Below are 57,671 nucleotides of genomic sequence, written 5' to 3'. Positions count from 1 at the left end.
CGGCACAAAAAACATGGCGGGACCTTATCGGAAGATTTCAGGTGACCGGAGGAACGGATAATCAACGAAAAATCTTTTATACAGGAGTCTACCACACTTTTATTGCTCCGAATCTTTATATGGATGTGAACGGAGATTATGTGGCTGCCCAGGAAAATATGAATACGAAATGGTTCACTAACTATAGCACCTATTCCTATTGGGATGGCTTCAGAGCTACCCATCCTTTGCTGACTATTATGGATCAGAAACATACAAAAGAATTCGCCAATTCACTTATCAGCAGATATACCGATCGCAAGGATCACATGCCAATCTGGGAACTTTGCGGCTATGACAATTTCTGTATGTTGGGCTATCACAGTACATCAGTAATTTGGGATGCCATTTCAAAGGGAGTTCCCGGAATTGATGCTGAAAAAGCATTCGCTGCTATGAAAGATGCGTCTCTGACAGACAAAATGAGCAGCAGTGATGGAGGAGGAGGTCTTAATGACTATATTAAATTAGGGTATTCTCCTTCAGAAAACGGAGCTTCTGTTTCCGCAACATTAGAATATTCCTATGATGACTGGTGTATCCAGCAGCTGGCAGAAAAGCTAGGGAAGAAAGATGAGGCAGAAGTATACAGAAAACGTTCCATGAACTTTCTGAACACATTTAATAAAGAAAATAACCATTTCTGGCCCAAACAGAAAGACGGTAAATTCTTAGCCGATTTTGCTCTTAATGACTGGAAAAAACTTCAGCCACACTGGGTTTCCGGAAATATCTGGGCTTACGATTTCTTTGTTCCGCATCAGATAGATGAAATGATGAATCTGTATGGTGGAAAAAAAGGATTTGAAGAAAAGCTTGATAAAACATTTACTGAAGCTCTTCATATGGAAGGGGAACAGCACGTGGATATCTCTGGATTCATCGGATCTTTAGGGTTTGGAGATGAGCCGGGACATCATGTTCCATACCTGTACAACTATGCAGGAAGTCCATACAAGACACAGAAAATGGTAAAATACATCCGAGATAATATGTATGCTGCCAAACCGGACGGAATTGTGAATAACGAAGATTGCGGACAAATGTCAGCATGGTATATTTTCTCATCATTAGGGTTCTATCCTGTTACGCCTGGAAAACCGGTTTATGCAATTGGAGCGCCTCAGTTTCCAAAAGCATCTTTGCAGCTGGAAAACGGAAAAACCTTTACAGTGATTGCCGATAAGATCTCAGATAAAAACATCTACGTACAGAAAATGTTTTTGAATGGGAAAGAATACAAAAGCTGGGAACTGAACCACAGTGATATTATGAATGGCGGAGAACTGAGATTTGTAATGGGAAGTAAGCCAGTAAAATAAAGACTAATAAAAATAAACGAAATAAAAAGTATCAATGGAAAGGAGAGATTTTATTAAAACAAGTGCACTGGCAGGAGCCGGATTGCTGTTTACTCAGAATGTTTTTGCAAAGACCCTGACTAAGGAAGGTTTTCCTGTTGTTCGTGTTCCTAAAGATAAAAGACATTTTACCAGTGAATCCGTAGAAAATGCTATTGCAGCTTTTAAAAAGAAAGTAAACAATAAAGAGCTAAGTTGGCTTTTTGAAAACTGCTTTCCAAATACATTAGATACTACTGTTTTCTACAGTGAAACCAATGGTACACCTGATACTTATGTGATTACAGGAGATATTGATGCCATGTGGCTTCGTGATAGTTCTGCACAGGTTTTCCCTTATCTGCAGTTCTCAAAGAAAGATGAGAAGCTTCATAAGCTGATTTCCGGAGTCATTCACAAGCAGACAACATTCATCCTGAAAGATCCTTATGCCAACGCATTCTACAATGATGATAAGAAAATAAGCAAGTGGAAAGAATATGACCATACCGATATGAAACCGGGAACCCATGAAAGAAAATGGGAGATTGATTCATTATGTTATCCGATCCGTTTGGCATATCATTTCTGGAAAACAACAGGAGATACAAAGCCTTTCGATGCCAATTGGTTACAAGGGATAAAACTTACATTGCAGACCTTTACTGAGCAACAAAGAAAGAATGATCTTGGACCGTACAAATTTGAACGCACAACAGCTTGGGCTACCGATGGAGTTCCGATGGGTGGATATGGTTATCCGACAAAGCCGGTAGGTCTTATCAGTTCTATGTTCCGTCCAAGTGATGATGCTACAATCTATGGATTTTTAATCCCGTCCAATTTGTTTGCGGTTGTAAGTCTACGCCAGGCAGCGGAAATGGTGTCTCAGATAAAAAATGAAAAAACGTTGGCTCAGCAACTGAACAGCCTTGCTGATGAGGTAGAGGCAGCCATCAAAAAATACGGAATTTACAATCATCCTGAATTTGGAAGAATATATGCCTTTGAAGTCAATGGCTTCGGAAGTTATAATCTGATGGATGATGCGAACTGTCCAAGCCTGTTAGGATTGCCTTATCTGGATGCGGTGAAAGCTGATGACCCTGTTTATCAGAATACAAGGAAATTTGTATGGTCGGAAAATAACCCATTCTTTTTCAAAGGAAAGCTGGCAGAAGGGATAGGAGGTCCACATATTGGACTTGATATGATCTGGCCAATGAGTATCATTATGAAAGCACTCACTACAAAAGAGAAAAGTGAGATCAGATGGTGCATCAATACCTTACAGAAAACGCACGGAGGAACAGGCTTTATGCATGAATCCTTCCATAAAGACAATGACAAAAAGTTCACCAGAGAATGGTTTGCATGGGCAAATACTTTATTTGGCGAATTGCTATGGAAAACCTTTAACGAAAACCCTGAGCTACTGACATAGCCCACAATTTTATATGGCTTATTTATTAAGATGTTTTCCTTAAAAAAGAAAGTATCAGGGGATTGCTATATAAAATTCAGAAACCAAAAACACCTTAAAAAAATTATACAATGAAAAAAAAATCAATCCTTACTGCACTGATGGCCATGGCGCTTCAGTCCGGTTCTCTCCTTAATGCACAGCAGCTTAACCCTAAAGGGATATGCTATGTGGAAGTGAATAATAACAACATCCTGAATGCAGGAGCGTATAAACTGCAGACATCGAATAGCTATCTGTTTAATGTCGTCAATATTTTTGCAGCCAATATTAATTATGATACCAGCCGTGGAAGAGCTTATCTGTATTCTAATAATAATGTGACCAAGGTTCTTACCAATGCAGATACCTACATAAAACCGCTGCAACAGAAAGGAATGAAAGTAGTCCTCACCATCCTTGGAAACCATCAGGGTGCAGGAATATGTAATTTCCCATCCCGTGAGGCCGCAAAAGATTTTGCATTACAATTAGCCAATACAGTAAATACCTATGGTCTGGATGGGATTGATTTTGATGATGAATATTCAGGATATGGAAATAATGGAACGGGGCAGCCTAATGACAGTTCTTTTGTAATGCTTGTTCAGGAGCTAAGGGCATTATTGCCGGATAAAATCATTTCATTCTATTATTATGGAGATGCCGCTTCAAGGCTTTCTTGGAACGGATTCAGAGTAGGAGATAATATTAATTACAGCTGGAACGCCATGTACGGGACCTTCTCTGCTCCTAATGTACCTCCTCTTACCAAAGCTCAGATTTCTCCGGCGGCAGTATGGCTGGGAAATACTTCCAATTCTACAACAACCAACCTGGCTACCCAAACGAAAAATGGGGGGTACGGATTATATCTTTGGTATGATCTTAAAGGAACCAATCAAACTTCACAGCTTTCAGCAGGCACTCAGACATTATATGGTGAACCAACGGTTTTAAGCGGAACCTTACAGTCATGGACACAGGGAGCCAATTGTGATGCACCAATCGGGTTATACACCAACAATCTTACAGGAACCAGTGTAAAACTAAACTGGTCCGCAGTAGGAACCAATACGTACGATATAGATTATAAACCTGCAGCTTCCACAACATGGACGAGTGCAGCCACAGCAATTAATTCTACTTCAGTGACTGTTTCAGGGTTAACAGCCAATACGGAATACGACTGGAGAATCAGAACAAATTGCAGTGTGAAAAGTGCTTATATGTTCGCTCCTAGATTCAATAGTGGGTCAGGAACAATAACACCTACAGGCTCTTATGCTCTGTCTTTGGATGGAAGTACTGAATCAGGAACGGCTGGAAATATTAACTTAAATGGCTCTGCACTGTCTTTCGAGGGCTGGATCAAACCTTCATCCTTCAAATCCGCGTCTCCCTATATCTCATCCATTATGGGAACAGAAGCTGGGGATACTAATTCAGCATTATTAAGACTTGGAGATGCCAGTGTTGCCAATAATAAACTTCAGTTTGTGTTAAGTATCAATAATGTACAGCAAAAACTTGCTTCCAATACAGCTTTAAATGCCAATACATGGTACCATGTGGCTGCAACTTATGATGGAACTTCGATGAAGATTTATATCAATGGAACCTTGGATGCAAGTAAGGCACAGACAGGGAATGTAAGTTCAAATGGAGCATTCAATGTGGGATATTCATATAATACCTCCAGAAACTTCAATGGTAAAATAGATGAGGTTAGAGTTTGGAAAAAAGCATTAAGCCCAACAGAGATTAGTCAGAATATATGTAATATATCTGTTCCGGCTTCTTCCCTTGCAGCCTACTGGAAATTCAATGAAGGAAGCGGCTCTACTGTTCAGGATAGCTCAGGAAATGGTGCTGCTTTAAGCCTGACAGGTGTGGATGCATCTAATTGGGGAACAGATCTGCCATGTACAGCAGGAACTTCAAAAACAACATCCACTCAAAGAACTATAAGTACAGGAGAAATCAATACTAAGGACCTAATCAAAATATTCCCGAATCCAATCAGTAAATCTTCATCATTTACAGTTTCTGTTCCCGATGAATATAATAAGGGAAAGCTGACCATCTTTGATTTTTATGGAAGAATTATGGGTACAAAATCACTGAGCACAGGAAATAATCAGTTTGAATCCTCCGGACTGCAATCAGGAAATTACATCCTTCAGTTTGAATCCCAGAATGGAAGTAAAAAGCAGACAGAGAAATTAATGATAAAATAAAATATCAGTCATTGGGCTTAGGCTCAATGGCTTTTCCTATTCTAATAAAATTAATATACAATGAAAAAAAAATCCTTTCTTATTCCCTTGATGGCTTTGATGCTTCAAGCAGGATCGTACCTCAAAGCGCAGCAGCTAAACCCTTTGGGGGTCTGTTATGTGGAAGTCAACAACAACAACATCCTGAATGCAGGGTCTTATACTTTACAGACCACCAACAGACCGCTTTTTGATGTTGCTATTATCTTCGCTGCCAATATCAATTATGATGTTTCCAAAAGCAGAGCGTATATCTCAAGCAACAATAACGTTACCAAGGTACTGAACGATGTAAATACTTATGTGAAACCTTTGCAACAGAAGGGAATCAAAGTATTATTGGATCTTTTAGGAAACCATCAGGGTGCCGGGATTTCTAATTTCCCCAACCGTGAAGCAGCAAAAGATTTTGCACTACAGGTTGCCCATACAGTTTATACCTATGGACTTGATGGGGTAGATTTGGATGATGAATATGCAGGATACGGAAACAACGGAACAGGACAGCCCAATAACAGTTCTTTTGTAATGCTTTTACAAGAGCTTAAAGCAGCAATGCCTGATAAACTGATCACATTCTATTATTATGGTGATGCAATTTCAAGACAAAGCTATAACGGAGATCAGGCAGGAAATTACATCAATTACAGCTGGAATCCTTATTACGGAACATACAGTGCACCTAATGTACCACCACTTGATAAAACAAAACTTTCTCCTGCCGCAATCTGGATACAAAATTCAAATCCACAGTCTACGCCTGTATCTGTAGTTGCTTCATCAGCAACCAGCACAAAAAATGACGGTTACGGGGTGTTTATGTGGTACGATTTAGGGGGAACTAACGTAGCCAGCTATCTGAGTACAGGATCTAATATTCTTTATAACGAAAATACACAATTAAGTGGGCAATTGTATTCATGGAGCCAGGGGCAATCCTGCGATCCGCCATTAGGACTAGATGTTTCCAATGTTACAGGAACTTCTGCTAAATTAAACTGGACCTCCAATGGATCCCAAACCTATAATATCGATTATAAACCTGCCAATTCAACAACCTGGACTAATGTAGGAACCAACTATTCTGGAAATAATATTACCATCAGTAATTTAACCTTGAATACAGATTATGACTGGAGAATACAGTCTAATTGTTCATCAACATTAACCAGCACCTACCTTTTTGCTCCAAGATTCAATTCAGGAAACGGATGTGTCACTCCTTCAGGATTGGTATCAGGAAGTTACCTTGGAAATTCGGCTCAATTATCATGGGATGCCGGAACAGCATCATCTTATACATTGCAGTACAAAACAACAACAGCTCCTGCATGGACTGAAGTTCAGAATATTAACACTAATAGTTATTCATTACAAAACCTTTCCCCCAATACAAACTATGTATGGAAAGTACAGGCAGCATGTAATGGAGGGACAGTAAGTACTTATTCAGGAGAAGGAACATTCAATAGTGGTTTTGCTCAGGTAACGAGTCCGGGACCAAGGTCACTTTCCTTTAACGGAAGTACAAATTATCTGAATGCAGGACAGTTTAATCTGAGCGGAAATGCTGTGACTATTGAAGGTTGGGTAAAAGTAAATGCATTTAAAACAATTTTCCCAAATATTTCATCTGTTCTTGGTATTGAAGTAGGAGATAGTAACTCTGCCATGCTTAGATTCGGGGATGGTAACTTGGCAAATAATAAGCTGCAGTTTATATTGAGTTTTGGATCATCTCAGATGAAGATGAATACGAATACAGCATTTAATACAAATACATGGTATCATGTAGCTGCAACATATGATGGAGCAGCGATGAAATTATATATCAATGGTAATCTTGATGCCAGTGCACCGGTTACAGGTAATTTTACTGCAAACGGTATCCTTTATTTAGCAAGAAACTATGATAATAACCGTGCCCTTAATGGTTCTTTGGATGAATTCAGAGTGTGGAAAAGAGCATTAACAGCCCAGGAAATTATGGATAACAGCTGTAATGTGGCACCCAACTCACAAGGTCTGGAAGCGAACTGGAAAATGGATGAAGGAAGTGGGATAGGCGCTTTGGATGCTACTGCAAACACTCATTTCGCAACACTGGTAAATATGGCTGATACCAATTGGAAAACAGAGGTTCCTTGCAACGGCTCTCTGTCTGTAACAGATACCGAACCTGTAAAAGAAATCAATACTGTTTATCCGAACCCTGTTAAAAGAGGAAATGACATTCACTTTATGGTTACCGGAAATTCCAGCGAAGTTTCATTCTATGATATTTCAGGAAAATTATTGAAAAAACAGGGTATTAATCAAAATAATAACACAGTGAATACACAGGATTTAACCAGTGGTACTTATATTTACAAGATTACATCCTCAAAAAATAAAGTAGTATCATCAGGTAAAATCATTGTAAAATAAAAATCAGTAAATAAGGAATTTATCTGAAAAATAGAAAATAAAAACTGTAAAGCAGGCAGATAATACTTTCTTGTTTGTCTGCTTTTCTCAATCAGTAGAACAGCTTGAATTTAAAATAAAAATGATGCAGAATATATTAGGAATCGATATTGGCGGGTCGCATATTACACTGGCGCAGGTAGATCCTGAAAAAAAAGAGATTATGACTTCAACGTATGTAAGAGAACATGTCAATTCATTTGATCACAAAGAAGCTATTTTCTCAGCCTGGACTTCGGCCATTGAAAAAGGAGCTCATAATCTGGTGAAAAGTGATCTTTTAATAGGAATTGCAATGCCCGGACCTTTCGATTATGAAAACGGAATATCCCTTATGCAGCAAGGAAAATTTATTGATATCTACCACATCAATATTAAAGAAGAATTGGGTAATAGATTATCCATTTCTCCAAAGCAGATTCATTTTGTAAATGATGCCGCTGCCTTTATGGAAGGGGAAGTTTTTGGAGGCTGTGCTCAGGGTTTTAAAAGAATTTTTGGAGTAACGCTGGGAACAGGGTTGGGAACTACTTTTTATAACGGAGAATTTGCGACAGATGAAGACTTGTGGGATTCACCATTTAAAGATTCTATCTGTGAAGATTATCTGGCAACACGTTGGTTTGTGAAACGGTTTGAGGAGTTAACCGGAGAGCAGATTTCGGGGACTAAAGATCTTTTGGATAAACCTTCAGCAATACAGAAGCAGATATTTGATGAATATGCAGATTCCTTCTCTGATTTTATTGTGAAATATGCAGAGCCTTATAAACCGGAAGTTTTAGTTATAGGCGGAAATATAGCGAAGGCTTATCCTCATTTTGAACAAAGGTTTATTCGAAATATAACACAGAATAATATTAACTTGCAGGTCAAAATTTCGGACATCTTTGAAGATGCTGCCATTCTGGGAGCCGCTAGCTATGCATTAAAAAAGCTTATATAAATTAACAAACGAAACGATACAATGAAGTCTATTTTTTCTACTTGCTTTCTTTTATTACAGGCCTTGGTTTTTGGCCAGAATGCATCTCCTGTAGACTATGTGAACCCATTGATGGGAACCCAGTCTAAACCTTCATTATCCAACGGTAATACTTATCCCGCAGTAGGGCTTCCATGGGGAATGAACCTCTGGACAGCACAAACCGGGAAAATGGGTGATGGCTGGGCATATACTTATGATGCCGATAAAATAAAAGGATTCAAACAAACCCATCAGCCTTCTCCCTGGATGAATGATTATGGTGCATTCTCCATTATGCCGGGAGTAGGAAAATTAAAATTCAAAGAAGAAGACAGAGCAAGTTGGTTCAGCCATAAAGCTGAGGTGACCACTCCTTATTTCTATAGCGTTTATTTGGCGGATATCAATGTAACCACTGAGTTTACTCCCACAGAAAGAGCTTCTTTTTTCAAATTCGATTTTCCAAAAACAGATAGTGCTTATGTTGTTGTTGATGCATTAGACAAAGGTTCTTACATCAGGGTTTTGCCTAAAGAAAGAAAAATACTGGGATACACTACAAGATATGCATCAGGGAAATATGAAAATTTTAAAAACTATTTTGTCATCCAGTTTGATAAAGAGTTTGAACTGTCAAGAACCTGGAAAGATGATAAGCTGATCAGTGATCAGTTGGAAATTACCAGTAATCATGCCGGAGCTGTAGTTGGTTTTAAACTGAAAAATAAAGAAACAGTTTATGCAAAAGTTGCTTCTTCATTCATAAGCTTTGAACAGGCTGAACTCAATCTTAAAAGAGAAATCGGAAACAGAAACTTTGAACAGGTAAAGACCGATGCCAAAAATATCTGGAATAAAACCTTAGGGAAAATTGAAGTAAAAGGAGGTACAGACCAGCAGATGAGAACCTTTTATTCCTCACTGTACAGAACCTTATTTTTCCCGCAAAAATTATATGAAATTGATGCCCAGAATAAAATAAAACACTGGAGCCCATACAATGGAAAAATTACAGACGGAAGAATGTTCGCAGGAACCGGTTTCTGGGATACTTTCCGTGCTTTATATCCCTTCCTGAACCTGGTATACCCAAGTATCAATGTAGAAATGCAGGAGGGATTGGCAAACACTTACAAAGAAGGAGGGTTCTTACCAGAGTGGAGCAGCCCGGGATATTCTGATGTTATGATTGGAAACAATTCAGCTTCCGTTGTGGCAGATGCCTATATTAAGGGGCTTCGCGGTTATGATGTGGAAACTCTTTGGCAGGCAGTAAAACATGGTGCCAATAATGAAGGCCCTATTGAAGCCGTTGGCCGTGCAGGAGTAAAATATTATAATGACTTAGGGTATGTTCCTTACGATGTGAAGATTGATGAAAATGCAGCCAGAACACTAGAGTATGCGTATGATGATTTTGCTATTTATGAACTAGGAAAAGCATTAGGAAAACCTGCTTCAGAAATTGATATTTACAAAAAAAGAGCGTATAATTACAAAAATCTGTTCGATAAAGAAACAGGATTGATGCGTGGCAAAAATAAAGACGGTAACTTTCAGAAGCCATTCAATCCTTTCAAATGGGGAGATGCCTTTACAGAAGGGAACAGTTGGCATTATACCTGGTCCGTTTTTCAGGATATCAACGGACTGTCTGAGCTGATGGGAGGGAAAAAGAAATTTGAAGCCAAACTGGATGAGGTTTTTTCATTGCCACCGGTTTTTGATGATAGCTATTATGGCGGAGTAATCCATGAGATCAGGGAAATGCAGATCATGAATATGGGACAGTATGCCCATGGGAATCAACCGATCCAGCATATGATCTATCTGTACAATTATGCCGGAGCACCTTATAAAACCCAATATTGGGCAAGACAGGTTATGGATAAACTCTACCAGGCTACTCCGGATGGTTATTGTGGAGATGAAGATAACGGACAGACTTCAGCATGGTATATTTTCTCAGCACTGGGCTTCTATCCGGTAACGCCGGCAACGGACCAGTATGTATTGGGAGCACCACTGTTTAAAGAAGCAACGATCCATTTGGAAAACGGAAAGAAAATTGAAATAAAAGCCCCGGAAAACAGTGCTGAAAATTTATATGTCAAATCATTGAACGTAAATCAGCAGCCTTATTCCAAAAATTGGCTGAGCCATAAAGAATTAATCAAAGGAACGGTTTTAAACTTTAAAATGGATAGTAAGCCGAATGCAGACAGAGGATCACAGGAAAAAGATTTCCCGTATTCAATGTCAAAAGAAGAATCAGGTAAATAATTTTTAATTAAGAAAAAACAAACTGTATGAGTACAGAAAAAAAAGAAATATTCGATAGAGTGGAAAAAATGCTGCAGACACAAGGGTTTACCATTGCAGCAAAAGATGAGACCAGACCATGGGGAGGCTTTTTTGTCATTGATGAAACCCAGGCGCAGGATTTTGCCAATCAGTACTTTGATGGGATTGATGTCGAAAACCTGAGAATAGGCGGGAAGCTAAGCCCAAAAATTCTTATTGTAGCTCCGGAAGCAAGATTAAGTTGGCAGTACCATCACAGAAGAGCAGAGATCTGGCAGGTAGTAGAAGGAACAGTAGGAATCAAAAGAAGCAATACCGATGATGAAGGAGAACTTGGAGAATACCATCCAAAAGATCAGGTAAAACTTCAGCAGGGAGAAAGACACAGACTAATCGGTTTGTCAGGCTGGGGAATCGTAGCAGAAATATGGCAGCATACTGATGCCTCCAATCCTTCAGACGAAGATGATATCGTAAGAGTACAGGATGATTTTGGAAGATAAATACCAATAAGCATATTCATTTCTTCCCTTCAAAGCATGGTAAGCTAAAGGGAAGAAATGCTATGCAAATACCGATCATAAAATACTCCTTTTTCAGATTCTGTATTTCCTGAATTTCCTTTTCTATAAGGCCTTATTTCTGAAAATATTTTTCCCGCTTCATCTGTTCATGATGAACTGAAATTATTTAAACCATTAAAATCGCTAAGATTATGATAAAAAATATTCTGTGCCTCAGTTTATTTGTGGTATTCGGATTCATTGTTCACGGGCAATTGCTTGAATCCCCCAATGGTAAATTAAAGCTAAACTTTAAAATTGAAGAAGAAAACCCTTACTATGCACTTCAGTATAAAGGAAAAACGATACTGAAGGATAGCAAACTTGGCTTTGTTTTAAAGCCCGCCACTTCTTATTTTTCCGGATTTAAAATAGAAAATATTCAATACACATCCGCAAATAATACCTGGACAACGGTTTGGGGGCCTAATAAACAAGTGGCAGATCATTATAATGAGATGTTGGTACATTTGATACAAAACAAAACGGGTTGGAAACTGGATGTCCGGTTCAGACTTTTTGATGATGGTTTAGGATTCCGGTATGAATTCCCTATTCAGCCTGAGTTAAGACATTTTACAATCAATAATGAAATGACCTCTTTTAATCTGGGAAAAGATTATAAAGCATTCTGGATTCCTGCAGATTATGACACCAATGAATTTCCGGTAACAACTTCAAGATTAACTGAAATCTCAAAACAGATTGATGAAGTAAGAAAAGAACCTTTGGCTGCCAAGGCTCCAAGTGCAACCCTTGCAGTACAGACCCCTTTGATGCTGAAATCCCAGGACGGGATTTATATTAACATCCACGAAGCTGCTTTGGTTAATTTTCCGGCAATGACGCTCAATCTTGATGAGAAAAATCTGATTCTTTCTTCCAATCTTACTCCTGATAAAAACGGAGACAGGGGATTTATCCAAACCGGATCCGTAAGCCCTTGGCGTACAGTGATTATTAGTGATGATGCAAGAGATATACTGGCATCCAATCTGATTGTTAACCTTAACGAACCCAGCAAAATAAAAGATCCATCCTGGATAAAACCGGTCAAATATATTGGAGTGTGGTGGGAATATTTTACAGGAGGCGGTTCTACATGGGCTTATTCAGATCAGCAGGATATCCGGATCGGAGAAACGGATTATAAAACATTACAGCCGAATGGAAGGCATGGGGCTAATACAAAACATGTAAAGGAATATATTGATTTTGCTGCAGCGAACGGATTTGATGCCGTTTTGGTAGAAGGATGGAATGAAGGATGGGAAGATAATCAGGCATACAGGAAAGAACATATTTACAGTTTTACTAAAGCATATCCCGATTTTGATGTAAAAGAGCTGCAAGCCTATGCAAAGAGCAAAAATGTAAAAATCATTATGCATCATGAGACTACTTCTTCAGCTGTAGAGTATGAACGACAATTGAAAGATGCATTCAAGTTTATGAAAGATAATGGCTATGATGCTGTTAAAACAGGATATGTAGGACCTATTATTCCGAGAAGTGAATACCATGACGGGCAATGGATGGTTAATCATTACAGATATGTTACTGAAACAGCAGCCCAATATCAGGTTATGGTTAATTCCCATGAAGCGGTACGGCCTACAGGGCTTCACAGGACCTATCCGAACTGGATTGCTCAGGAATCTGCCCGGGGAACAGAATTTGAGTCTTTCAACGGAAATAAACCCGATCATACCACCATTTTACCTTTTACAAGGCTGATCGGTGGTCCTATGGATTATACTCCCGGGATTTTTGAAGGTGATCTCTCTGTCTATGGAAACAACAAGGCTAAATTGAGTACAACCCTTACCAAACAGTTAGCTCTTTACATCACCATGTACAGCCCACTTCAAATGGCCGCAGATCTGATTGAGAACTATAAAAAATATCCGGATGCATTCCAGTTTATCAAAGATGTTGCGGTAGACTGGGATTCGTCTTATATCCTTGAGGCAGAACCGGGAGATTATGTTACCATTGCAAGAAAGGCGAAAAATAAAAATGAATGGTTTGTAGGAGGAATTACTGATGAAAACCCCAGAGAAGCAACTGTAGACTTGTCATTTTTACCTAAAGGCCAAAAATTCGAGGCTGTTATTTATAAAGACGGAAAAAATGCAAGCTGGAATCATCATCCTAAAGACTATGAGATTTTGCATCAACAGATAAAATCAAATGAAAAACTGAAAATTAAAGTGGCGCCGGGAGGTGGGTTCGCTATCAGTATAAAACCTGTGAAATGATGAGAAAAGGACTTGTTATCTTAACTGTTTTGTGTACCGGTATTTTTGGACGCTGTTTGGCTCAGGATTCCTGGAGTATTGTAGCTGAAAATATTGTTCCTGATAATTATACTGGTGTCACGGTTTCAAATGGAATCATTGGAATGACCTCGTCTCCTGAACCTCTTAAGGCTGGTAATGTTATTCTGGCTGGTGTTTATGATCAATTTGGAAGAGGAAGAACCAGTAATTTTCTTTCCAATTTTAATGTGTTGGATTTTAATTTGTTGATTGACTGGAAGCAGGTTAGCCAGAAAAACATCTCTAATTATAAACAAAAAATTGATTTTAAGACAGCTGCTTTTTCAGGGTCCTTTAATTATGGAGATATCGCATCTGTAGAATACAAGTATGTTGCTCTGAGGCATCTTCCGAATAACGTCATTCTCACGGTGACGATCTCTCCCAAAAAAGAGATGACATTTATTGCAGAAAGCAATCTGAAAACACCACAGGGGTTTTTACTTTCTCAGCAAAGTTATAATGAGGTGAGCCCTCCACATGCTACCATTCCTCTTTTGACTTCTGTGGCCAAAAGTCCTACAGGTGCACTTACAATGGCTGCCAGTACAACATTTTTATTTCCTGAAGAACAGTATAGCCAGCCAAAAGTTTCGCATGAAGTACGGGATAGTGATGCACATCTTATGAAATTTGTAAAAAAATTAAAAGCATCAGAAACCTATACCTTTTCACTTATTGGATCACTTGTATCCTCCTCGCAGGTTAATGATCCGTATAATATGGCTGAGAGATTAAGTATCTATGCTAATTTACAGGACCCGTTGGAACTTTATAAAAAGCACGAAGAAGAATGGAAAAATCTATGGAAAGGAGATATTGAAATAGAAGGTGACCCTCAGGCACAGCAGGATGTTCATAATATGTTATATCATCTGTATGCTTTTTCAAGAGAAGGATCAGATCATTCATTATCACCCGTGGGGCTTAGCAGCACTGGCTACAACGGACACATTTTCTGGGATACGGAAATGTTTATGTTTAAACCCTTATTGTTTTTTCATCCGGAAATAGCAAAAGGCCTTGTGGATTATCGTTTTAACCGGATAAAAGCAGCTGAAACCAATGCAGGCTTACATGGATATAAAGGAGCTATGTTTCCTTGGGAAAGCGCTGTTTCCGGAGAGGAAGAAACTCCTGTTTGGGCATTATCAGGAACGTATGAGCATCATATCACAGGAGACGTTGCCTTTGCCGCATGGTATTATTATTTGATGACGAAAGACATCCAATGGCTTAGAGATAAAGGCTGGCCTGTCTTAAGTAAAACAGCTGGATTTTGGCAATCCCGTGTAGAGAAAAAAGAAAGTAAATATCATATAAAGAACGTGGTGGCAGCTGATGAGTGGGCCGAGAATGTAGATAATAATGCCTATACCAATGCCATTGCAAAGCTCAATCTAAGATTTGCCAACGCTGCTGCAAAAGTTCTGAATTTACCCTTTAATAAGACCTGGAATGAAATTGCAGAGAATCTGGTTTTTACCAAACTTGAGAATGGAGTGACAAAAGAGCATGATACATACAGTGGAAAAGAAATCAAACAGGCTGATGTCAATTTATTGGCCTATCCTTTGAATCTTATTCAGGATAAGGAGCAGATCATAAAAGACCTGAAATACTATCAGGAAAAGATACCTAATAAGCAAACACCGGCGATGACAAAGGCTATTTTTGCTTTATTGTACAGTAGACTTGGAGACGGTGGTACAGCATATAAATGGTTTAAAGAATCTTATGAGCCTAACCTTTTATCTCCATTCAGAGTACTCGCTGAAACGGAAGAAGGAGATAACCCTTATTTTATTACAGGGGCAGGAGGCATATTACAGGCAATGATCATGGGGTTTGCAGGAGTAGATATCGATGACAAAGGAGTTTTAAAAACAACAAAAAATACCTTACCTCCTCATTGGAAAAGAGTGACCGTGAAAGGAATTGGTGCAGAAAATTTAACCTTCTCAAACAGCCAATAGTAAAAAACAGGCTTCCTTAAATCATAAGGAAGCCTGTTTTGCTATTATTAAATTGTTGTAACCTATTTAAAACGTCACATCCAGTCCCACATAGAAATTTGCTTTCATAATTGGGGCATAGACCATTCCGCCATCAAAATAATTTCCGAAAGGATTTCTAAAATCAATGATTGCATTTTTCTGGTAATAAGAAGTAAGGTTTTCTCCCCCTACATAAGCTTTAAGCTTCTTGTTGAAGTTTTTTGAAATCTGGGCATTCAGTACAGCATAAGAATTGGAATATGCCGGTAACTGAAATTCTGCAGGATTGTCTCCCATATTGGGAAGTCTTTGTTTTCCTACCCAATTTAAAGTAGTATCAAAACTCCAGAATCCCCCTTTATCATTCTTATTGGTTGCATAGGCAAGGTTGACAAATCCTCTGTGTTTAGCCATAAAAGGAACCTCTCTTCTGCCTCCTATATAATCTGCCTGTACATCATAATATTTATAAGCTAATCTAACATCAAAATTTCTGAAAGGAGTAAAATCCCATTGTGTTTGGAACGAGTTTGCAAATGACTTTCCTTCCAGGTTATAGAAGGTAAGCTGCTGAGGAGATCGGTCTAGATCAACCAATACCTGATTCTGGAAATCGGTTCTGAAAAAATCAGCAATGATCGTTGATTTTCTTCCGAAAAGCTTAAACTCCTGTTGTAAACTTGCTCCATAGTTCCACGCAATTTCAGGTTTTAAACCGTAAATATTTCCTCCGTTTGGTAAAATATTGATCGCTCTGTTAGAAGCAAAATACTGCTGGCTTTCCGCAAATACATTGGCTGTTCTGAACCCTCTTCCTGCAGAAAGTCTTAAGATGGTCTGCGGTGTAAAATCATATTTAAAGTTTAATCTCGGAGTAAACTGAGTTCCTGCCAGATTGTGGAAATCTACTCTGGTTCCTGCTACTAAAGTATATTTTAATCCTGTTAAAGTATATTCAGCGAAGATTCCCGGAACAATTTCATTTCTTTTAATATTATCCGTTAAATAAGTTTCATCATAACCATCATATAAAAAGCTTGCTCCCGCTTTGTATTTATGGTTAGTATTCCCCAGGATGCTTTCAAAAATTAAATTTGAATAATAGGTATGCTGCTGCCCTGAATAATTTCTCAACCCAAAGAAGCTGTCCTGCTGGTGATACACATACTGGTTCATCCAGCCGATACTCTGGTAAGGTTTTCCTTTAAAAACATAGCCTGTTTTATTCCAGACCTGAAATCTTGAGATATCAATCCCGACACCGTACGCTGGTTGCTTATCCTGCCCAAGTTTTTTATCAAAGCCAACCTGTCCTGCAGTTCTTTCATCCCTGATAAAGTTAATCCCGAAATGAGATCCGAAACCTGATTTTTCCAGATCATTATAGTTCAGGAGATAAGCAGCGTTGATCTGAGTTCCTTTCGGTCTGTCCAGAAAGCCGTCATGATTCATATCTGTATTTCCAAATGTTCCGTTTCCGTGAAGAAGGAAAGTCTGTGACCATTTATCATTAATGGGAGACACACTGGTAATATTCGCCTCGGCTCTCCCGTTAAAATCTGAAAAAAGGTTCAGGGACGTTTCCGGAGTTTTGGCATTCTTCAGCAATTCTGTATTGATTTGTCCCGTAATACTTTCATATCCGTTGGTTACTGTACTTCCTCCTTTCGTCAGCTGAATACTTTCAATCCATCTGCCGGGAATGAAATTCAATCCATAAGCCGAAGCCAATCCTCTGATCTCAGGTAACTGCTCTTTAGTTAAGCTGGTATATTTTTGGTCCAAACCCAGCATTTTCAACTGTTTTGTACCTGTTACAGCATTACTGAAAGACACATCTACGGTGGCATTTGTTTCAAAACTTTCAGATAAATTACAACATGCTGCTTTTAATAATTCTTTTTTATCAATATTAAAAACTAAGCCTGCTTCTTTCTTGTTTAAAGAGGTAGCTGCTTTAGAACCTGTTACTACAACCCCATCAATATTCTTTTCATGTTTACTGTGGGAATCATTATCAGATGGAGTAGCATGATCTTCATGTTTCGTCCCTTCCTCATAATGAACCTTTGGGTTGGCTTCTCCAAAAGTAAAATCCCTGTCATACAGACAACATCCCGGGAGACCATTATAAGTAGTATCCAAAGCCTTATATTTCTCGTTATCATGTCCCACATCAGCAATAGCCTTTAAAATTTTATCTGATGAGGTTTTTGCGGTATCAAAATGTAAAGCAACCGTTTGCTTCTCTGCATTCCATTCAGCTGAATCAGCTCCCGCTCCCTGAGCTGCTTTTTCAATTCTGGCTTTACATGAAGCACAGTTTCCTCTTACATAAAATTCATTGTCTTTTTTGGCAGTAATATGATGCTCATGAGGCTCTGCTGCTGCTGCTTGTGAAGGCTGTAGATCTCTTTCATACAGACAACATCCCGGAAGGTTTTTGTAAACGTCATCGGATGCTTTAAATTTTTCATTATCGTGACCCGCTTCGGCTACTTTTTTCAGAATGTCGTCAGCAGAAACTTTATCTGTTTCTAAAGTCAGAGTTTGAAGATCTATAGAATAAACAGCCGTTTTTGCACCTGCTTTTTTAGCCGCTCCTTCAATTCTTGTTTTGCACATTTCACAGTTCCCTTTTACTTTGAACTGGTTTTTCTGAAGATTTTGAGCCGATATAAATTGTGTAAATAAGAATAATGTACCAAGTATCAACCTGGAAATATATAATTTCATTTGTTTAAAGTTTAAATTAATTAAAATACGGTTCGATACGGATGTAACGAACTTACAATGTTTTAATTAACCTATTTTAGGCGGTTGCCAGATTTCCTTTAAACGATCTGAAAGATAAGGATCTGAATATTGAAACTGAGGATTCTTATTTGCTTTGTAATAAGACAGTTCCAGACGCAGGTTTTTTGAAAAAGGGGTTTCAATAAAAGTATAGCAGACTATACAGGATGAACAGCAGTCATCATTACATGATTTTGTAGTGCCATCTTTACCATCCTTTTTTGAGGAATGATTTTTACAGCAGTCACTCTTCTTTCCTGATTCTGCTTTGCAGCATGTTTTCTGTATAGATTGAGCGTAGAAGCCATCCTTAGGAACCAGAAAGATTCCCAAACAAAATACTATTGCCAGTATGTGAAACAGCTTCATATCTGCAAAAATACAAAATTTATGGCAAAGGATCACCAACTTTTAGAGAGCAGCTGTGCCAAGGTTCTCCATGAGCAGGGTTTATTTTAGGTTTTTCTCCCATAGCAAGATTTTGTGAAGCTGCCTGAGCAGGTGTTGGAGTAGGAGTAACCTGTATATTATTTTGAGCTGTTTGCGAAGCTGGGGCAGGTTTGCCATTTAAAGGCTGTCCTACGGGGATATCACATCTGTGTCCCGGTTGTCCGTGAGGAGGATTCATTCCCGGAGCCGTTTTCACAGGTTTAGAATTATTGTTCACTGTTACTTGCGCTGGAGCTGCTGAGTTAGGATCAATTTGAATTGCATTGTTAGCTCCTACGCTAATATTTTGTGAAGCAGGGGTAGCTGCTGGCTGGCTGTTCAAAGGCTGTCCTACAGGAATGTCACATCGGTGTCCCGGCTGCCCGTGTGGTGGGTTCATGCCCGGAGCAGTGGCCATAGCAGTAGAAGGAGTACTGGATTGGATGCCTGCCTGATCCATCAGTGAAGCTTTTGGGGCATTGTTAATAGCTACAGAAGGCTGTTGAGTACCTGCTTCTTCTTTTAAATAAGTTGCTCTTTCATCTTTCTTACAAGAGACAGCTAATATTGATACAGAGATCAAACCTAAAAACGTATTCTTCATATCCTTGATTGGGTATGAAACAAAATTAGCAAAACATTTTCAATTGTTTTGCTAATTTTATATTTATAATACGATTTTTAGATTAGTTTTTTACAAGAAGTCTAAATCCTTCACCGTGAACGTTGATAATTTCCAATCCTTCATCATCTTTCAATAGCTTACGAAGTTTGGCAATATATACGTCCATACTTCTTGCTGTAAAGTAATTTTCCTTTTTCCATATCTTTCTAAGAGCAAGGTCTCTCGGCATGAAGTCGTTTCTGTGAATGCAAAGAAGTTTCAGCAATTCGTTTTCTTTTGGCGAAAGTTTATATTCTTTATCACCTACCTTCAGTTGTCTCAACATAGAATCAAAGAAGATATTGCTGATCTTGAACTGCTCCTGCTCTTCATTTTCCAGGGTAGAGCTTCTCTGAAGAATAGCCTTGATCTTGTATAAAAGAAGTTCCGTATCAAATGGTTTGGTGATATAATCATCAGCCCCTAATTGATACCCTTTCAGGATATCCTCTCTCATATTTCTTGCTGTAAGGAATATGATCGGTGTATTTTTATCGATTTTTTTCACATCTTCGGCTAATGAAAACCCATCTTTCTTAGGCATCATCACGTCAAATATACAGATGTCAAATTCATTTTCTGTAAACTCTTTCAATCCCTGTTCCCCATCTGTAGCAAGTGTAACTTCAAAATTATTGATTGTTAAATAATCTTTAAGCACTGCCCCGAAACTCTGATCGTCCTCTACTAATAATATTCTATTGCTCATAACTTTTACTAATTAATAATTAACAATGAAGAATGAACTTTCTCACTCTCTCTTCTTATATTTTGTTTTTTGGTTCTTTATTTTATAATTGATGAATAATGTGAGATGATCCTTTAATTATTAATTCATATCATTCATTACTCATTCCTTATGTTTACCCCATCGGCAGCTTTATCGTAAATGTACTTCCATCTCCTTTGTTGGAGTCTACAATAATCTCTCCTTTGTGGAGTTCTACAATTTTTTTAACGTAGGAAAGACCTAATCCCTGTCCTTTTACATTGTGAATATTTCCGGTTTCTTCTCTGAAGAATTTCTCGAAAATCTTTGTTTTATTCTGGGTTTCCATTCCCATTCCTTTATCAGAAATTTCAATGACATACCAATGTCCTTCATTTCTTGTCTCCACATGAATTTCCGGTTCTTCAGGAGAATACTTATTGGCATTATCCAGTAAATTCACCAGCATATTCGAGATATGAAACTCATCAATTTTAAAATTATAATGAGTAGCATTGAACTTTTGAGTCAGGGTTCCGTTTCTCTGTTGTACGATCAGATTGAAAGACTCTGTTGTTCTCTTGATCAATTCCCTTACATTGGTTTCTCTCAGGAATAATTCTACCTCATTTCTTTCAAGCTTAGACATGTTCAGAACATTTTCCACCTGTTTTTTCATCCTCAGGTTTTCCTGTTTAATCAATTCGGAATAGTATTTTACTTTATCCGGGTTGGTGGCAATCTTATCATTGGCCAATGAATCTGTTGCTACAGAAATGGTGGCCAGTGGTGTTTTGAATTCGTGGGACATATTGTTGATGAAGTCTGTTTTCACTTCAGCAAGCTTTTTCTGCCTCATCATATAATTGATGGAAATGATATAAATTCCAAGAATGGTAAGCAATGAAAGAAAAGTACCCAATAACATAGGCCAGTTGTTCATAGCCAGAGAATATTCCTTTTTAGGGAAAACTAAAGCCAGATTATATAAGGTATTGTATTTCTTATCTGTGAAAAGAGGATAGTTATATGTATTGCTGTCTTTTTTTTCTTTGTAAGCTTTATTGGCAATACTGGTAAGTTTATTGTCTTTGTCTATAATTCCATATCCGAATTTTGCGCTAATTCCTCTGATTTTTAATTCTTTTGTAATCACAGAATCAAGAGTGGCCGGGCTTACCCTTTGTGCAATAGGTAAATTATTCCCATATACCTTTACAAACTCTTTTACTGCATAATCCCCGGTTTCAATATCCTGATTGATGTCCGAGGTAAGAATTTCACGGTTGGTGGTATCTCTTTTTATTTTGTAAGCAGCTTCATCAGTGTATAAAGTAGTAAGCTTTACAGAGTCTCCTTTTTTAGAAATAGGAAGCTGTGCATTGGAGATAATATTTTTGGAATAGATGATCTGTCTCTGAGTTCCGGAATCCTCTACCTGTTGAATGGTAGTAAGAGAAGGGTTTTTACTGTTAGCAAGAATGGTATTTCTGTTATCCTTAGTAAGATATTTATCAGCTTCAATTTCTTCAATTGTTTTTGAAGTACTTTCCAAAACGGAATAAACTTTATTGGAAAAGTCCTGTTCCAGTACACCGTAATAGCCTTTCAGCCAATAAAATTGGAGCGTAACAAAGACAATCAGTGAGATCGTCATAAACACCGATATTATTGGGATGAATTTATTATTCATTATTTAATTATATATGTTTTGGAAGTATGAATGTTAAAATTAATTGTTTTAAGACTACGTAAACAAAAAACGAGCCAAAAAATTATGTTTTTTATCTTAAAAGATTGTTTTTTAACAATTATTTATGAATTATTGTTTACTTGTCATAGGAAAAGTCCTTTCTGTAAATAAAGACTTAACTTTATTTAAAATTATTACTTTATGGAATCTAATATCATTTTCAACAAAGATTTTGACTCAAAAAGTGTCTATGTAATGAATATTTACAACGCTGATGTTTCTGAAGTGTGGAACTATTTTACCCAATCTGAATTATTGGATCAGTGGTGGGGACCCAAACCCTGGAAAACTGAAACGGTAAAACAGGATTTCAAAGAAGGTGGAATCTGGCTGTATGCGATGGTAGGCCCTAACGGTGAAAAAGGATATTCCCAATCCCAGTATGGAGAAATCATAGAACATAGAAGTTTTGACTGGACGAGTGCTTTCTGTAATGAAAACGGAGAAGTTAACGAAGATGCTCCAAGATCAAAATGGCTGATCGGTTTCACTGGAGTAGAAGAAGGAACAAAAGTTACAGTTAATATCCATTATCAATCAGAAGAAGTAATGAAAAGAATGCTGGATATGGGATTCGAGGAAGGTTTTAAAATGGGACTCAGCCAGCTTAAAGAAATCATCGGATAATCATCGGAAATGAAAAAAGTAGTGACAGATCATTAATTTTATACAATGAAAATCGGGCACTCCAAGTGGAGTGCCCGATTTAATGAAATATGGAATAAAAAATGTTTCGTGTTATCTCAGATTATAGTTTTTCTATGCTAATAAAAGTTCCGTCTGTAGGAACAATTTTGTAGACATCGGCCACTGTTAGAATAGAAACTCCACCTGAAACCTGAACTTTAAGCTTATCTCCTTTGTCAAACATTGCTAAAAACTCCATAGTTCCCACTCTGTTAGCTCCGGCTGTAATCAAGATCGCTTCATTCAAAGGCACATCATTTCTGGCAATGATAGCCCCGTTTTTTAAAGCTCTGAAAGAAATTACAGGTGGACTTACATGAATTCCGGAAGTTTTCACCTTTAAGCTGATAAGGATCTTATAAAATCCCGATTCTTTGAATGTGAAATTGCTGAAGCTGCTGTTTACTGCTCCCTGAGGATCAATGATGCCAAGTTTATCGCCATCCAGAGACGTATTGTGGAATCCGAAAGGCACATCTTTTTCTCCGCATCCGATCAATATGCATCCTACAGATGGAAAATCACTTTCAGCAGTTGTTGGGTTCATGCTGGCGCGAGTAGCCCTTCCTCCGGTTTCATAAAAAGTAGGTTTCCATATATCCCCGTCGTATACTACCACTCTCTGAATATCTTTTCTGTACATAATCATTCCCTGCATAGAAGGATCTTCGTCAAAACGATTAGGCAGACTGGTATTGTACAGAGGTAATTCGGTTTCATTATTTACGGTTGGTATCATCATTCCTTTAGATCCTGCAGCACTATCATCCTTATTCACAACACTGAACATGGAATTTGGGCTTGGATTGATCGCACTTCCAATAATAACCTGAGAAAATGCCATTGTGGCTGTCATCAGAAGGGTGGTGATATATATATTCTTTCTCATTTTAATTCAATTTTTCTATATAGATAAAAGTATCTTTATCGTTCATTTTAAACTTCACACCAGTTCCTACATTTAATCCTGTATCAGCTTGGATGCCAGCTCTTAGTCGGATCTGATCTCCTGCGTGCAGATATTTTGTAGTGGAAAAGTTATTTACTGAATTTGCACTGCCGGCTGTTACCAATAATCCGTAAAGCAAAAAGCTGTTTTCATGAATTTTTTGCCATCCATCTCCGGCAGCAGCGGCATAGAGAGCCTGTAGTGAAATAATGGTAGCTGCATTTCCTACAGAAAGACCTCCGGCGCTACTTGTTTTTACAGATGGATTGATTCTGTAGAAACCATCTGTCGGAATTGTAATTTCTCCATTAGCGTTTACCGTAACTTTTAAATTATTGATATTATTTCTATCAAAATCAGCTAAAATATTAAAAGATAGGGTAGGGCGTCCTGTAATTCCCAATACATTGGCTACGGATACATCAGCCACATTGGATCCCAGAATACTTACATTTTTATAATTTTTGATACTCCTCTCTGTTGCGGCAATCCATCTGTAACCATCGTATTTTACTACATCTTTGAGTTCCTTGCTATAAAATACCAAGCCATTATCTTCAGGTTTGTTTTCATACAGATCCGGGTGTGTTGCATTATAGTGAGGAAGTTGAGTGTGGTTTTCAACAGCGGGAAGCATAATCCCTTTGGCATTATGCTCTATCTGTAAAGCTGCTCTGGTGTGAACTGTTTCAGGTTTGTTACCCATTTTTACCTGAGCAGATCCCAGTGTACTTATCGCTGTTACAATAAAGACTTTGAGCGTAATCGTTTTTCTCGTCATTTTAATCACTTACTTTGGTGAACATTATTTCTCTTGGGTAGTATTTGGAGATATTGGCATTGGTTGCAGCGGTAAGAGTAACCACTACAGATACTGTTGCCAATGGAGAATGTATTCTCGAAACAATATAATCTCCTGGATTCAGGCGGATTCTGGTGGTTGTAAATGCAGCAGTATTGGCATCTCCACCAATTCCCAGGATGCCATAATAATCTGGGAAGAATGTGGTAAGTTTTACTTCGTTGTAACTTCCATTGCTTTGCTTCAGATAGGCTCTTAATTGATATTGAGGTCCACTGGTAAGGGATACTGCTCCTCCTGTTTTGGAAGGAACATTCAGGTAAATGTCATAGACTCCGGCTTCATTGATGACAAATTTGGAATTATTAAAGGTTTTGTCTCCATAAAGTCCGCCTCCGGCAACTACTGCTGCTTCCTTCGTTATATTAAGGCTATTGTAGGATTGTTTGCCATCAACAGGTGCGCTGAAACTAAGTCCTACATGTCGGCCACATCCAAGAAGTACGCATGCTACGCCTATTTCTTCATCCGCATTGGATAAAAACCTGGATTGTTTCAATTTAAAGTCGGCAGTTGTAGGTTCATTGTTCCATTTTCCTCCGTCATAGGAATAAAATGTAGCATGTGTTTTTTCGAACATCATCATTCCTGTCATCTCACTGTCTGAGGTGGCAGAACTGTACAACGGAAGATTCTCCGGTGCAGATACTTCAGGAAGCATCATCCCGTAATTCTTACCTTCGTATTTTCCGTCTACCTGTAAAATGGCCTTATTGTGGATTTCGACTGTTGGATTTTTCGAAATACCTACTTGTGAAAAGGCCATGCTGACAATGAGCAACATTAGAGAAGTGCTAATTTTTTTCATGGTTTGATTTCTATTTAAATTTTAATCTGTCTTTTATTCAGAAGAATTTTTTTTGAAATACATAGTTTTTCAGTCCTCAGTTTTTTTGTGTGTATTTTTTTCAAATTTTTATCTGTCCCGGTTCAGGTCGAACTGGGATTTCATTTGTTTTTGTCTTTTTTTTCAGTGCTGTACATAGGTTGTAAGCCTGAAGAAATTGACCATTGTTATTCTGAGGGGAATTGACCACAGTGGCGGGTCAAAAGAATTTGGTCTGTATGCCTCTAAATTACAAATCTAATATGGAATATGTCTATTAAATTACGAAAAATTATAAAATATGAATATAATATTCGTAAAATAAGCATGTAATTAATTGATAACTAAATGGTTTAAAATATTAACTCAAACTTAAAAAATAGGATATTTTTTAAATATTAATCTTGTTTTTGTTTAAAAAAAATAGAGACAAGTTTTGGCTTGTCTCTATTTGTATAAGGGGAAGTGATGTTTTAGAAGGGTTTTGCTAATAATGCTATTGTTTTATTAGTAAATTTTCAAATTATCACATTTTCGACTTAAATAAGTTCTTCTTCCTGGAAGTATTGAATAATCGCCTTTTTCATGAGCAAGGACTGCTCATTAGGTCTTAATTCAGGAAGGTCTTCCAATTTTTCAAAGTGTGGCCACCCATCTTCATAGTGCGAGAATTTGTAATATCCAAAAGGTTCAAGCAATCTGCAAATTGCAATATGTATCAGATTTACCTTGTCTTCTTTTGTGTATTTTTGCTGCCCACTGCCCAGTTCCTGCAGGCCTATTAAAAACAGCAATGTTTCAATAGGCGGGTTCTTCTCGGTTTGGAAATTGTCCTCGAAGAACTGTTCTATTTTTTTCCAATATTCGGAATCGTTCATATAATTGATAAATGATGATTAATAATTAATGTTGCTAATGTTTTAATTCTTCACCTAATTTCTTTTTATAGGGGGAAGTCGCTATCACAATTTCATCAGTCTTGTGATAAGCTTTGTTATATTTTCTTTTTCCAGCAGATGAAGTTCATCTATTAACTCTAGCTAGAATAAAGTTTCATCAGCTTCTTCTACAACAATACATATCTTAGAGTATTTCTCTTTTGTAGATCGTGCTCTGCACATAGCTCTATAATTACTTGTTGTTGATGAAACAGAGCGGAATATCTGTTTTCTTATATTTGAGATTTTGTCAGAATATGGGATTTCGGATAATTCATTAATAATTGTGATTGTTAATGCTTTGGTTCTTCTTGCGAAGATCTGGTTATAGTTATTGCCGAAATCCATATCAATTATCTTTTATAAATTATCATTTATTTTCAATAAGAATGCATATTCTAGTGCGTCTTCTTTCAGTGATTCAAATCTTCCGCTGGCTCCGCCATGTCCTGAACTCATATCTGTTTTAAAAACCAGGATATTATCGTCGGTCTTTAATTCTCTAAGCTTGGCGGTCCATTTTGCAGGCTCCCAATACTGTACCTGAGAATCATGGAATCCTGTGGTGATAAGCATATGCGGATAATTCTTAGCTTCTACATTATCATAAGGTGAATAGTCTTTCATATAATGATAGTATTCTTTATCATTAGGATTTCCCCATTCATCATATTCTCCGGTCGTTAACGGAATTGTATCATCCAGCATTGTAGTAACTACATCCACAAAAGGAACCTGTGCCACAATTCCATTGAATAACTGTGGTTCGTAATTCATCACGGCACCTACAAGCAGTCCTCCGGCACTTCCGCCCATTGCATATAGATGATCAGATGAAGTGTAGTTTTCCTTTACAAGATATTTTCCTGCATCAATAAAATCGAAGAAGGTGTTTTTCTTGAACAGCATTTTCCCGTCTTCATACCATTCCCTTCCCAGGTATTCACCACCACGGATATGAGCAATGGCGTAGATAAAACCACGATCAAGGATAGAGAGTCTTACATTTGAAAAGCTGGCATCTACCGTATGTCCATAACTTCCATATCCATAGAGTAGAACTGGGGTTTCTGCTGATTTTTTCGTGTCTTTATGATATACAAGAGAAATTGGAATTTTTGTTTCTCCGTCTCTGGAATCTGCCCAGATTCTTTCAGAAATATAATTTTCCGGGAAAAATTTTCCACCTAATACTTCCTGCTGTTTCAGAAGTATCGTGGTTTTATCCTTCATGTTGTACTCGTAAGTAGAGCTTGGCTGCGTCAGGGACGTATAGCCATACCGTAAGACCTCAGTGCCAAATTCAAGATTGATTCCTATATAAGTAGTATAAGTTGGATCAGAGAATGGCAGGTAATAAGACTCCTTCGTTTTTTCATCAATAATTTTGATTTGAAGCAATCCTTTTTCCCTTTCCTCCAATACCAGATAATCTTTGAATATTTCGAAACCTTCCAGTAAAATTTCGGCACGGTGAGGGATTACATCCACCCAATTTTCCATACCGCAGTTATCGATCTTGGTTTTTACAATTTTAAAGTTCGTAGCATCATCTGCGTTGGTGATAATATAAAATTCATCTTCATAATGTTCTACTGAATATTCAAGGTCATCTATTCTTGGCTGGATGACTTTCCAGTCTGCAAAAACATTATCTGCAGGAATAAAATGATGTTCATCAGAAATTGTGCTTGAACTTGCGATGAAAATATATTGTAATGATTTTGTCTTGAAGACATTTACATCAAAGGTTTCATCCTTTTCATGGAATATAAGGATATCTTCAGTGGGATCAGTTCCCAGTTTATGTCTGTAAACCTGGAATGCGCGGAGACTCTTGTCTTTTCTGATATAAAATACGTGCTGGTTATCATTGGCCCAAACTACTTTTCCTGTGGTATTCTGGATTTTATCCTGAAGAATTTCACCGGTCTTTAAATTTTTGAAGTTTAAAGTATAGATTCTTCTTCCTACATTATCTGAAGAAAAAGAAGCCAGTTCATTATTGGGGCTTACGGCAACGCTTCCTACTTCAAAGAATTCTTCACCTTCCGCTAACATATTGACATTAAGTATGATTTCCTCCTCGTTATCCAGAGTTTCGTACTTTCTGCAGAAGATTGGATATTCTTTTCCTTCCTCATAACGCACAATATACCAGTATTCATTAAAGATATAAGGTAAAGACTCATCATCCTTCTTATAACGGGCTTTCATCTCTTCGAAGAGTTCCTCCTGAAGCTCTTCGGTGTCTTTCATGATGAATTCTTCGTAAGCATTTTCTTCTTCAAGATATTGAATGACTTCCGGGTTTTCCCTTTCATTAAGCCAGAAGTAATGGTCTACTCTTCTGTCGCCGTGGGTTTCTAATATTTTTTCTATTTTTTTTGCCTGTGGAGCTTTCATCAGAATATTTTAATTTTTATACGTCCGGATATACTTTCGAAGACGTTTTATTCAATGTTAATTTTTGTTCAAATGTAGTCAAAAAAAAACCATCTTTCCTTTATTGGAGAGATGGTTAGCTTTATTTTTTTGTATTAAAGACTATTTGTGTAGAGCTTTAATATATTTTTCAAGGGCCATGGTCATAGAAGGAGTTTCCTTCGTAGGAGCCATTAGATCTACTTTTAATCCTGCTTCTTCTGCAGCGGCCAGAGTGGTGTTTCCGAAAACGCCAATTTTGGTCTCATCCTGCTTGAATTCCGGGAAATTCTGTTGCAGAGACTTGATTCCCTGTGGGCTGAAGAAGATCAACATATCATAATCCTTAATGTTGATATCAGTTAGATCACTGCATACAGTACGGTACATAATTGCTCTTGTCCATTCTACGTTTGCAGAATCCAAAGTTTTTATAATATCCGGACTTAAAACATCTGAAGATGGCAACAGATATTTTTCAGTTGGAAACTTCTTGAACAGAGGAAGAAGATCTGAGAAGTTTTTCTCCCCAAAGCTGATTTTTCTTTTTCTGTACACGATGTGTTTCTGAAGATAGTTGGCAATTGCTTCTGACTGACAGATATATCTCATTGTATCCGGAACTGCAAAACGCAATTCTTCTGCAAGTCTGAAGTAATGGTCAATAGCATTTTTACTGGTAAAAATGATACCGGTATATTGCGTCAGATCTATTTTCTGAGTTCTGAGTTCTTTATTGTCAACCCCTTCGACGTGGATAAATGGACGGAAATCAATCTTTATTTTTTCCTTCTTCGCTATATCCAGATATGGAGAAGACTCACTAGGCGCTGGTTGAGAAACCAATATAGACTTTATTCTCATCTTTGACATTTATTAAAAAAATAACAACTTCCAAAGCAGTAATAATGGTGCGATTTGGAGCGTGCAAATATACAAAAATTTATAATACCATTTCTCGGGAAGAATCTTGTTCTTGTGAAATAAATAGAAAAAAACTTTGAAAATGAATACAAAAGAAAAGAATGAGAAATAATACAGGAACATTTTATTTCTGTCTATAGGGAAGTAATAATGAGTGATACACAGAATTATCAACAAAAAAGACAGGATGAAATAGAACTTTGTAGAGGTGAAATAAAAAATTGTCCATTTTTTTCCATCTCCGATACTTTGATAAAATAAATAACCTAATGTTGATTTGATCAGATAAAAAAACATAACCGCCAGCAAAGTGTACCCAAACTTATTAAGCTGGTATCCTCCGACCTGCAGATCTGCAATATATTTAGGGACTACCGGAATATACTGAGAAATCAAAACAGACAACGTAAGCGTGATCACACAGGAAGTAATGATCCAGCTCGGCAGGTTATTACTGGCATCAAAATATTTTTGAAGCAGAAAGTCTTTAAGACTGGCATCCCTTTCTATAATGTTCATCATGAAAACATATAAAAATATACAGCCTATAAGTATAAAAATGACCCAATCGTTATTCTCAGGTATTCTTACATGATTGATGTAGTTTGGTGATGACGGCAAATTTTAAGTTTTTTATTTTTTTATTTAACTATAAATAACACAACTTGGCATAGATTTTCTTTATTGCTTCATCTGTTAAATCTAATCTTAAACCTATTTTTCAACGATTTTTCTATCTCATTCAGAACTGCGAAAACAATCTTTGTCTGAGCTGCGAATCTTTGAAAAAGATTTTTGCAAAATTATAGATTATTTTGTATAAAATAAAAAGGTTAAATAAACTATCTTTGCAAACTGAAATGAAAAAACTCGTCATCATCCCAACATATAACGAAAAGGAAAATATTGAAAATATTATTTCCGCGGTTTTTGCATTGGAGGATGACTTTCATATCTTAGTGGTAGATGATTCTTCTCCCGATGGAACTGCGGAAGTGGTAAAAGAACTGCAAAAGAACCATCCCCATTACCTGCATCTGTCGATAAGACATACTAAAGACGGTTTGGGTAAAGCCTATATTCATGGATTTAAGTGGGCGATCGAAAATAATTACGACTACATTTTTGAAATGGATGCTGATTTTTCACATAATCCCAATGATCTGCCTAAACTATTTGAAGCTTGTCTGAATGCAGATATGGCCATCGGTTCCCGGTATTCAAAAGGAGTAAATGTGGTGAACTGGCCTATGGGAAGAGTATTATTGTCCTATTTCGCTTCGAAATATGTAAGATTTATTTTAGGACTGCCTATTCATGATACTACAGCCGGTTTTGTCTGCTTCTCACGAAAAGTATTGGAAGAGATAGGATTAGATAATGTAAGGCTGAAAGGATACGGGTTTCAGATAGAAATGAAGTTCAGAGCTTTCAAAAAAGGGTTCAGAATTGTGGAAGTTCCTATTATATTTACCAACAGAATTTTAGGAGAAAGTAAAATGAATGGCGGAATTATCCATGAAGCTGTTTTTGGTGTTTTAAACCTGAAGTGGAAATCAATTATCAATAGATTATAAAACGGAGCATGCCTTTTCTTCCATTAAAAAAGTATAAAAATAAGCTGATGAAAAAAATGATCCTTGTTTTTGTTTTTCTGGGACTGTTTTCATGCAGTGATTATATCGATAAGCCTAAAAACCTGGTCGACCAGGACGTGATGGCAGAAGTTATTGCTGACCTTATTGTTACCGATCAGGCTAATTTTATGTTTCAGGACAAAAATATGGAGGCCGGTACCCGATTTATTTTAAAATCCCATAAAGTAAAACCTTCTGATTTTGTTGAGAGCTTTAAATATTATGTGATCAAAGAAGAAATGGAAGATATTGCCAATGAAGCGCAGCAGATTTTACTGAAGAAAGATCCAAAAGCGGATAAATATGTAAAAGATAAGTTGAAGCAGGCTGAAATAGGCACGCCTTTAAGATAAATGATGAAGTGGGCTTTGCCCGGACAATGACAATCGTTGATAGTAATCAACTAAAAAGTGTACAAATGAAATTTTTTAATATAGAAAAAACCTCTGAAGGAAAAGCCAGAGCAGGAGAGATCACTACAGATCACGGAAAGATTCAAACGCCTATCTTTATGCCGGTAGGAACTGTTGCGAGTGTAAAAACAGTTCATCAGAGAGAATTAAAAGAAGACATTAAAGCTCAGATTATTCTGGGAAATACTTACCACCTTTACCTTCGCCCAGGAATGGAAACAATGCAGGATGCAGGAGGTTTACATAAATTCATGAACTGGGATCTTCCTATCCTTACAGATTCAGGAGGTTTTCAGGTGTTCTCTTTGGCGAGCAACAGAAAAATGACAGAAGAAGGAGCCAGGTTCAAATCCCATATTGACGGAAGTTATCACATGTTCTCTCCGGAAAGATCAATGGAGATTCAAAGACAGATCGGAGCAGATATTTTCATGGCTTTTGACGAATGTACTCCCTATCCTTGTGATTATAACCAAGCGAAATCATCCATGGAACTTACACACCGTTGGTTAAAAAGATGTATCGACTGGACCAATGATAATCCTGAATTGTACGGACATAAGCAAAGACTTTTCCCGATTGTTCAGGGATCTACCTATTCTGATTTAAGAAAAATTTCTGCAGAGGTAATTTCTGAAGCAGGAGCAGAAGGGAATGCAATTGGAGGGCTTTCAGTGGGAGAGCCTGAAGAAGAAATGTACAGAATTACTGATGAAGTAACAGATATTCTTCCAAAAGAAAAACCAAGATACCTGATGGGAGTTGGAACTCCTTGGAATATCTTGGAATCTATTGGGCTGGGAATTGATATGATGGATTGCGTTATGCCTACAAGAAATGCCAGAAATGCAATGCTTTTCACATGGCAAGGGGTAATGAACCTTAAAAACGAAAAATGGAAACGTGACTTTTCGCCTTTGGATGAATTCGGGACCAGCTTTGTAGACCGTGAATATTCAAAAGCGTACCTTCGTCACCTGTTTGTTTCAAAAGAATACCTGGCAAAACAGATTGCTTCAATTCATAACCTTGCGTTTTATCTTGATCTGGTAAAAGTTGCAAGAGAACATATCCTTGCTGGAGATTTCTATGAGTGGAAAAACTCTGTAGTACCTGTTCTTAGACAAAGACTGTAAGAATTATGCTTAAGATTGTAGACAAATATATCATTAAAAAGTATCTTGGAACTTTCAGTTTCATGCTGGTACTATTGTCTATAGTGGTGCTTGTCATCGACGTTCAGCAAAAAATTCCAAGGATAGAAAATGCAAAAGCGCTAGATCCCAAACTGGATCTGGGGTATTTTCTGCTTCATTTTTATCCTTACTGGATTATTAATCTTGTAGTAACGTTTCTTTCCATTCTGGTCTTTATTACCGTGATCTATTTCACTTCCAGGATGGCAAATAATACTGAAATTGTAGCCATTATCAGTAGTGGCGCCAGTTTTCACAGATTTTCAAAACCTTATCTTTATACTTCAATCCTGATTGCATTAGGAGCGCTTGTGGTGTACCATTTAGTTCTTCCGTGGGCAAATATCAAAAAAAATGAATTGGAGGCCTATACCTATAATGCTGCCAATAAGGAAAAGATTCTTGGAACGGCTCCGGCTTCTTCACAGCTCAGCAGAACAGAGTATATCTTTGTAGATTCCTGGAATAAAAGAGAAAAGAGAGGATCTGGATTTGTTTACCAGAAGTTTGATAAGGACAGAAAAATGGTTTATGAACTAAAAGCCAGTGAAGTGTACTGGCATAAGGATATAAAACAGTTTGTCCTAAATAATTATCTTGAAAAGACCATTAATAAAAATAATTCAGAAACACTGAACAGCGGTTTGGAGCTTAAAAAAAACTATAGCCATTCCCCTGAAGAACTTTTCCCTAATGAGCTTTTGGGACAGAACAAGACAACTCCTGAGCTTTTAAAATTCATTGAAAGAGAAAAAGCAAGAGGAAACAGTAACCTGAATTCATATCTGAATGAGCTTCATCAGAGAACCTCAATGCCTGTTTCTATCATTATTCTGACTTTCCTTGCCCTTTCTCTGTCATCACAAAAGAAGAGGGGTGGTTTGGGAATCAACCTAGCTATCGGGATTTCGCTGGCTTTCCTTTTTGTCTTTTCGTTTGAAGCTTTAAAGGTAGTTTCGGAAAATAAGAGCCTGTCGCCTGCATTGGCTATGTGGCTTCCTAATCTCGTATTCCTGCCGCTTACCCTTTATCTTTATATCAAAAGAGCAAATCAGTAAAGGAGTTTTACTTCTTTGTGGTAGAAAGAACACATCCCGTCCTTTTCCAATTCGATCCAGAGTTCACCCTTTTTGTCTGCATTTCGGATGATGCCATTTTGTCTCTCTTTTTCGATTTCAAAAACGGAGATTTCATCCTTTCGGAACAAATTTTTATTGAACCTGTCCAGTATTTCCTGGTCAGAAGGAATATTTTTAAGTTTTTCAGATAAGAATTCGTGAAGTCTTAAACTAAGGTCTTCAATGTCAAATTCCTGCCCTGTCTGTGTCAGGAGTGAACCTGCTGTGGATATTTTTTCAAATTTATCCTGAAGAATATTGATTCCGGTTCCGATAATAAAATAATTGTTTTGATTAATTTTTTTCTTTTCAATCAAAATTCCAACGATTTTTTTACCTTTAAGGATAATATCATTCGGCCATTTAATTTTCACATCATAATCAGCCAAATTGGCCAGGAAATCCCTGACAATAATTGCGGTATAATAATTGAATATAAAGTCGGAGCACAGGATGTTTTGAGTATTCACTGCCAGCGTATAAGCCAGGTTTTTCCCGGCGGTTGGAGTCCATACATTTCCATACTGACCACGGCCTTTGGTTTGATTGAAAGTATGCAATCCTATAAAATCTGAATTTTTATAAAGTAAAAACTTTGATATTTCGTCATTAGTAGAAGAACATTCTTTCAGATAGAAGAGTTGACTCATTTAAGAAAACTTTAAGACATTAAGCGGGTAAAAGTAAGGTTAAAGTAAAGAAAAAACAATAAATTTGCAGATTATAGTATTTTTTTAATGAATAAAACAGCAGAAAAACAAGCACTAATAGATAAAATCGTTGAAGCACTTCAAGATGTAAAGGGAGAAGATATCATGATCTTTGATCTATCAAACATTGAAAACTCAGTAGCGGAGACGTTCGTAATATGTAGCGGAAACTCGAATACACAAGTATCAGCATTAGCTGGGAATGTAGAGAAAAAAGTAAGAAACGATCTGAAAGACAGACCTTGGCATGTAGAAGGTAATGAAAATGCCATGTGGATATTGGTAGATTACGTTTCTGTAGTGGTTCATATATTTCAAAAAGATGTACGTGAGTATTACGATATAGAAGAACTTTGGGGTGACGCAGTCATTACCAAAATTGAAAATGAATAATAAAAATTTTAAAAAGTCTAAATGAATAACAAAGGATTCAACTGGTTCTTTCCTATTGCAATCATAGCTCTTTTGCTTTTCTTCGGTTCCAATTTCCTTGGTGGAGATGCAGCAAAAACTATTGATGAAGATGGTTTCTTTAGAGAAATGCAGGCGGGTAAAGTCCAGAATATTATTATATACAAAGACATAGAGAAAGCTGATGTTTTCCTTACCAAAGAAGCAAAATCAGCAATGGTTTCCAAAACCGGAAAGGAAAATAACCCTTTTTCAGCTTTAGATATGGCCCCAAAAGCAGATTATTCTGTAAAATACGGGGATCTTCAACTATTTCTTCAGAAATTTGAACAGATCAAGGCAACCAATCCGGCTATTAAAACCGCTAAAGATTACGGAACCGGAAAAAGTCCTTTTGCAGATATTCTGATATCCGCATTGATCTGGATTGCGATCTTGGGATTATTCTACTTCCTTCTTTTCAGAAAGATGGGTGGTGGTGGAGGCCCTGGCGGACAGATTTTCTCTATCGGGAAATCTAAAGCTAAGCTTTTCGATGAAAAAGAAAGAATTCAGGTAACATTTAAAGATGTTGCTGGATTGGAAGGAGCTAAAGAAGAAGTTCAGGAAGTTGTAGATTTCTTGAAAAACTCTGAAAAATACACAAAATTAGGAGGTAAGATCCCTAAAGGAGTACTTTTGGTAGGGCCTCCGGGAACAGGTAAAACCTTATTGGCTAAAGCTGTTGCAGGAGAAGCTAAAGTTCCGTTCTTCTCACTTTCAGGATCAGATTTCGTGGAAATGTTTGTAGGAGTTGGAGCATCCAGAGTAAGAGACCTTTTTGCTCAGGCGAAAGCTAAATCCCCAGCGATCATCTTTATTGATGAGATTGATGCCATCGGACGTGCAAGAGGAAAAAATAATTTCTCTGGTGGAAATGATGAAAGAGAAAATACATTGAACCAGCTTCTTACTGAAATGGATGGTTTCGGAACCGATACAAATGTTATCGTAATGGCTGCAACCAACAGAGCGGATATCCTTGATAAAGCTTTGATGAGAGCAGGACGTTTTGACCGTTCAATCTATGTAGACCTTCCGGAATTACATGAGAGAAGACAGATTCTTGACGTTCACTTAAAGAAAATCAAGCTTGATGACAGCGTAGACAGAGATTTCTTAGCAAAACAGACTCCAGGGTTCAGTGGTGCAGATATCGCTAATCTATGTAATGAAGCAGCACTTATTGCAGCAAGAAACAGTCACGAGTTCGTAGTAAAACAGGATTTCCTGGATGCAGTAGACAGAATTATCGGTGGTCTTGAGAAAAAGAATAAAGCAATTAAGCCTTCTGAGAAGAGAAGAATTGCATTCCATGAGGCAGGTCATGCAACCGTTTCATGGCTTACAGAGCATGCGTCACCATTGTTGAAGGTAACTATTGTACCAAGAGGTCGTTCCCTGGGAGCAGCATGGTACTTACCGGAAGAAAGACAGATTACAACAACTGAACAGTTACTTGACGAAATGTGTTCACTTTTAGGAGGAAGAGCAGCAGAGCAGGTAGCATTGGGTGATTACTCTACAGGAGCACAAAATGACCTGGAAAGAGCTTACAAACAGGCCAACTCAATGGTTACAATCTATGGTTTGAGTGAAAAAGTAGGACACGTTTCTTACTATGACAGCTCAGGTCAGTCTGATTATTCATTCTCTAAGCCATATTCTGAGAAAACAGCAGAGGTGATTGATGATGAAATCAAGAGATTTGTAAGTGAGCAATATGACAGAGCAATAAGAATTCTTACAGAAAATAAGGATAAGCTTGATGCTCTTGCCAATAAGCTTTTAGAAAAAGAAGTGATCTTCCGTGAAGACCTTGAAGAGATTTTCGGAAAGAGAGCATGGGATCCTGAATTGACAGAGAAACCGGTTACCAATACGATCCCTGAAAAAGATCTGCCGGAAGTACTGGAAACTCCTCAGATTAAAGAGAAAGAGGAAGAAAGCGAAATACAGGCTCCAGAAAGCCCGACACAGCTTTAAAATCATCTTAAAAATAGGATATATTAAACCTGACAACTTTAAAATTGTCAGGTTTTTTCATATTTAAGGAGATATTTTGGAATCTATTGTAATTTATTTTCTATTTTTGTATAAAGTTGACTAAAAATAGATTAAGTTGAATTTATTCAAGAGGATTGTAAGCAAACTTACCAACCAGCCTGAGGAAGAGGAAGAACAGAGCCTGGAGAAGCTTGGGGATTCGCTGAAAAATGCGGATCTCGACTATAAGTTTGCGCAATTATTTACGCATTCGGGGGGATTTTTTAATTATTGTGCAGATGAAGCGGAGGCTCTACAGACTTTAAATCAAATTATCAAGATAGAAGGTATTAATAATCTGTTCTGTTGGGATAAGGAACTTCAGAACTTTTTAAATGTTGTAAAGACTTCCTATACTTCAGAACTGCAGCCGTCTAATGAAGCAGCATTCATCACCTGTGAATACCTGATTGCTTACGACGGGAGAATTATGCTTTCTCACAATAATATTCTTCATTATCATTCTTCAAGGTTGCCGGATAAGATTATTATCATTGCCAATGTTTCACAGATTGTAAACAACCTGAATGATGCCATGGGGAAAATAAAAAGAAACGGAAATATCAAGAACCTTACTTCCATCAGTGGAAGCCAGTCTAAAATGGACAGTTCTTCCAATTCCAATACAAAACTGTTTTTATTGTTGCTTGAAGATTAAGCACCCACCTCTAAATTTTAAATTTTGGACAAAAATCTTATTCAAAGAACCGTTTCAGGTCTCGTTTATGTAGCCATTATCATTCTTTGTTCTACTCCGTTGGGAGCACAGTTTATCAATAGTGTTTTTCCCGGCCTTATTCAGCAGCAGTATCTTTATCATGGATTGATGAGTCTTTTACTGATTGTAGGAACCTGGGAATGTGTTAAAGTCATGAAATTCGGAAACGGATATGAAAAATGGGTGGTTTATCCATTGGTTATTTTCATATTCTATATTTTTTCCAAACGATATTTCCATCACGATTTCTTTTTTGATTTCAGACTAAGCGAAATATTGGCGCTGGCGCTGATTGGTATAGCTGTAGTCACTTTATTCAAATATCCTAACGAATTATACTATGACAGCGGAAAGCTGATCTTTACGGTCATTTATGTGGCTCTTCCGTTCAGCTTTGCATTAGGGTTACCTAAATTCTCCAGCTATAATGAAAGTTTTTCTCTGGAGGTCCTCTTTCTGTTTATCCTGATCTGGAGTAGTGATACTTTTGCTTATCTGGTAGGTAAATTCTTTGGAAAACATAAAATGGCACCTAAGATTTCCCCTAAAAAAACATGGGAAGGATATGCGGGCGGTGTTGTTTTAACATTGGTTTTATCTTACTTTATAGAACATTATCAGCCTGAGCTTCGTGCCAACTGGATGGTTGTAGGATTTTTAGTGGCAGCTTTTGCTCCACTGGGGGATTTGGTAGAAAGTCAGCTGAAGAGAAACTTCGGTGTGAAGGACAGTGGAAACATCATTCCAGGGCATGGAGGAGTATTAGATAGGCTGGATAGTTTTATTATCTGCGTTCCTGTCGTATATTTGTACTTTATTTTAGAAAAATTTATTTAGTCTCATGAAATTGCATAGAGAATCAAAAGGAACGATTACCGTAGCGACAATACTTTTTCTGGTATTGGGAGCATTAGCCATCTATTTCCTTAAAATATGGTCCTTGTTGATCATCGTACCTTTGTTGGTCATTTATTGTCTTGTATTCTGGTTTTTCAGAGTTCCAAGCCGTACTATTCTTGACCACAAAGAGAATGTTATCGCTCCGGTTGACGGAAAAGTAGTAATGATCAAGGAAGTGGAAGAAAATGAATTCATTAAAGGAAAGGCCATTCAGGTTTCTATCTTTATGTCTCCATTGAACGTACACATCTGTAGATATCCGGTTACCGGAAAAGTGGTGTACAAAAAATACCATCCGGGAAAATACCTGGTAGCATGGCATGAAAAGTCTTCTACTGAAAACGAAAGAACAACAGTAGCTGTTGAAACTTTAACCAACCATAAAGTTGTTTTCAGACAGATTGCAGGATATGTAGCCAGAAGGATCGTATTCTACTGTAATGAAGGAGATCAGGCAAAAGCCGGGCATGAGTTCGGATTTATTAAATTCGGGTCGAGAATGGACGTATTCCTGCCTTTAGATACTGAAATCATCTGTAAGATCGGAGATATTACAAAAGGTGGTTTGGATATTATTGCCAAATTGAAAAAGTAAAACTTACTCGTAATCATATCAAAAACCGTTCTGAAAAGGACGGTTTTTTTATTTTTAAACAGGAATTCCAATCAGATTTACTTTGCTTATATTATTAGGTTACACAAAAAGAATAAGCAAAAAGGTTCGATCTTTTTGTACAAGGTAGTTGAATTGCTCTCATATACTGAGTTTAAATACGCATAAGTAGTATTGAGTATGACGAAGGAGTCTTTTTCTTGCTGGGATAGATAATTTTGTGCTACAATAATGCTTGTAATGGTTAAAATTTGATCAATTCTAATATTGAATTTCAAGTAATTTTAACTCTAATTAGAATATTTAAATCACACCCTTTTTAACGGATACATAACGTAAGCAATTTTTTTGTGGTTTTTGTTGGGTGTGAAAGACTTGCTAATGTGAGCATGATTTCTTGCTGAGCAGAACTACTTGCTTGAATTTTATTACATAAAAAAAACAAAATGATTTATAAATTTTTCTTTAAGATGATCAATAATGAGGCGGAAAAAACCGATCATGATTTTGATAGTAATTATCAGAATCTTATCAATCGGTATTTACTTTTGCTGTTTTTTATATTTTTATTTTATTCCATTGTCATAATTGTCTTTTTCAGAGATGTTGTCATTTCAATTTTTCTTACTTTTCTTACCTTATCGTTTTTATTTTTACTGGCTATAAAAGGGAAGATAAAACGATTTAGAAAACCCCTGAAAGCATTTATAATCTCTATATTTGTGTTGCTGACCTTAATTGTGAGTTTTTTTAATGTGTACACCTATAAGAATGCAGGTGTAGAGTATTTCTATTTTTGTCTGTTGTTTGCGGTGCCATTCTTTATGAATTATAATAAAGATACTTATTCAATATTCTTTATTGTTTTTATTATCAGTATTAATTTTATTGTTTGTCTGTATTTTGATTTTACCTTTCTGCCTAAGAGTAGTTTTTTGGAAAAAGAAGATTTTAAGACGATAAGATTGTGGAATATTTTATTTTCTATTGCGTCCTTTCTGATGGATGTTGTTTTTATTACCCAAAAAGATGAGCTGATTCACGGATTGATTCATGAAAAAGAAATAAAGGATTCCAGAATCAAAGATTTAGTAAAGACCAATGCAGAATTAATGAAGCAGCAAATGCTTATCAATAACCTTTCTGAAGATAATATTCAGGAAATTTTAAATCTGGCAGAAAATAATTCTCCTGTTTTTTTTGAGAAATTTCAGATATTTTTTCCACACTTCATTCCGGAAATTTTAAACATAAACCCTAACCTTATTCATTCGGAGCTGTTTTTTTGCGCATTGATGAAACTTGATTTTGATACTAAAAAGATAGCGCAATGTACTAACAATAGCATACGTGCTGTGGAAAGTAAGAAATATAGAATACGCAAAAAACTGAATATTTCCTCTGAAATAAACATCAACAGTTTTCTAATCAAGATTTAAGCGTGATGATTCTAAGTTTTACTACTCATACGTAGTTTTGAGTGGGTGCGGATGTTATTTATTTTGTTCACAGTGTATATTTTTACTTTAAAATAACACAATGAATATTAAAAGCATCCATATTGGAACACTGATACAATCTAAGGTAGCAGAGCAGCAGATTTCAATGGAACGGATTATGAAATTTTTAAGTAAGACAGAAAGCGAAGTTGAAGGTATGTTCCGTGAGAAAAGCATTGATACAGATATCCTGTTGAAGTGGTGTAAGCTTTTAAAATTTGATTTCTTTAGATTTTATACTGGCCATCTAATCTTGTATGCTCCTTATTCCAGAACGGATAACACTATAAAACAGCAAGAAGGTACGATGATTTTCAGAAAAAGTATCTATACACAGGAAGTAAAGAACTTTATACTTGAGAAAATAAGAGCTGGAGCTATGTCTTCCAGTGAGGTTATTACCAGATATAATATTCCCAAGACAACCCTTCATAAATGGTTAAAAAAAATATAATATGACTCCAGATTATAAACAAATCTATTCAGATATCCTTCAGGAAAAATTTCCTGACAAATGGGTAGATGCGGAAATAATAAATAAGCTTAATACATTGAATTCCGCTTTGGATGTCCTGAAATTTAATAAACTCATTTTTGGAGAACCGGAATCTATGATAGGATTCAACAATCAGAGACTTCGTTCTTATGATGAAGAATCTATTTTAAAAATTCTTAGATATCAGAAACAAAACGGGCTTAGCAACCTGCAGATAAGTAATGATTTTAAGATAAGCAGGAACACGATTACCAAATGGAAATCTATTTTTAAAATATGAAATGAATTTCGTTTCAACTCCCGGGTTGGTACTTTTGGCTGAATCCATTGAAGAATTATTGCTGAGATCAGGGGGGCCTTATTTATGTCTATTATGAGTTTTACTACGCGTGAGTAGTATTGTGTAGGGTAATTTAATTTGTAATGGGCTGTTGATGATAATTTTGTGTTGGTTAAATGACTGAGAAAAATTTAATCATTAAAACAATTATAACTTAATAAATGATGAACACAAAATTGAAAACGCCTTTGGTGAAGGTTTTGCTTATTATCCTGCTTTCTGCCTTTGGAAAATTGTATTCGCAAACCAATAATGGGTCTGTGGGAATTAATACAGCTTCACCCAATTTGAATTCTGTTCTTGACGTTGTTTCAGGAAATAATAACAAAGGAATACTTATTCCCCGGCTTACTGAATCACAGCGGAATGCCATTACAATTAATAAGACCGCTGATGACGGTTTAACTATCTACAATACTACAGAAGATTGTTTCAACTACTGGAGCTTTGCAGATGATGAGTGGAAAAGTGTATGCGGACAGCTCGGGAAAGGAGTCTTTACCATAGATTGTTCTGCAACCCAGGCTATGGGTAGTTATGTAAAAGGTAAGGATCTTACCAATTCTAATTACTTAAGTGTGAAAGTTAATGTAACGAAAGTAGGAAATTATATCATTTCCGGAACCACCTCAAACGGATATAATTTTTATGGAACAGGAGTATTTTTGAATACAGGAATACAAACCATACAGATTTCAGGGCAGGGTAACCCTCAGAATATCCAGACTGACGAAGTAGCCCTTAATGCCAATGGTACTGATGTAACCTGCACGCCTCCAGTATCTATTACCGTTCTCAGTCCTGCAGGATCTTATACAATGGGCTGTGGAAGTGCAACTGTGAATGGAGTTTATAAAGTAGGAACCGCTCTTACTGCTTCCCATACTATTACTTTGCCGGTAAACGTTTCGGCATTGGGAAGCTATACGATTACTACCAATACTGTTGATGGAATTTCCTTCAGTGGATCGGGAACTTTTACTGCTACAGGAAATCAGAATGCTACGCTTCAAGGTATAGGTTCTCCTTCTTCCACAACTATAAAAACGATAACGATTACTTCGGACAGTCAAGGTGGAGTTTCAACAACCTGTACGGTAAATGTTATCGTGGTTGTTCCAAAGAAAAAACTTTTAACGATCGGAACAGCACCAAACGGCTGTGGCTATAACGTATCGGGAACTTCTCCATCAGGTATGGTGGCTAAAGCAGCTGCTAATTTTGGAACACTGGCCAACAGTATCGTAAAATATGAAGGCTGGGATCAGATCATAGATGGTACAGACAGCCCGAACGCTACACAGTTGACAAACTGGACAACCGGAGCCAATCCCGTAGATATTATTGTAATAGGATATGCATGGGGAATGAATGCTGCAGAAGCACTGGTATTAAGAAACTATCTGGCAAAAGGAGGGGTAATCATTGCTTATTCTGAAAGTAATAGCGGAATGCAGAATCTTTTCAGAAATGTTTTTGATGGATCAGTAAATACAGGAAGTGTAAACAGTGCAGGAGCAATCTATAAACTACCACTTACTAATGATGAAATACTGAACGGACCCTTTGGAGATATACGAGGACTACAGTGGGGAGAAGATGCTTCTTCTACAACCTATGCAACAGGACTGCCTTCAAGTGAAATTACAGTATATTCAGGCGATACAAATATCTCTACCGCTTCACCGTCAGGAACTATAGGAAGAGTAACAGCATTTAAGCATAATACGCTTAACTTCATCTGGGTAGGAGATGGGGGATTCAACTCTCAGTGTGGATCCGTGGCCTCTCCAAATACCTCAGATACGATATGCCCGTTCTATGCAGACACTAATTATAAGCCAATTGCTAAACCCAATTATGGAAATGGGACAGCTGCTTATGAAATGAATGTGTATAACTCAATATTCTATGCAAACGCTCTTGCCTGGGCGATTAAAAAAGCAGAATTCGGGGGAATAAACACAAAATGATAAGATTTTTTAAAGATGACTTCGGTACGAATATTCGTGCCGGAGTTTTTTATTTAATATAAGTTTTGATCTCTTCCAGAAGGCCTAATATAAATTCAACGGGTAAATCCTGTTCCACGTCAATTAAAAGGATTTTAAACTTCTTTCTCCCGTCCTGTGTCAGTTCGGGATAATCTAACTTATCACCGTGATAAAAACTTAGGTAATGCTTTTTGTATTTTTTGCTGTAATAGAAATAGCACAGCATTTTCTTTTTGTATTTGATAAACGGAAGGCCAAAGCTGAAAGTTTCTGTAATATTTTCAGGATCTGATGCCAGGATGGTTTCCCGTAAAAAAAGAAGAGTACTTCTTTCAGGCTCTTCGATTCTGTAGAAATACTCTTGTATTGGGTTCATTTTAAAATTAATTTAGAAACGTTTAGTCAAAATTCTGGAGTTCAACAAGTTTGTTATACATTCCTTTTTTGGCGATAAGATCGTGGTGAGTTCCCTGTTCTACGATGGTTCCTCTTTCCATCACTACAATCCAGTCTGCTTTTTGAATTGTCGAAAGACGGTGAGCAATCACAAGAGAGGTTCTGTTTTCCATCATTTTCTCCAGAGCATCCTGTACAAATCTTTCAGATTCCGTATCCAGTGCTGAAGTAGCTTCATCCAGGATCATGATCGGTGGATTTTTCAAGACAGCTCTTGCGATGGAAACCCTTTGTTTCTGACCTCCGGAAAGCTTGTTTCCATCGTCTCCGATATTGGTATCATATCCATCAGATAAGCCTGTAATGAAAGCATCTGCATTTGCGATTTTAGCTGCTTCAATGATCTCTTCTCGGGTAGCGTCAGGTTTACCCATCAGAATATTGTTGTAAACAGAATCATTGAACAATACAGATTCCTGCGTTACCATTCCCAGAAGCTGGCGGTATTCCTGTAGTTTTAAATGTTTAATATTGACACCGTCAACCAGAATTTCTCCTTCAGAAACATCATAGAATCTTGCTAAAAGGTTGGCGATAGTTGTTTTTCCACTTCCACTCTGTCCAACCAATGCAACAGTTTTCCCTTTAGGAATTGTTAAATCAAAGTTTTTAAGAATCAGATTGGCTTTATCATAGTAGAATCCAATATTTTTGAATTCAATATTGCTGTTAAGGGTTGAGATGGAAACCGGTTCTGCAATTTCCTCGATTTTTACATCTGCATCCAGAATTTCCAATACTCTTTTCAGAGAAGCTTCTCCTTTTTGTACATTAGAAATAGAGGATGATAGGCTCTTTGCCGGAGGTAGGATCTGGAAGAACATTCCAAGGAATACAAGGAAATCAGCCGGTGAGATGCTTTGTTCTACAATAATCTGTTTTCCTCCATACCAGGCAATGATCAGAAAGGTAATGGAACCTAAAAATTCGCTCATTGGCGATGCAAGCTCTTTCTTTTTACCTAAGCTGATAGAACTGGAGATCCATTTGTTCATTGATTTCATGAAACGGTTATCCATGATCTTTTCCGCATTAAAAATCTTAATAACCTTTGATGATTTTAAAGTTTCGTCTACAATAGAAAAGATCGTACCCAATTCATGCTGCGCTTCGTGAGAATCTTTTTTAAGACTTTTCCCGATCAGTGCAATCATGGTTCCCATTACAGGAAGTACGAGAAGAGAGAAAAGAGTCATTTCCGGACTCAGAAAGAATAAGGTAACCAATGTACTGATCAGCATGAAAGGAGCATTGATAAGTTCTATTAAACTTCCCAAAATATTCCCTTCAACATCGCCTACGTCATTAGACATACGGGACATCATATCTCCCTTTCTGCTCTCTGTAAAGAATGAAACCGGTAAAGAAAGAATCTTTCTGTACATCGCACCACGAAGGTCTTTGGTAACTCCTACACGGTAATTGATCAACAGTAAAGACCCAAAATATCGGAATGCATTTCTTAACAAGAACATAAATGCAGTGATCACACATAGCCAGGCAAGAACAGTAAGGGCACCATGGGTACTTACTAAAGACTGAACATAATAGTTTGAATATTCTTTTATATAAGTGAAAAAATCTGTGATGTCACCGGAATAAACAGGGGGAGTTTCATATTTTTCAGGCTTTATTGTACCAAACAACATTCCTAAAACCGGTAAAATAGTTCCTAAGGAAGCAATCTGAAATAAAGAATACAGAATATTGAAAAATAAACTTCCGTAGATATATTTTTGATGGGGCCTCGCGAACCTCAGTATTTTTTTATACTCATTCATTCAATGAAAAATTTGGATAGCAAAATTACGTAAAATTAGAAGATAAGACGTTCTTAATCCTGTTTTACTTTAAATGATAAGTTTCAAAATTGATGTTTTTGTTACAATGCCTTGAAATAAAGTAAGTAAGAATTAAAAAAGGGGGGTGGATATTGTAGGATGATAAGGGGGATTCTGCTTTCCGGTAAAATAAAAATAAAACCGCCTGGATGGCGGTTTTTTTATGGAAGTATGAATTAATTAAAACTTACTTTATCGTTATATTTCGGAGCAAAGTTTTTTGGATTTAACTGATCCAGTGTTTTTCCAAAATTATTGATGATCCGGGTCATATTATCAACATCAACAATACTGATGTCATCGTTTACATGATGGTAATGAGTTGCCTTAGTCATATCAACAGTTGAAAATGAATGGGCAATAATTTTCTTTTTTACAAAGCTGACATTATCTGAACGATAAAAAAGCTGTTGTTTTGCGTAAGGATCAGCATTGATTTTTAACCCGTTCACTGCATGCTTATTGAATAATTCATCAAGATCTGAGAAACCATCTCCTGTCATATATAACGCATTTTTTCCCCATTGAGATTCTGTAGCAACCATTTCAAAATTGAATAGAGCAGCCATATTACTGTAAATCTTATCAAGATTTTTATCCTCAGAGATAGCCTGAGATCCCAGCATTCCTTTTTCTTCTCCATTAAAGGCAATGAAAACCATTGAAAATTCCGGCTTTTTATTTTTGAAATAATCAGCGATGCCTACCAATGTTGTAATTCCGCTGGCGTCATCATCAGCTCCATTATAAATATTGTCTCCACTTTTATCGTTGGTTCCGATATGATCAAAATGTCCTGAGAAACCAAGATTTTTATCAGATTTACCTTTCTTTATACCACAAACATTATAGGCTGTTTTGCCGTTATAATCAAAAGGGATAAGGTATGAGTTTCCTGTGCAGTATTCAAGATTGTTTTCCTTGAAAAGTGTAGCAATATAATTAGCAGCATTATCATTTTCAGGGGTTCCGATCTCTCGCCCTTTCATTTCATCGGATGCCAGAGTGGAAATGACGGTTTTTACTCTTTCTTTAGAAACTTCCTGTGCAAAAGCAGATATAGAGAATAGTGATAAAGTAAGATAAGTTAGCTTTTTCATAGTCTTTAATTAAAAGTTAAAAGATCTGTCGTCTTTTTGATCAAAATGTTGCATGGAAGTTACATAAATTAATTGATCCGGGCAGGTAGTAGGGATGTACAAATAAAAAACAGCTCCTGAAAAGGAACTGTTCTCACTCAAAAAATCGTTGTAAGGTTACCGAAGTCTGTCTACAGATTTCACGAGCCTCTCATCTTTACGGATGTATACATTTGCTATAAGCAGACATATTACCGCAATTAATGGGAAAATCGGCTCAATACCCTTCTCAGGAAAATTAATTCCTCCGGATAAGCTTAGCAGCCAGTACGCCAATACACCAATCAACAAAGCGTTTATAATGATGCTGATGGTATTCAGCAAAATTTGTCTTTTTCTGTTTTTAAAACTGAAGATACTTAATGATCCAGTGATGACAAGGATTATACATCCTATATTAAGTACAGGGATACTGTCGGAAATCACAACATCCTGTCCCGTTATAAAAAGGAAAACAGCAGCGAAGACTGCTAATAAAGTCCATATAGTTTGTATTCTCTGTAGCATTGAATATTAAATTCTTGGCAAAAATAACATAAATTTTGCACAATTCAAAAATAAGTGTAGATTTGCATTATACAATGTACTTGAAAACCAAAGTCACCGGACTTACTTTTCTTACTCACAATTAATTACATTTTTACATAAATATGTTTAACATAGAAACGTTAAGGTCAAAATCCGTAACGGAACTGACTAAAATCTTAAAGGATTTGGGCGTTAAAGTTGCAAGAAATAGCAATGATAATGATAAGATCTTTGCAATTCTTGACTTTCAGGCTTCTAATCCTAAAGTATCAAAAGATTATTTCAACGCCACGGAAACCAGCGCCAATACTGAAGAAGCTCCCGCAGAAAAACCTGTAAAGGCTCCGGTAAAAAAAGCTGCTCCAAAGAAAGCCCCAGCAAAACCAAGGGCAAATGCGAAAGCACCGGCAGAACCAATAGTAGAGGAAAAAGTAGAAGAAAAAACGCCGGTCGCTGAAGAAGTAAAAACAGAAGAGCCTATAGCTGAAGCAGTAGAAGCAACAGTAAATGAAGAATCATCTGCAGCTAATTCAGCTAAGAAAAAAAGAAAAAGAGTTTCTACCAATACAGGAAATACAGAAACTTCCCAGGAGAAAACAGAAGCTCCTAAAAATACAGAATCTCAAGAGCCTGCCCAGGCAGAAGAAAAGCCTAACAATACGCCTCCTCAGCAACCACAGGCTAACAGACCTCAAAAAGGACACAACCATCCACAGAACAGTGGAAACCAACATAAAAACCAAAACCAAAACCAGCACCAGCATCAAAACCAGCACCAAAACCAACACCAAAATCAGAATCAAAACAGACATTCTGAAAAGGCAGAGGAGCAGCATGACCATAAAAAAGAATTCAGTTTCGATGGAATGGTAAGCATTGAAGGGGTGTTGGAAATTTTACCTGATAACTACGGATTTTTACGTTCATCAGACTTTAGCTATATCTCTTCTCCTGATGATGTGTATGTTTCTACAGCGCAAATCAGAAATTATGGGTTGAAAACGGGAGATACCGTTAAAGGAATTGTAAGACTTCCAAAAGAAGGTGAAAAATATTTTTCATTATTAAAACCTACAGAAGTAAACGGACGTGATCTTGCATTTATTAAGGATCGTGTTGCATTTGAATATCTTACACCGCTTTTCCCTGAAGAGAAATTCAATCTTGCAGGAAGTGATTCTACGATTTCGACAAGAATAGTAGATTTATTTGCACCCATTGGTAAGGGACAGAGAGCAATGATCGTTGCACAGCCTAAAACAGGTAAGACGATGTTGCTTAAAGATATTGCCAATTCTATCGCTGCGAACCACCCTGAGGTATACATGATGGTCCTTCTGATTGATGAACGTCCGGAAGAGGTTACTGATATGGAAAGAAGCGTAAATGCAGAAGTTATTGCTTCTACATTTGATGAAGCTGCTGAAAAGCATGTGAAAGTAGCTAACCTTGTTCTTGCCAAAGCACAAAGAATGGTTGAGTGCGGACATGATGTTGTAATCTTACTGGATTCAATTACGAGATTAGCAAGAGCATACAATACTGTAACTCCGGCATCTGGTAAAGTTCTTTCTGGTGGGGTAGATGCTAACGCTCTTCACAAGCCGAAAAGATTCTTTGGAGCAGCAAGAAAAATTGAAGGTGGTGGTTCTTTAACTATCATAGCCACTGCGCTTATTGATACCGGTTCAAAAATGGATGAAGTGATCTTTGAAGAATTCAAAGGTACCGGTAATATGGAACTTCAGCTGGACAGAAAAATTGCTAACAGAAGAATTTATCCTGCTATTGACTTAATTTCTTCAAGTACCCGTAGAGATGATCTTCTTCTGGATGAAGTAACTTCTCAGAGAATGTGGATTTTTAGAAAGTATCTTTCTGAAATGAATCCTGTGGAAGCAATGGAATTTGTAAATAAAAACATCAAAGGAACTCTTAATAATGAAGAATTCCTGATGTCTATGAATAAATAAATTTAATATTGTTAAATAGAAAGCACGGGTCCTCAGGATTCGTGCTTTTTAGTTTAATACTTGTAATTTTAAAAAAAATAAAATTTAATTCATTCTAAATCAATATATCAATGTTAAAGATTTATTAAAGTAATCCCCAATCTTTGATAGTACCTTAAATATTGGCTAATTTTGAAGTATAACATTAAAAATAAAGATTATGTCATTTGAATTACCAAAATTAGGATATGCATATGATGCATTAGAACCTACGATCGATGCAAAAACTATGGAAATCCACTATACGAAACATCACCAGGCGTATATTGACAATTTAAATAAAGCAATAGAAGGAACTGATTTAGCAGGGAAAACTATTGAAGAGATCTGCCAGACAGGAACTGATAAACCGGCAGTAAGAAATAATGGAGGTGGACATTTCAACCACTCTTTATTCTGGGAAATTTTAACTCCTGGCGGAAGCAATGAGCCTGTAGGGAATGTAAAAGCTGCTATCGAAAATTACGGTGGTCTTGAAAAATTCAAAACTGATTTTTCTGAAGCTGCTAAAACAAGATTCGGTTCAGGATGGGCTTGGTTAGTAAAAAATGCTGATGGTTCTGTATCTGTTTCTTCTACACCAAACCAAGATAACCCGTTAATGCCTGTTGCAGACGTTAAAGGAACTCCGGTTTTAGGATTAGACGTTTGGGAGCACGCTTATTATTTAAACTACCAGAACAGAAGACCTGACTATATTTCTGCATTCTTCTCTGTAGTAAACTGGGATAAGGTAGAAGAATTATTCAACAAATAATTTTCAGCTATTATAAAAATAAAAGGTTCAGAATTTTCTGAACCTTTTTTAGTTTGATAAATTTAAAATTTATCTTTTTATTATTTTCTGTGTGAACACTTCGTTACCTGAATTTACTTTTACAATATAGGTATTGGATGGTAATGAATGAATATCAACAGCTATTTCTTTTTCGTTAGTGAATGACTTTTCAAAAACAATCTTACCATTGATGTCATTAATTTCCAGGGCTCCTGAGCGTACTTTGTCGAGCGATACGATAAATATTCCATTATTGGGGTTCGGTGACACCTGAATGTTCTTCGGTCTGCTATTTTCCTTCTGCTTAGCTTTTGTGTGGTTAGGATCTGCATTAAGATCGATGCGGTAATCCTTATCTTTTGGTCTTGCAAACTTAGCTGCAGGATTGGAAATAGTTGTGTTTGCCCGCAAATTCTCACAGTACATAAAATCGTAAGGAGAAGTAATACTGTTTTCAGCATGAATTCCATCATTATTACCGCCAAGAGAATAAACAAGCTCAATAATGAATTTGTATTGTCCTGAAGGCGGATTGGTAAGATCTGCCTGATTTACTGTAAATTCAAACTCATTGGGGTTAGGGAAATTAACTGTTGCAGATGTTGGATAAACTGCACTTGTTGCTATATCTAACAGGGATAGCTGAAAGTTGACGATGTTAGCTCCTTGTGGAATTGCATAGTTTCCATTGATATGTAACGGAAAGCTTACTGGGATTTTACAGGAACGAGCTTGATAGGTGAAATCAACATAAGCTGTATTCATTTTGCAGATGTCATTACTTAATGAAGATATTTCAGTATTCGTTAAAGTAAAATTTGTCTTATTCAGATAAAATCTAGGAAGTAGATTATGATCCGGATCATCATTGTACTGTTCAATATTTCCGGTATATGAACCTCCACGGCTGGCAATGTTGGCTGCAGCTTCTATGTATGGTGCATAATCATTTACATGTACCACGATGAATTTTGCATTTCTGTCCATTTTAAACTTTGTAAAGGCTGAAAAAGCATTGTCCTCATGCAGTCCGTTGGGAGGATTGAAGTTGACCAAATAAGAACCATTGCTAAAGCTGCCGTTGGCTCTTTCTGCATCAGAAAATAAGATGATCACTAATGGTCTCTCACGGTGCCTATCCAATGATTTCTGTTGACTTACAATATCAGGATGTGGATAATGGTCAAGGGCTGCTCCTATTAAGCTAACTGCATCATGAAAATGGTCACCATTTCCTAATCTTCTTGAGAATGTTTGAGCAGTTGCCAGATCATTGGTAAAATTAGATTCTATATAAATTCTAGGGACAGAAGGGCTCATTCCGGGGAAATCTGTTCCATAGTGTACTACAGAAACCCGATTGTCCCGGTTGCATTTTAAAATCTGTTCCATGAGTTTTCTTGTGGAAACAGTCATTTGATTGAAGGCTACGTCACTTATAGAACCACTGTTGTCCAGGCAAAAAATGATATCACTTCCTGTTTGTGAGTAGAATGGTGTCCATGATAGTAGAATTGAAAATAAGATAAGTTTACATATATTTTTCATAATTCACAGATTTTAAATGTTGTTAAAAAATGAATTGATGTAAAACTCTGTCCGGTGTTGGGGCTCCTGAAGTTGAGAAAACGGGGGCATGGCTAGAAAGCACGCCGTAAGCGATAGGTTTTTCATGGTCTTAAATTTTGTTTATGGTTGTTATTCACTGAAAATCAAAATTCAGTGATATACAAATATATTAAAACTTAAGTATAATTTTATTTAATATTAAATAATTAAAGTATTTATTTTCGCATTTAATCTATTAAAAATTATTTAATTCTATTTTAATTGTTTTATTGTGAAATTTTTTCTAAAACATTACTAATGTGTAGTAAATTATCTTCTGATTTCACTTCCGGATAAACCGGTCATTCTTAATCCATACTTCCAGTTTACATACGCAAATACCTGATACAGCTTATATTCGAATTTTATTCCGTAATTCTCTCTGGGATTATAATCTATTCCGGATTCTATGATGTTTCTATATTGTCCGGTGCTGTAATAGCTATTCCATTCATTCACGAGAAATGTATTTTTTGTCTTCAGAAAAGATTCTGAATATTGGCTGATTGGCTTTGCTATAGCATTGAGGAAATAATCAAACTCAGTGTCAATAACGGTAAGGTCCCATTCTCCATCGTCGTTTTTAGACGGTTTCATTTCATGCTGTGCTTTATCTTTTTTTGAGCTGTTTTGTTGTGAAAGGCAGCCGAATGAGATAAAGGCAATACAGAATATTAAAACAATATTTTTCATGACTTTTAAGGATATAAAAAAAGCACTCCAATAAGGGTGCCTTTTTGTATTATTTTTTAATATATTCTTTCTGAACTATGGAAACCGCTGGGAAGTGGTCACTGTATCCGCCTGTGAACCTATCTCCATCCCAGGAACGTAAAGGATATCCTTTCCACTGTCCTTCTTTGTTTACCAGGTAAGCCGGTGCATAGATCTCAGCTTTAAATATGGTATAAGTAGGAGTGATTTTTTCAGGAGAATAAAGATTTCTCGAAACAATGATCTGGTCAAATAAGTTTGGAGCATCTCTGTAAGCAAGAGAAGCTACCCCTGCCTTATATAATTTATACATTAAGTTATAGTAAGGAGTTTTGTCAGATAATTCACTTGGATCACCTACAGCTGCCAAATGTTTTTTCAAACTTGGGCTTACCGGGTCATCATTATAATCACCCATTGAGAATAATTTGATACCAGGATTTTCTGCGGTTACTTTATCCATTTCCTCTTTTAGTACAGTAGCTGCTGTATTTCTTTTAGCAAGAGAAATTGCCTCACCACCTCTTCTGGAAGGCCAGTGATTCATGAAAAGTCCTACTTTTTCACCATCCAATAATCCAATAGCAATTACAATATCTCTGGTGTATTCTCTTTTTCCGTTTTCATCATAGATTTTAATTTCTTTCTTATAAGAATCCAAAACAGAGAATCTTCCTTTCTGATAAATAATGGCTACATCAATTCCTCTTGAATCATAAGAGTTGAAATGCACAATCCCATAATTGCTTTTTGCTAAAGCAGGTTGCTTGATAAGGTCTTCAATCACCTGTCTGTTTTCTACCTCAATCAATCCTACGATGGCAGGGTTGTCATTTGTATATTGTCTTCCAAGCTCTGAAATTACCTTAGCTTCATTGGCTAATTTCTGATTGTAGTATTTTGATCCCCATCTTTTTGGGCTGTTGGCAGTAAAATCTTCAGATAAGAACTGTTTTCTGATCACTTTTTTCCCAATCAAAAGATCATCACTCCATTCACCTTTATAATCTTCTGTTGTTTCAAGATATTTAAGTGAATCTACAGGCACACTTCTGTGAAACTTAGGATTGGAACGGGGTAATGTTCCATCAATATAATCTGCAGAAGGAATAGTGTCCCAAAGGTTTTCTACATTCAGGAATGCGACAGCTGCTCTCTTTACCTGTCTCTGTTGTGAGAACGCAGAACCAAAGCAAAACAGGGCGGCAATGATTAAATATTTTTTCATATTCTTAGTATATTCAAAAAATTGAGGGGTAAAATTACTAATTTTATATAAGAATAAAGATTAAAATGATCTGAGTTTAATTTAACAAAAGGTTAAACTTACTATAAAAACATCTGAAATAAACCTATTACAGGGTGTTATTTGATAGTTCAGGAAGTTATTTGTCATTTATATAATGTTAAAAAATGAACGTTTTATTGAGGATTAAAAATAGTAAGCTCATAATGTTGGTGACTTTTCTTAAAACCTATAGCTGTTTTTTGTGATTGATTAAAATTGGAGCATATTTTTAGGATAATTACAGTGCGTTAAGAAAAATTAATAGAATAAATAACTAAAAATGTTTGAGTTAATGAAAATAGTCCTAAATTTGTTGCCCCTTAAATAAAGAAGGAGTTAAAAATAAGTTTATTATGATTAAAAAACTATCCCTAATCTCTTTGTTTACTTTAATGCCTGCCTCTTTTTATTTTGCACAAACTACTGTTTTTGCGTATGTTAAAGATCAGGATGGTAAGCCTATAGAGAAAGCAGAAGTAGATCTAGCACAGTCCACCGGCGACACATCTGTGGATAAAATTGGATACTTCCAGTTTGTGGATTTAAAACCTGGCCACTATCTAATCACAGTGACAAAACCAAACTTTGAGTCTAAGATCTTAGAGTTTGATGTAGCTGCAGATGAGAAGAGAAAAGATTTAGGTGTTATTACACTTAATTACAACTTAGGATCAGATGCAGGAGTAATAGTTATTGATGACTCTGCAAATGATACCGAAGATGGAGGCTCATCAATGCAGCCTACTGTAGGACTTTTAAGCTCAGGAAGAGATGCTTTCCAGAATGTTTCCGCTTTTGAACTGGGTGCTTACTGGTTCAGACCAAGAGGGGTAGACAACAGATTTGAGGATGTTCTTTTTAATGGTGTTTCCATGTCTAAAAATGATGATGGAAAAGTAGACTTTAATAACTGGGGAGGTCTTAATGATGTAACGAGATATCCTTATGAAAATGTAGATAACATCACCCCTTCAGAGTATACTTTTGGTAATTTGGGAGGTGCTGTTTATTATAATACAAGAGCATCCAGCTATAGAAAACAAACTTCATTAGCGTATTCATTTACCAACAGAAGCTACTTACACAGAGCCATTGCTACTTATTCTTCCGGTCTTTCTAAAAGCGGTTGGGCATTTACGTTCTCAGCAAGTAGAAGATGGGGAGACAGAGCAATTCTGGATGGAGTGTATCAGGATGCTTATGCTTATTTTGCTTCTATTGAGAAGAAATTCAGCGATAGACACTCTCTTAATTTAACGGCTTTTGGTTCTCCTACTTATAGAGCTTCCAATGCTCCAAATACTCAGGAGGTTTATGACCTTATGGGGAAAAATTATAACTCATACTGGGGATGGCAGGATGGAGAAAAGAGAAACTCCAGAATCAGAAACGTGTATGAGCCGGTATTCATGTTAACAGATTACTTAAAAATAGGTAAAAACTCTAACTGGACCAATACGGTTTCCTATCAGTTCGGTAGCGATGCGAGAAGTAGATTAGACTGGTTCCACGCTGCAGATCCAAACCCTACATACTACAGAAAATTACCAAGCTACGGTCTCTTGACTGCTGATGAATTCAGACAGCAATCTCAGATCGACTGGAATTATCTATATAATACGAACCGTATTAACAAGTTCGAAATGGATGGAATAACTTCCAGAGGAGCTTCTTATACCTTGATCGATGACGTTAACAAAGACAAAACTTTCAACTTTTCATCACACTTTGACACAAAGCTGAAAGATAACTGGAAGTTGAATGTTAATTTTAACTATCAGAATTTAAAGTCAGATAACTTCAGAAGAATTAATGATTTATTAGGAGCAGATTATGCGAATAATCTTAATCCTTTCAACAATGATGTAAGATACAATCTTGATGACACGAATACTCGAGTAAGAGTGGGAGACAGAACTCAATATTCTTACCAGTTGACCAGAAATCATTATTCATTGAATGTTTCTACTGAAATTGATTTCAAAAAATGGAATGTAGTAGCTTCCATATTTGCTTCGCAATCTGAATCTTACAGAAATGGAGATTATAGAAGTGGAATTGCTCAGTTTACCAATAACTCCAAAGGAAAAAGTGCTGTCTATAATGCTTTAGATGCGGGTATTAAAGGTAAAATTACCTATAAGATCAACGGTAAAAACTTTATCGTATATAACGGAGCATTCTTTAGCTTAGCTCCTACACTTAATGAGATCTATATCAACCCTAGGGTTTCAGATTTCCTGACTCCGGGTGTTAAGAATCAGATCATCAACTCAAATGATATCAGCTATATCATGAGAGGTCAGATCTTGAAATTAAGACTATCAGGATATTATACTACAATCAGCAACTCTACTGAATTAGCAAGATATTATGCGGCTGTTTCTACAGACTCAGGATCATATAATACATTGATTAATGAGGCAATGAGTGGTGCTGATAAGAGATATATGGGAGCTGAATTAGGGTTCGATGTGAAAATTACACCTACCATTAATGCGATAGGGGTAGCAAGTGTTGGCGAATACAAATTTACAAACACTCCACAGGTCTATTCAGTAGATGATCTTAATGGTTTCAGAAGCTATGGTGCTGCAAACATTAAAGATTACAAAGTGGCCGGTACTCCTCAGAAAGCATTCTCTTTCGGGTTAAAATACAATTCACCTAAATACTGGTGGGTAGGAGCCTCTGCTAACTATCTGATGGATCAGTATCTTGATTTCTCTGCGCTTAACAAAACGGCTGCAATGTACACGATTCCGGATTCCGGAGGTATTATTTATGATGGGGCAACACCAGAAGTTATCCAGCAGCTTACTGCTCAGAAGAAATTTGATGACCAATTTATGCTGAACGCTAATGCCGGTAAATCTTTCCAATTTGGAAAATACAGAGTTGGGGTAAGTATTTCTGTGAATAACATCTTAAATAACAGAAACTATGTAACAGGTGGGTTTGAGCAGGGTAGAGCTGCTAACTTTACAGATGCACTTGCTGAGTCTCAAAGAGCAACTCCTTATTTCGGACCAAAACTTTGGTATGACAGAGGAAGAACGTTCTTTACTAATGTTTATCTAAGATTCTAATAACGACTACAATGAAAAAATATAATTCAATTTTAAAATATATGTTTATCGCAGCAGCTTCTCTATGGATTACCGTAGGATGTGTGCATGATGATAAATATGATGAGCCTAATCTGGATGGATATCAGTGTGTTGCGGATTTTCAGGCTAATATGACGTTAAGCGACCTTAAAAAGAAGTTTACTGTAAATAACCCTACCGGAGCTGCTTATGTTTTCCCTGCAGATAAACCTAATGATCCAAGTGATGATTTGTATATTGAGGGATATGTTTCTTCTACAGATGAAACCGGGAATATCTATAAAACAATCTATATTCAGGATGCATTGGAAAATCCTACTCATGGGTTCACCATCAGTGTAGATATGGTAAGTTCTTATACAAGATTT

Annotated in this window: 48 protein-coding genes (2 of these 48 cut by a window edge); 27 read left to right on the top strand and 21 right to left on the bottom strand. The window is 36.8% G+C overall.

Going from position 1 to position 57,671, the window contains the following annotated elements; genetic code table 11:
* From M2372_RS13060 to M2372_RS13020, 9 genes are all read left to right on the top strand, one after another.
* Positions 1-1,361, top strand: partial view of a GH92 family glycosyl hydrolase gene (locus tag M2372_RS13060; protein WP_123320415.1) — the 3' portion only. It extends 868 nt beyond the left edge of the window; the window shows 1,361 of its 2,229 coding nt (coding positions 869-2,229); its start codon lies off the left edge, out of view; it ends in the stop codon at positions 1,359-1,361.
* A 34-nt stretch (positions 1,362-1,395) separates the two neighbouring features.
* A complete protein-coding gene (locus M2372_RS13055) occupies positions 1,396-2,823 on the top strand; it encodes a glycoside hydrolase family 125 protein (protein ID WP_123320416.1) in 1,428 nt (475 codons plus the stop codon).
* A 110-nt stretch (positions 2,824-2,933) separates the two neighbouring features.
* Positions 2,934-5,081, top strand: a complete 2,148-nt coding sequence (locus M2372_RS13050) for an endo-beta-N-acetylglucosaminidase H (protein WP_123320417.1) — start codon at positions 2,934-2,936, stop codon at positions 5,079-5,081.
* A gap of 60 nt (positions 5,082-5,141) precedes the next feature.
* The gene (locus tag M2372_RS13045; protein WP_123320418.1) at positions 5,142-7,547 is read left to right on the top strand and encodes an endo-beta-N-acetylglucosaminidase H; all 2,406 of its coding nucleotides are present in this window, start codon (positions 5,142-5,144) and stop codon (positions 7,545-7,547) included.
* A 124-nt stretch (positions 7,548-7,671) separates the two neighbouring features.
* The gene (locus M2372_RS13040) at positions 7,672-8,532 is read left to right on the top strand and encodes an ROK family protein (protein ID WP_123320625.1); all 861 of its coding nucleotides are present in this window, start codon (positions 7,672-7,674) and stop codon (positions 8,530-8,532) included.
* 21 nt (positions 8,533-8,553) lie between these two features.
* Complete coding sequence (locus M2372_RS13035; protein ID WP_123320419.1) at positions 8,554-10,836, top strand: GH92 family glycosyl hydrolase; 2,283 nt, start codon at positions 8,554-8,556, stop codon at positions 10,834-10,836.
* A 26-nt stretch (positions 10,837-10,862) separates the two neighbouring features.
* Complete coding sequence (locus tag M2372_RS13030; RefSeq protein WP_123320420.1) at positions 10,863-11,360, top strand: phosphoheptose isomerase; 498 nt, start codon at positions 10,863-10,865, stop codon at positions 11,358-11,360.
* A gap of 212 nt (positions 11,361-11,572) precedes the next feature.
* A complete protein-coding gene (locus M2372_RS13025; RefSeq protein WP_123320421.1) occupies positions 11,573-13,681 on the top strand; it encodes a glycoside hydrolase family 97 protein in 2,109 nt (702 codons plus the stop codon).
* Entirely contained in the window at positions 13,678-15,717 is a 2,040-nt protein-coding gene (locus M2372_RS13020; protein WP_123320422.1) for a glycoside hydrolase family 65 protein, read from the top strand. Before M2372_RS13025 ends, M2372_RS13020 begins: the two co-directional genes overlap by 4 nt.
* A 66-nt stretch (positions 15,718-15,783) precedes the next feature.
* Here the strand turns inward: M2372_RS13020 and M2372_RS13015 are convergent, their stop codons facing one another.
* From M2372_RS13015 to M2372_RS12995, 5 genes are all read right to left on the bottom strand, one after another.
* Positions 15,784-18,474, bottom strand: a complete 2,691-nt coding sequence (locus M2372_RS13015; protein ID WP_123320423.1) for a TonB-dependent receptor domain-containing protein — start codon at positions 18,472-18,474, stop codon at positions 15,784-15,786.
* A gap of 66 nt (positions 18,475-18,540) precedes the next feature.
* Entirely contained in the window at positions 18,541-18,903 is a 363-nt protein-coding gene (locus tag M2372_RS13010; RefSeq protein ID WP_185018873.1) for a hypothetical protein, read from the bottom strand.
* Positions 18,904-18,922: 19 nt separating this feature from the next.
* Positions 18,923-19,567 (bottom strand): hypothetical protein, encoded by a 645-nt coding sequence (locus tag M2372_RS13005; protein ID WP_115968200.1) that lies wholly within the window; start codon positions 19,565-19,567, stop codon positions 18,923-18,925.
* Positions 19,568-19,649: 82 nt separating this feature from the next.
* Complete coding sequence (locus M2372_RS13000; protein WP_002982671.1) at positions 19,650-20,336, bottom strand: response regulator transcription factor; 687 nt, start codon at positions 20,334-20,336, stop codon at positions 19,650-19,652.
* Between the two features lie 154 nt (positions 20,337-20,490).
* Positions 20,491-22,029 carry a sensor histidine kinase KdpD gene (locus M2372_RS12995; RefSeq protein WP_123320424.1) on the bottom strand — a complete coding sequence of 513 codons (1,539 nt, stop codon included), beginning with the start codon at positions 22,027-22,029 and terminating at the stop codon, positions 20,491-20,493.
* A gap of 201 nt (positions 22,030-22,230) precedes the next feature.
* Between M2372_RS12995 and M2372_RS12990 the strand changes: the two genes are divergently transcribed.
* A complete protein-coding gene (locus M2372_RS12990) occupies positions 22,231-22,716 on the top strand; it encodes an SRPBCC domain-containing protein (protein WP_123320425.1) in 486 nt (161 codons plus the stop codon).
* A 121-nt stretch (positions 22,717-22,837) separates the two neighbouring features.
* On the opposite strand, the gene M2372_RS12985 is transcribed toward M2372_RS12990, so the two are convergent.
* From M2372_RS12985 to M2372_RS12950, 8 genes are all read right to left on the bottom strand, one after another.
* The gene (locus M2372_RS12985) at positions 22,838-23,665 is read right to left on the bottom strand and encodes a hypothetical protein (RefSeq protein WP_123320426.1); all 828 of its coding nucleotides are present in this window, start codon (positions 23,663-23,665) and stop codon (positions 22,838-22,840) included.
* A gap of 1 nt (position 23,666) precedes the next feature.
* The gene (locus tag M2372_RS12980; RefSeq protein WP_123320427.1) at positions 23,667-24,506 is read right to left on the bottom strand and encodes a hypothetical protein; all 840 of its coding nucleotides are present in this window, start codon (positions 24,504-24,506) and stop codon (positions 23,667-23,669) included.
* A gap of 1 nt (position 24,507) precedes the next feature.
* Positions 24,508-25,395: a hypothetical protein gene (locus M2372_RS12975; protein ID WP_148060795.1), complete on the bottom strand. Its 888-nt coding sequence runs from the start codon at positions 25,393-25,395 to the stop codon at positions 24,508-24,510.
* Positions 25,396-25,952: 557 nt separating this feature from the next.
* Positions 25,953-26,291 carry a hypothetical protein gene (locus M2372_RS12970; protein ID WP_115968190.1) on the bottom strand — a complete coding sequence of 113 codons (339 nt, stop codon included), beginning with the start codon at positions 26,289-26,291 and terminating at the stop codon, positions 25,953-25,955.
* A gap of 162 nt (positions 26,292-26,453) precedes the next feature.
* A complete protein-coding gene (locus tag M2372_RS12965) occupies positions 26,454-26,699 on the bottom strand; it encodes a four helix bundle protein (RefSeq protein WP_228455760.1) in 246 nt (81 codons plus the stop codon).
* A 12-nt stretch (positions 26,700-26,711) separates the two neighbouring features.
* Positions 26,712-28,757 carry a S9 family peptidase gene (locus M2372_RS12960; RefSeq protein WP_123320429.1) on the bottom strand — a complete coding sequence of 682 codons (2,046 nt, stop codon included), beginning with the start codon at positions 28,755-28,757 and terminating at the stop codon, positions 26,712-26,714.
* 141 nt (positions 28,758-28,898) lie between these two features.
* Positions 28,899-29,639, bottom strand: a complete 741-nt coding sequence (locus M2372_RS12955; RefSeq protein ID WP_123320430.1) for a uroporphyrinogen-III synthase — start codon at positions 29,637-29,639, stop codon at positions 28,899-28,901.
* A 12-nt stretch (positions 29,640-29,651) separates the two neighbouring features.
* Positions 29,652-30,320: a DUF4271 domain-containing protein gene (locus M2372_RS12950; RefSeq protein WP_123320431.1), complete on the bottom strand. Its 669-nt coding sequence runs from the start codon at positions 30,318-30,320 to the stop codon at positions 29,652-29,654.
* Between the two features lie 239 nt (positions 30,321-30,559).
* Between M2372_RS12950 and M2372_RS12945 the strand changes: the two genes are divergently transcribed.
* From M2372_RS12945 to M2372_RS12930, 4 genes are all read left to right on the top strand, one after another.
* Complete coding sequence (locus tag M2372_RS12945; protein WP_123320432.1) at positions 30,560-31,276, top strand: polyprenol monophosphomannose synthase; 717 nt, start codon at positions 30,560-30,562, stop codon at positions 31,274-31,276.
* Between the two features lie 47 nt (positions 31,277-31,323).
* The gene (locus tag M2372_RS12940; RefSeq protein WP_115968646.1) at positions 31,324-31,689 is read left to right on the top strand and encodes a DUF4296 domain-containing protein; all 366 of its coding nucleotides are present in this window, start codon (positions 31,324-31,326) and stop codon (positions 31,687-31,689) included.
* A 65-nt stretch (positions 31,690-31,754) separates the two neighbouring features.
* Entirely contained in the window at positions 31,755-32,885 is a 1,131-nt protein-coding gene (tgt, locus tag M2372_RS12935; RefSeq protein ID WP_065400151.1) for a tRNA guanosine(34) transglycosylase Tgt, read from the top strand.
* 5 nt (positions 32,886-32,890) lie between these two features.
* Entirely contained in the window at positions 32,891-34,003 is a 1,113-nt protein-coding gene (locus M2372_RS12930; protein WP_123320433.1) for an LptF/LptG family permease, read from the top strand.
* Here the strand turns inward: M2372_RS12930 and M2372_RS12925 are convergent.
* Positions 33,997-34,713, bottom strand: a complete 717-nt coding sequence (locus tag M2372_RS12925; protein ID WP_123320434.1) for a biotin--[acetyl-CoA-carboxylase] ligase — start codon at positions 34,711-34,713, stop codon at positions 33,997-33,999. The two genes, M2372_RS12930 and M2372_RS12925, sit on opposite strands and share 7 nt — an antisense overlap.
* 87 nt (positions 34,714-34,800) lie before the next feature.
* Between M2372_RS12925 and rsfS the strand changes: the two genes are divergently transcribed.
* From rsfS to M2372_RS12880, 9 genes are all read left to right on the top strand, one after another.
* Entirely contained in the window at positions 34,801-35,166 is a 366-nt protein-coding gene (gene rsfS / locus M2372_RS12920) for a ribosome silencing factor (RefSeq protein ID WP_115968178.1), read from the top strand.
* Positions 35,167-35,187: 21 nt separating this feature from the next.
* Complete coding sequence (gene ftsH, locus M2372_RS12915) at positions 35,188-37,209, top strand: ATP-dependent zinc metalloprotease FtsH (protein ID WP_115968176.1); 2,022 nt, start codon at positions 35,188-35,190, stop codon at positions 37,207-37,209.
* 136 nt (positions 37,210-37,345) lie between these two features.
* Positions 37,346-37,927 (top strand): LUD domain-containing protein, encoded by a 582-nt coding sequence (locus M2372_RS12910; protein ID WP_165852152.1) that lies wholly within the window; start codon positions 37,346-37,348, stop codon positions 37,925-37,927.
* Between the two features lie 24 nt (positions 37,928-37,951).
* Positions 37,952-38,824, top strand: coding sequence for a phosphatidate cytidylyltransferase (locus M2372_RS12905; RefSeq protein ID WP_115968173.1), 873 nt, complete (start codon positions 37,952-37,954; stop codon positions 38,822-38,824).
* A gap of 4 nt (positions 38,825-38,828) precedes the next feature.
* Complete coding sequence (locus M2372_RS12900; protein ID WP_123320435.1) at positions 38,829-39,482, top strand: phosphatidylserine decarboxylase family protein; 654 nt, start codon at positions 38,829-38,831, stop codon at positions 39,480-39,482.
* A 464-nt stretch (positions 39,483-39,946) separates the two neighbouring features.
* Complete coding sequence (locus tag M2372_RS12895) at positions 39,947-40,939, top strand: Two component regulator three Y domain-containing protein (protein ID WP_123320436.1); 993 nt, start codon at positions 39,947-39,949, stop codon at positions 40,937-40,939.
* A 100-nt stretch (positions 40,940-41,039) separates the two neighbouring features.
* Complete coding sequence (locus M2372_RS12890) at positions 41,040-41,453, top strand: transposase (protein WP_123320437.1); 414 nt, start codon at positions 41,040-41,042, stop codon at positions 41,451-41,453.
* A gap of 1 nt (position 41,454) precedes the next feature.
* The gene (locus M2372_RS12885; protein WP_123320438.1) at positions 41,455-41,775 is read left to right on the top strand and encodes a helix-turn-helix domain-containing protein; all 321 of its coding nucleotides are present in this window, start codon (positions 41,455-41,457) and stop codon (positions 41,773-41,775) included.
* A 221-nt stretch (positions 41,776-41,996) separates the two neighbouring features.
* A complete protein-coding gene (locus M2372_RS12880; protein WP_123320439.1) occupies positions 41,997-43,808 on the top strand; it encodes a hypothetical protein in 1,812 nt (603 codons plus the stop codon).
* Positions 43,809-43,857: 49 nt separating this feature from the next.
* On the opposite strand, the gene M2372_RS12875 is transcribed toward M2372_RS12880, so the two are convergent.
* The 4 genes from M2372_RS12875 to M2372_RS12860 form a co-directional block, all read right to left on the bottom strand.
* Positions 43,858-44,205, bottom strand: coding sequence for a DUF1801 domain-containing protein (locus tag M2372_RS12875; protein ID WP_123320440.1), 348 nt, complete (start codon positions 44,203-44,205; stop codon positions 43,858-43,860).
* Between the two features lie 22 nt (positions 44,206-44,227).
* Positions 44,228-46,066 (bottom strand): ABC transporter ATP-binding protein, encoded by a 1,839-nt coding sequence (locus M2372_RS12870; RefSeq protein WP_115968164.1) that lies wholly within the window; start codon positions 46,064-46,066, stop codon positions 44,228-44,230.
* Between the two features lie 236 nt (positions 46,067-46,302).
* Complete coding sequence (locus M2372_RS12865; RefSeq protein ID WP_123320441.1) at positions 46,303-47,226, bottom strand: M28 family peptidase; 924 nt, start codon at positions 47,224-47,226, stop codon at positions 46,303-46,305.
* A 156-nt stretch (positions 47,227-47,382) separates the two neighbouring features.
* On the bottom strand, positions 47,383-47,772 hold the full coding sequence (locus M2372_RS12860) for a DUF4293 family protein (protein WP_115968160.1): 390 nt from the start codon (positions 47,770-47,772) through the stop codon (positions 47,383-47,385).
* Positions 47,773-47,915: 143 nt separating this feature from the next.
* Here M2372_RS12860 and rho point away from each other — a divergent pair, with 143 nt between their 5' ends.
* Entirely contained in the window at positions 47,916-49,766 is a 1,851-nt protein-coding gene (gene rho / locus M2372_RS12855; protein ID WP_123320442.1) for a transcription termination factor Rho, read from the top strand.
* Between the two features lie 199 nt (positions 49,767-49,965).
* Positions 49,966-50,562 carry a superoxide dismutase gene (locus M2372_RS12850; protein ID WP_123320443.1) on the top strand — a complete coding sequence of 199 codons (597 nt, stop codon included), beginning with the start codon at positions 49,966-49,968 and terminating at the stop codon, positions 50,560-50,562.
* Between the two features lie 69 nt (positions 50,563-50,631).
* Here M2372_RS12850 and M2372_RS12845 read toward each other — a convergent pair whose 3' ends face one another.
* The 3 genes from M2372_RS12845 to M2372_RS12835 form a co-directional block, all read right to left on the bottom strand.
* Positions 50,632-52,131 carry a T9SS type A sorting domain-containing protein gene (locus tag M2372_RS12845; RefSeq protein WP_123320444.1) on the bottom strand — a complete coding sequence of 500 codons (1,500 nt, stop codon included), beginning with the start codon at positions 52,129-52,131 and terminating at the stop codon, positions 50,632-50,634.
* A 330-nt stretch (positions 52,132-52,461) separates the two neighbouring features.
* A complete protein-coding gene (locus tag M2372_RS12840; RefSeq protein WP_123320445.1) occupies positions 52,462-52,884 on the bottom strand; it encodes a DUF6146 family protein in 423 nt (140 codons plus the stop codon).
* Positions 52,885-52,933: 49 nt separating this feature from the next.
* Complete coding sequence (locus M2372_RS12835; RefSeq protein ID WP_123320446.1) at positions 52,934-54,133, bottom strand: endonuclease; 1,200 nt, start codon at positions 54,131-54,133, stop codon at positions 52,934-52,936.
* Positions 54,134-54,546: 413 nt separating this feature from the next.
* On the opposite strand from M2372_RS12835, the gene M2372_RS12830 reads away from it, so the two are divergent.
* Together M2372_RS12830 and M2372_RS12825 are read left to right on the top strand one after the other, a co-directional pair.
* Positions 54,547-57,282, top strand: a complete 2,736-nt coding sequence (locus M2372_RS12830; RefSeq protein ID WP_123320447.1) for a TonB-dependent receptor — start codon at positions 54,547-54,549, stop codon at positions 57,280-57,282.
* Between the two features lie 11 nt (positions 57,283-57,293).
* Positions 57,294-57,671, top strand: the start of a protein-coding gene (locus M2372_RS12825) for a DUF5689 domain-containing protein (protein WP_123320448.1). It continues 1,836 nt past the right edge of the window; only the first 378 of its 2,214 coding nucleotides appear in the window; its start codon is at positions 57,294-57,296; the stop codon falls past the right edge of the window.

Origin of the sequence: Chryseobacterium sp. BIGb0232, from assembly GCF_024810195.1 — a bacterium.
GTDB classification, from domain to species: Bacteria; Bacteroidota; Bacteroidia; order Flavobacteriales; family Weeksellaceae; genus Chryseobacterium; species Chryseobacterium pennae.
This window is presented reverse-complemented; position numbering and strand designations above follow the sequence as displayed.

Bases quoted from the DNA above. Each gene is read 5' to 3' on its own strand.
- M2372_RS12945 (WP_123320432.1), top strand. From the start codon at position 30,560: ATGAAAAAACTCGTCATCATCCCAACATATAACGAAAAGGAAAATATT.
- M2372_RS12930 (WP_123320433.1), top strand. From the start codon at position 32,891: ATGCTTAAGATTGTAGACAAATATATCATTAAAAAGTATCTTGGAACT.
- M2372_RS12870 (WP_115968164.1), bottom strand. From the start codon at position 46,066: ATGAATGAGTATAAAAAAATACTGAGGTTCGCGAGGCCCCATCAAAAA.
- M2372_RS13045 (WP_123320418.1), top strand. From the start codon at position 5,142: ATGAAAAAAAAATCCTTTCTTATTCCCTTGATGGCTTTGATGCTTCAA.
- M2372_RS13010 (WP_185018873.1), bottom strand. From the start codon at position 18,903: ATGAAGCTGTTTCACATACTGGCAATAGTATTTTGTTTGGGAATCTTT.
- M2372_RS13055 (WP_123320416.1), top strand. From the start codon at position 1,396: ATGGAAAGGAGAGATTTTATTAAAACAAGTGCACTGGCAGGAGCCGGA.
- M2372_RS12840 (WP_123320445.1), bottom strand. From the start codon at position 52,884: ATGAAAAATATTGTTTTAATATTCTGTATTGCCTTTATCTCATTCGGC.
- M2372_RS12980 (WP_123320427.1), bottom strand. From the start codon at position 24,506: ATGACGAGAAAAACGATTACGCTCAAAGTCTTTATTGTAACAGCGATA.
- M2372_RS12900 (WP_123320435.1), top strand. From the start codon at position 38,829: ATGAAATTGCATAGAGAATCAAAAGGAACGATTACCGTAGCGACAATA.
- M2372_RS12925 (WP_123320434.1), bottom strand. From the start codon at position 34,713: ATGAGTCAACTCTTCTATCTGAAAGAATGTTCTTCTACTAATGACGAA.
- M2372_RS12875 (WP_123320440.1), bottom strand. From the start codon at position 44,205: ATGAACCCAATACAAGAGTATTTCTACAGAATCGAAGAGCCTGAAAGA.
- M2372_RS13020 (WP_123320422.1), top strand. From the start codon at position 13,678: ATGATGAGAAAAGGACTTGTTATCTTAACTGTTTTGTGTACCGGTATT.
- M2372_RS12865 (WP_123320441.1), bottom strand. From the start codon at position 47,226: ATGAAAAAGCTAACTTATCTTACTTTATCACTATTCTCTATATCTGCT.
- rsfS (WP_115968178.1), top strand. From the start codon at position 34,801: ATGAATAAAACAGCAGAAAAACAAGCACTAATAGATAAAATCGTTGAA.
- M2372_RS12860 (WP_115968160.1), bottom strand. From the start codon at position 47,772: ATGCTACAGAGAATACAAACTATATGGACTTTATTAGCAGTCTTCGCT.
- M2372_RS12990 (WP_123320425.1), top strand. From the start codon at position 22,231: ATGGAATCTAATATCATTTTCAACAAAGATTTTGACTCAAAAAGTGTC.
- M2372_RS13040 (WP_123320625.1), top strand. From the start codon at position 7,672: ATGCAGAATATATTAGGAATCGATATTGGCGGGTCGCATATTACACTG.
- M2372_RS12880 (WP_123320439.1), top strand. From the start codon at position 41,997: ATGATGAACACAAAATTGAAAACGCCTTTGGTGAAGGTTTTGCTTATT.
- M2372_RS12940 (WP_115968646.1), top strand. From the start codon at position 31,324: ATGAAAAAAATGATCCTTGTTTTTGTTTTTCTGGGACTGTTTTCATGC.
- M2372_RS12895 (WP_123320436.1), top strand. From the start codon at position 39,947: ATGATTTATAAATTTTTCTTTAAGATGATCAATAATGAGGCGGAAAAA.
- M2372_RS13005 (WP_115968200.1), bottom strand. From the start codon at position 19,567: ATGAAGAATACGTTTTTAGGTTTGATCTCTGTATCAATATTAGCTGTC.
- M2372_RS13025 (WP_123320421.1), top strand. From the start codon at position 11,573: ATGATAAAAAATATTCTGTGCCTCAGTTTATTTGTGGTATTCGGATTC.
- M2372_RS12965 (WP_228455760.1), bottom strand. From the start codon at position 26,699: ATGGATTTCGGCAATAACTATAACCAGATCTTCGCAAGAAGAACCAAA.
- M2372_RS12845 (WP_123320444.1), bottom strand. From the start codon at position 52,131: ATGAAAAATATATGTAAACTTATCTTATTTTCAATTCTACTATCATGG.
- tgt (WP_065400151.1), top strand. From the start codon at position 31,755: ATGAAATTTTTTAATATAGAAAAAACCTCTGAAGGAAAAGCCAGAGCA.
- M2372_RS12885 (WP_123320438.1), top strand. From the start codon at position 41,455: ATGACTCCAGATTATAAACAAATCTATTCAGATATCCTTCAGGAAAAA.
- M2372_RS12975 (WP_148060795.1), bottom strand. From the start codon at position 25,395: ATGAAAAAAATTAGCACTTCTCTAATGTTGCTCATTGTCAGCATGGCC.
- M2372_RS13030 (WP_123320420.1), top strand. From the start codon at position 10,863: ATGAGTACAGAAAAAAAAGAAATATTCGATAGAGTGGAAAAAATGCTG.
- M2372_RS12970 (WP_115968190.1), bottom strand. From the start codon at position 26,291: ATGAACGATTCCGAATATTGGAAAAAAATAGAACAGTTCTTCGAGGAC.
- M2372_RS12985 (WP_123320426.1), bottom strand. From the start codon at position 23,665: ATGAGAAAGAATATATATATCACCACCCTTCTGATGACAGCCACAATG.
- rho (WP_123320442.1), top strand. From the start codon at position 47,916: ATGTTTAACATAGAAACGTTAAGGTCAAAATCCGTAACGGAACTGACT.
- ftsH (WP_115968176.1), top strand. From the start codon at position 35,188: ATGAATAACAAAGGATTCAACTGGTTCTTTCCTATTGCAATCATAGCT.
- M2372_RS13015 (WP_123320423.1), bottom strand. From the start codon at position 18,474: ATGAAATTATATATTTCCAGGTTGATACTTGGTACATTATTCTTATTT.
- M2372_RS12835 (WP_123320446.1), bottom strand. From the start codon at position 54,133: ATGAAAAAATATTTAATCATTGCCGCCCTGTTTTGCTTTGGTTCTGCG.
- M2372_RS12830 (WP_123320447.1), top strand. From the start codon at position 54,547: ATGATTAAAAAACTATCCCTAATCTCTTTGTTTACTTTAATGCCTGCC.
- M2372_RS12850 (WP_123320443.1), top strand. From the start codon at position 49,966: ATGTCATTTGAATTACCAAAATTAGGATATGCATATGATGCATTAGAA.
- M2372_RS13050 (WP_123320417.1), top strand. From the start codon at position 2,934: ATGAAAAAAAAATCAATCCTTACTGCACTGATGGCCATGGCGCTTCAG.
- M2372_RS12955 (WP_123320430.1), bottom strand. From the start codon at position 29,639: ATGAGAATAAAGTCTATATTGGTTTCTCAACCAGCGCCTAGTGAGTCT.
- M2372_RS12995 (WP_123320424.1), bottom strand. From the start codon at position 22,029: ATGAATAATAAATTCATCCCAATAATATCGGTGTTTATGACGATCTCA.
- M2372_RS12960 (WP_123320429.1), bottom strand. From the start codon at position 28,757: ATGAAAGCTCCACAGGCAAAAAAAATAGAAAAAATATTAGAAACCCAC.
- M2372_RS13000 (WP_002982671.1), bottom strand. From the start codon at position 20,336: ATGAGCAATAGAATATTATTAGTAGAGGACGATCAGAGTTTCGGGGCA.
- M2372_RS13035 (WP_123320419.1), top strand. From the start codon at position 8,554: ATGAAGTCTATTTTTTCTACTTGCTTTCTTTTATTACAGGCCTTGGTT.
- M2372_RS12890 (WP_123320437.1), top strand. From the start codon at position 41,040: ATGAATATTAAAAGCATCCATATTGGAACACTGATACAATCTAAGGTA.